This window comes from Arthrobacter sp. H35-D1, from assembly GCF_030063185.1.
In the GTDB taxonomy this organism is placed as follows: domain Bacteria; phylum Actinomycetota; class Actinomycetes; order Actinomycetales; family Micrococcaceae; genus Specibacter.
The window spans coordinates 1-57,494 of sequence record NZ_JASISP010000023.1; the positions used below are offsets into that span (position 1 = coordinate 1).

Annotated in this window: 50 protein-coding genes and 2 tRNA genes (1 of these 52 running past the window's edge); 13 read left to right on the forward strand and 39 right to left on the reverse strand. The window is 61.9% G+C overall.

Annotated features, from left to right (window positions below; all coding sequences use genetic code 11):
• Positions 1 to 374 precede the first annotated feature (374 nt).
• Positions 375 to 2,708, forward strand: coding sequence for an NB-ARC domain-containing protein (locus QMG25_RS17010; RefSeq protein WP_283462229.1), 2,334 nt, complete (start codon positions 375 to 377; stop codon positions 2,706 to 2,708).
• A 252-nt stretch (positions 2,709 to 2,960) separates the two neighbouring features.
• On the opposite strand, the gene QMG25_RS17015 is transcribed toward QMG25_RS17010, so the two are convergent.
• From QMG25_RS17015 to QMG25_RS17050, 8 genes are all read right to left on the reverse strand, one after another.
• Positions 2,961 to 6,620 (reverse strand): bifunctional glycosyltransferase/CDP-glycerol:glycerophosphate glycerophosphotransferase, encoded by a 3,660-nt coding sequence (locus QMG25_RS17015; protein WP_283462230.1) that lies wholly within the window; start codon positions 6,618 to 6,620, stop codon positions 2,961 to 2,963.
• 78 nt (positions 6,621 to 6,698) lie between these two features.
• A complete protein-coding gene (gene wecC / locus QMG25_RS17020; protein ID WP_283462231.1) occupies positions 6,699 to 7,991 on the reverse strand; it encodes a UDP-N-acetyl-D-mannosamine dehydrogenase in 1,293 nt (430 codons plus the stop codon).
• Positions 7,972 to 9,873 (reverse strand): glycosyltransferase family protein, encoded by a 1,902-nt coding sequence (locus tag QMG25_RS17025; RefSeq protein ID WP_283462232.1) that lies wholly within the window; start codon positions 9,871 to 9,873, stop codon positions 7,972 to 7,974. Before QMG25_RS17025 ends, wecC begins: the two co-directional genes overlap by 20 nt.
• Positions 9,873 to 10,769: an ABC transporter ATP-binding protein gene (locus tag QMG25_RS17030; RefSeq protein ID WP_283462233.1), complete on the reverse strand. Its 897-nt coding sequence runs from the start codon at positions 10,767 to 10,769 to the stop codon at positions 9,873 to 9,875. Before QMG25_RS17030 ends, QMG25_RS17025 begins: the two co-directional genes overlap by 1 nt.
• On the reverse strand, positions 10,756 to 11,643 hold the full coding sequence (locus QMG25_RS17035) for an ABC transporter permease (RefSeq protein ID WP_283462234.1): 888 nt from the start codon (positions 11,641 to 11,643) through the stop codon (positions 10,756 to 10,758). The genes QMG25_RS17030 and QMG25_RS17035 overlap by 14 nt, the downstream gene beginning before the upstream one ends.
• Positions 11,636 to 13,396 (reverse strand): glycosyltransferase family 4 protein, encoded by a 1,761-nt coding sequence (locus tag QMG25_RS17040; protein WP_283462235.1) that lies wholly within the window; start codon positions 13,394 to 13,396, stop codon positions 11,636 to 11,638. Before QMG25_RS17040 ends, QMG25_RS17035 begins: the two co-directional genes overlap by 8 nt.
• Positions 13,396 to 14,703 (reverse strand): glycosyltransferase family 4 protein, encoded by a 1,308-nt coding sequence (locus tag QMG25_RS17045; protein ID WP_283462236.1) that lies wholly within the window; start codon positions 14,701 to 14,703, stop codon positions 13,396 to 13,398. The genes QMG25_RS17040 and QMG25_RS17045 overlap by 1 nt, the downstream gene beginning before the upstream one ends.
• On the reverse strand, positions 14,675 to 15,067 hold the full coding sequence (locus tag QMG25_RS17050) for a hypothetical protein (protein ID WP_283462237.1): 393 nt from the start codon (positions 15,065 to 15,067) through the stop codon (positions 14,675 to 14,677). The genes QMG25_RS17045 and QMG25_RS17050 overlap by 29 nt, the downstream gene beginning before the upstream one ends.
• 234 nt (positions 15,068 to 15,301) lie before the next feature.
• Here QMG25_RS17050 and QMG25_RS17055 point away from each other — a divergent pair, with 234 nt between their 5' ends.
• The gene (locus tag QMG25_RS17055) at positions 15,302 to 15,814 is read left to right on the forward strand and encodes a DUF3515 domain-containing protein (RefSeq protein ID WP_283462239.1); all 513 of its coding nucleotides are present in this window, start codon (positions 15,302 to 15,304) and stop codon (positions 15,812 to 15,814) included.
• On the opposite strand, the gene QMG25_RS17060 is transcribed toward QMG25_RS17055, so the two are convergent.
• The gene (locus QMG25_RS17060; RefSeq protein ID WP_283462240.1) at positions 15,811 to 16,950 is read right to left on the reverse strand and encodes a methyltransferase; all 1,140 of its coding nucleotides are present in this window, start codon (positions 16,948 to 16,950) and stop codon (positions 15,811 to 15,813) included. The genes QMG25_RS17055 and QMG25_RS17060 overlap by 4 nt on opposite strands.
• A 77-nt stretch (positions 16,951 to 17,027) precedes the next feature.
• Positions 17,028 to 17,363 carry a hypothetical protein gene (locus QMG25_RS17065; protein WP_283462241.1) on the reverse strand — a complete coding sequence of 112 codons (336 nt, stop codon included), beginning with the start codon at positions 17,361 to 17,363 and terminating at the stop codon, positions 17,028 to 17,030.
• Positions 17,364 to 17,523: 160 nt separating this feature from the next.
• Between QMG25_RS17065 and QMG25_RS17070 the strand changes: the two genes are divergently transcribed.
• Complete coding sequence (locus QMG25_RS17070; protein ID WP_283462242.1) at positions 17,524 to 18,435, forward strand: phosphotransferase family protein; 912 nt, start codon at positions 17,524 to 17,526, stop codon at positions 18,433 to 18,435.
• 116 nt (positions 18,436 to 18,551) lie between these two features.
• Positions 18,552 to 19,064 carry a GNAT family N-acetyltransferase gene (locus QMG25_RS17075; RefSeq protein ID WP_283462243.1) on the forward strand — a complete coding sequence of 171 codons (513 nt, stop codon included), beginning with the start codon at positions 18,552 to 18,554 and terminating at the stop codon, positions 19,062 to 19,064.
• On the opposite strand, the gene QMG25_RS17080 is transcribed toward QMG25_RS17075, so the two are convergent.
• Complete coding sequence (locus tag QMG25_RS17080) at positions 19,061 to 19,327, reverse strand: YdeI/OmpD-associated family protein (protein ID WP_283462244.1); 267 nt, start codon at positions 19,325 to 19,327, stop codon at positions 19,061 to 19,063. The two genes, QMG25_RS17075 and QMG25_RS17080, sit on opposite strands and share 4 nt — an antisense overlap.
• 58 nt (positions 19,328 to 19,385) lie before the next feature.
• Between QMG25_RS17080 and QMG25_RS17085 the strand changes: the two genes are divergently transcribed.
• Positions 19,386 to 19,985 (forward strand): hypothetical protein, encoded by a 600-nt coding sequence (locus tag QMG25_RS17085; RefSeq protein WP_283462245.1) that lies wholly within the window; start codon positions 19,386 to 19,388, stop codon positions 19,983 to 19,985.
• Positions 19,986 to 20,029: 44 nt separating this feature from the next.
• On the opposite strand, the gene QMG25_RS17090 is transcribed toward QMG25_RS17085, so the two are convergent.
• The 4 genes from QMG25_RS17090 to murA form a co-directional block, all read right to left on the reverse strand.
• Positions 20,030 to 21,163 (reverse strand): D-alanine--D-alanine ligase family protein, encoded by a 1,134-nt coding sequence (locus tag QMG25_RS17090; RefSeq protein ID WP_283462246.1) that lies wholly within the window; start codon positions 21,161 to 21,163, stop codon positions 20,030 to 20,032.
• Positions 21,164 to 21,166: 3 nt separating this feature from the next.
• Positions 21,167 to 22,204 carry an NAD(P)H-dependent glycerol-3-phosphate dehydrogenase gene (locus tag QMG25_RS17095; RefSeq protein WP_283462247.1) on the reverse strand — a complete coding sequence of 346 codons (1,038 nt, stop codon included), beginning with the start codon at positions 22,202 to 22,204 and terminating at the stop codon, positions 21,167 to 21,169.
• On the reverse strand, positions 22,201 to 23,022 hold the full coding sequence (locus QMG25_RS17100) for a lysophospholipid acyltransferase family protein (protein WP_283462248.1): 822 nt from the start codon (positions 23,020 to 23,022) through the stop codon (positions 22,201 to 22,203). The genes QMG25_RS17095 and QMG25_RS17100 overlap by 4 nt, the downstream gene beginning before the upstream one ends.
• Positions 23,023 to 23,132: 110 nt before the next feature.
• Positions 23,133 to 24,470, reverse strand: coding sequence for a UDP-N-acetylglucosamine 1-carboxyvinyltransferase (gene murA / locus QMG25_RS17105; protein WP_283462249.1), 1,338 nt, complete (start codon positions 24,468 to 24,470; stop codon positions 23,133 to 23,135).
• Between the two features lie 288 nt (positions 24,471 to 24,758).
• Here murA and QMG25_RS17110 point away from each other — a divergent pair, with 288 nt between their 5' ends.
• Entirely contained in the window at positions 24,759 to 25,835 is a 1,077-nt protein-coding gene (locus QMG25_RS17110; RefSeq protein WP_283462250.1) for a hypothetical protein, read from the forward strand.
• Between the two features lie 89 nt (positions 25,836 to 25,924).
• On the opposite strand, the gene leuD is transcribed toward QMG25_RS17110, so the two are convergent.
• Positions 25,925 to 26,524 (reverse strand): 3-isopropylmalate dehydratase small subunit, encoded by a 600-nt coding sequence (gene leuD / locus QMG25_RS17115; RefSeq protein WP_283462251.1) that lies wholly within the window; start codon positions 26,522 to 26,524, stop codon positions 25,925 to 25,927.
• A gap of 12 nt (positions 26,525 to 26,536) precedes the next feature.
• Positions 26,537 to 28,003 carry a 3-isopropylmalate dehydratase large subunit gene (leuC, locus tag QMG25_RS17120; protein WP_283462291.1) on the reverse strand — a complete coding sequence of 489 codons (1,467 nt, stop codon included), beginning with the start codon at positions 28,001 to 28,003 and terminating at the stop codon, positions 26,537 to 26,539.
• Between the two features lie 246 nt (positions 28,004 to 28,249).
• Between leuC and QMG25_RS17125 the strand changes: the two genes are divergently transcribed.
• From QMG25_RS17125 to QMG25_RS17135, 3 genes are all read left to right on the forward strand, one after another.
• Positions 28,250 to 28,969, forward strand: coding sequence for an IclR family transcriptional regulator (locus QMG25_RS17125; protein WP_283462252.1), 720 nt, complete (start codon positions 28,250 to 28,252; stop codon positions 28,967 to 28,969).
• A gap of 455 nt (positions 28,970 to 29,424) precedes the next feature.
• Entirely contained in the window at positions 29,425 to 30,510 is a 1,086-nt protein-coding gene (locus QMG25_RS17130) for a S1C family serine protease (protein WP_283462253.1), read from the forward strand.
• Between the two features lie 78 nt (positions 30,511 to 30,588).
• Complete coding sequence (locus QMG25_RS17135; protein WP_283462254.1) at positions 30,589 to 31,119, forward strand: DUF1697 domain-containing protein; 531 nt, start codon at positions 30,589 to 30,591, stop codon at positions 31,117 to 31,119.
• A 76-nt stretch (positions 31,120 to 31,195) separates the two neighbouring features.
• Here the strand turns inward: QMG25_RS17135 and QMG25_RS17140 are convergent, their stop codons facing one another.
• From QMG25_RS17140 to QMG25_RS17195, 12 genes are all read right to left on the reverse strand, one after another.
• Positions 31,196 to 32,809, reverse strand: coding sequence for a GTPase (locus QMG25_RS17140; RefSeq protein ID WP_283462255.1), 1,614 nt, complete (start codon positions 32,807 to 32,809; stop codon positions 31,196 to 31,198).
• A complete protein-coding gene (locus tag QMG25_RS17145) occupies positions 32,806 to 34,605 on the reverse strand; it encodes a dynamin family protein (RefSeq protein ID WP_502866435.1) in 1,800 nt (599 codons plus the stop codon). Before QMG25_RS17145 ends, QMG25_RS17140 begins: the two co-directional genes overlap by 4 nt.
• A gap of 307 nt (positions 34,606 to 34,912) precedes the next feature.
• Positions 34,913 to 34,985 (reverse strand) — tRNA-Glu (locus tag QMG25_RS17150).
• A gap of 88 nt (positions 34,986 to 35,073) precedes the next feature.
• A tRNA-Gln gene (locus tag QMG25_RS17155) sits at positions 35,074 to 35,145 on the reverse strand.
• Between the two features lie 113 nt (positions 35,146 to 35,258).
• On the reverse strand, positions 35,259 to 36,071 hold the full coding sequence (locus QMG25_RS17160) for an HAD family hydrolase (RefSeq protein WP_283462258.1): 813 nt from the start codon (positions 36,069 to 36,071) through the stop codon (positions 35,259 to 35,261).
• 5 nt (positions 36,072 to 36,076) lie between these two features.
• Positions 36,077 to 37,576, reverse strand: coding sequence for a glutamate--tRNA ligase (gltX, locus tag QMG25_RS17165; RefSeq protein ID WP_283462259.1), 1,500 nt, complete (start codon positions 37,574 to 37,576; stop codon positions 36,077 to 36,079).
• A 160-nt stretch (positions 37,577 to 37,736) separates the two neighbouring features.
• Entirely contained in the window at positions 37,737 to 38,315 is a 579-nt protein-coding gene (locus tag QMG25_RS17170) for an ATPase (RefSeq protein WP_283462260.1), read from the reverse strand.
• Positions 38,312 to 38,674 (reverse strand): TA system antitoxin ParD family protein, encoded by a 363-nt coding sequence (locus QMG25_RS17175; RefSeq protein ID WP_283462261.1) that lies wholly within the window; start codon positions 38,672 to 38,674, stop codon positions 38,312 to 38,314. Before QMG25_RS17175 ends, QMG25_RS17170 begins: the two co-directional genes overlap by 4 nt.
• Positions 38,675 to 38,993: 319 nt before the next feature.
• The gene (locus tag QMG25_RS17180; protein WP_283462263.1) at positions 38,994 to 39,794 is read right to left on the reverse strand and encodes a response regulator; all 801 of its coding nucleotides are present in this window, start codon (positions 39,792 to 39,794) and stop codon (positions 38,994 to 38,996) included.
• Positions 39,791 to 41,044, reverse strand: a complete 1,254-nt coding sequence (locus QMG25_RS17185; RefSeq protein WP_283462265.1) for a sensor histidine kinase — start codon at positions 41,042 to 41,044, stop codon at positions 39,791 to 39,793. Before QMG25_RS17185 ends, QMG25_RS17180 begins: the two co-directional genes overlap by 4 nt.
• 75 nt (positions 41,045 to 41,119) lie before the next feature.
• Positions 41,120 to 41,896: a fumarylacetoacetate hydrolase family protein gene (locus QMG25_RS17190; RefSeq protein WP_283462267.1), complete on the reverse strand. Its 777-nt coding sequence runs from the start codon at positions 41,894 to 41,896 to the stop codon at positions 41,120 to 41,122.
• Positions 41,897 to 41,940: 44 nt separating this feature from the next.
• Positions 41,941 to 42,774 carry a formate/nitrite transporter family protein gene (locus QMG25_RS17195; protein ID WP_283462268.1) on the reverse strand — a complete coding sequence of 278 codons (834 nt, stop codon included), beginning with the start codon at positions 42,772 to 42,774 and terminating at the stop codon, positions 41,941 to 41,943.
• Positions 42,775 to 43,011: 237 nt separating this feature from the next.
• Here QMG25_RS17195 and QMG25_RS17200 point away from each other — a divergent pair, with 237 nt between their 5' ends.
• Entirely contained in the window at positions 43,012 to 44,061 is a 1,050-nt protein-coding gene (locus tag QMG25_RS17200; protein WP_283462269.1) for a mechanosensitive ion channel family protein, read from the forward strand.
• Between the two features lie 255 nt (positions 44,062 to 44,316).
• Here the strand turns inward: QMG25_RS17200 and QMG25_RS17205 are convergent, their stop codons facing one another.
• The 10 genes from QMG25_RS17205 to QMG25_RS17250 all read right to left on the reverse strand — a co-directional run bounded on the left by QMG25_RS17205 (position 44,317) and on the right by QMG25_RS17250 (position 53,913).
• A complete protein-coding gene (locus tag QMG25_RS17205; RefSeq protein ID WP_283462270.1) occupies positions 44,317 to 45,429 on the reverse strand; it encodes a branched-chain amino acid aminotransferase in 1,113 nt (370 codons plus the stop codon).
• A 137-nt stretch (positions 45,430 to 45,566) separates the two neighbouring features.
• Entirely contained in the window at positions 45,567 to 46,619 is a 1,053-nt protein-coding gene (locus QMG25_RS17210) for a 3-isopropylmalate dehydrogenase (protein ID WP_283462271.1), read from the reverse strand.
• 75 nt (positions 46,620 to 46,694) lie between these two features.
• Positions 46,695 to 48,062, reverse strand: coding sequence for a cryptochrome/photolyase family protein (locus QMG25_RS17215; protein WP_283462272.1), 1,368 nt, complete (start codon positions 48,060 to 48,062; stop codon positions 46,695 to 46,697).
• A gap of 55 nt (positions 48,063 to 48,117) precedes the next feature.
• The gene (locus QMG25_RS17220) at positions 48,118 to 48,972 is read right to left on the reverse strand and encodes a prenyltransferase (protein ID WP_283462274.1); all 855 of its coding nucleotides are present in this window, start codon (positions 48,970 to 48,972) and stop codon (positions 48,118 to 48,120) included.
• Complete coding sequence (locus tag QMG25_RS17225) at positions 48,969 to 49,277, reverse strand: lycopene cyclase domain-containing protein (RefSeq protein WP_283462276.1); 309 nt, start codon at positions 49,275 to 49,277, stop codon at positions 48,969 to 48,971. Before QMG25_RS17225 ends, QMG25_RS17220 begins: the two co-directional genes overlap by 4 nt.
• Positions 49,274 to 49,612, reverse strand: a complete 339-nt coding sequence (locus tag QMG25_RS17230) for a lycopene cyclase domain-containing protein (protein WP_283462278.1) — start codon at positions 49,610 to 49,612, stop codon at positions 49,274 to 49,276. The genes QMG25_RS17225 and QMG25_RS17230 overlap by 4 nt, the downstream gene beginning before the upstream one ends.
• Positions 49,609 to 51,342, reverse strand: coding sequence for a phytoene desaturase family protein (gene crtI / locus QMG25_RS17235; RefSeq protein ID WP_283462292.1), 1,734 nt, complete (start codon positions 51,340 to 51,342; stop codon positions 49,609 to 49,611). The genes QMG25_RS17230 and crtI overlap by 4 nt, the downstream gene beginning before the upstream one ends.
• A 50-nt stretch (positions 51,343 to 51,392) precedes the next feature.
• Entirely contained in the window at positions 51,393 to 52,331 is a 939-nt protein-coding gene (locus tag QMG25_RS17240; RefSeq protein ID WP_283462279.1) for a phytoene/squalene synthase family protein, read from the reverse strand.
• A 2-nt stretch (positions 52,332 to 52,333) separates the two neighbouring features.
• Positions 52,334 to 53,374, reverse strand: coding sequence for a polyprenyl synthetase family protein (locus QMG25_RS17245; RefSeq protein ID WP_283462280.1), 1,041 nt, complete (start codon positions 53,372 to 53,374; stop codon positions 52,334 to 52,336).
• Between the two features lie 119 nt (positions 53,375 to 53,493).
• A complete protein-coding gene (locus QMG25_RS17250) occupies positions 53,494 to 53,913 on the reverse strand; it encodes a MarR family winged helix-turn-helix transcriptional regulator (protein ID WP_283462281.1) in 420 nt (139 codons plus the stop codon).
• A gap of 183 nt (positions 53,914 to 54,096) precedes the next feature.
• Here QMG25_RS17250 and QMG25_RS17255 point away from each other — a divergent pair, with 183 nt between their 5' ends.
• The 3 genes from QMG25_RS17255 to QMG25_RS17265 form a co-directional block, all read left to right on the forward strand.
• Positions 54,097 to 55,578, forward strand: coding sequence for an SDR family oxidoreductase (locus QMG25_RS17255; protein WP_283462282.1), 1,482 nt, complete (start codon positions 54,097 to 54,099; stop codon positions 55,576 to 55,578).
• 89 nt (positions 55,579 to 55,667) lie between these two features.
• Entirely contained in the window at positions 55,668 to 56,882 is a 1,215-nt protein-coding gene (locus QMG25_RS17260; protein ID WP_283462293.1) for a sensor histidine kinase, read from the forward strand.
• 4 nt (positions 56,883 to 56,886) lie between these two features.
• Positions 56,887 to 57,494: the 5' portion of a response regulator gene (locus QMG25_RS17265; RefSeq protein ID WP_283462283.1), read on the forward strand. 103 nt of this gene lie beyond the right edge of the window; the window shows 608 of its 711 coding nt (coding positions 1–608); it begins with the start codon at positions 56,887 to 56,889; the stop codon falls past the right edge of the window.

Sequence of the window (57,494 nt, forward strand, 5' to 3'; positions counted from 1 at the left end):
TCACGATTCTGCGTCTGGAAGGCGAAACGAACCTTGCCAAAGCCACCCGCGGAGCCCGCAACTACCCACACCGCGCCCTCAAACTCGCCGGCCTAAATATCAGCTAAACGACTTTGCAGAGGCCCTGGATGGGCGGAGCCTTCAAATACTCCGCTTTAGACACAGGGGGACCTTTGAGCTTCAGCGCATCTCGACTAACCTGTTACGCACTGCTTTCCGCATTGGAGGAGGACACACGTGGCGTAATAGAAATAGTCTTCGGCAGTTCTGCCCTCGAGGATGTTATTCCCGAGTTTGAACTCGCCCAAGCTCAAAGACGTCGGCAATCAGATCGGCTGAGTGCAGCGGACTCTGTATCAGGAATCTTGCCTTACTTGGACTTCGCAGACGGGTACAAGATTTTGATGGCCAACAAAGAGTGCCTTTCAGAAGATGTTGTTGATGCGTTACAACGGGTCTCGCCCTCGTTTGAGCGGCTAATTGCGATTCGTAATCGCGTTGCTCATACCCGTCCCATGGAAATCGATGACACAGTATTCGTGACAGACGCTGCTGGCAAACTGATTTCAGGTTCCAACCTGGGCTGGGATGCACTCCGACAATGCTTGGACCATCTTCACCGCAATCCGTCTTATGTCCTAGGGCTGACAGTGGACTTCAAAGCCGATCCCACAGATGGACCGACACACAACCTTCCGATCCCAGACTTTGACGAGACAGGCTTCTTTGGACGACGTGAACAAGTCCGTCGGCTTAAGAAAGCAATTAAGGGAGCGTATCCAGTAGTCTCCATATTGGGTGACGGAGGAATCGGTAAGACATCCATCGCACTCAAAGTTGCATATGAGCTCCTTGAGGAGGCCGACCAACCCTTCGAAGCTTTCGTATGGGTTACGGCGAAGGCGACCATTCTCTCAACTAACGAGATCAAGAGGATCAGCGGTGCTATCGAGTCGTCTCTCGGTTTGTTCGCTGAGGCTGCCCGTCAACTTGGAGGCGATCCCAACGACCCGGTCGAAGAACTCTTGGACTATCTCAGCAATTTCCGTATCCTGTTAATACTTGACAACCTCGAGACCGTTTTGGATCAAACCCTCCGTAACTTTCTGCTTGATCTTCCCATGGGGAGTAAAGTTCTCGTCACGAGCAGAATCGGGCTTGGTATCGAGAATCCTGTTCAATTAGAGCCGCTTACGATCGATGACTCGGCAAAGCTGCTTCGGGCCCTTGCCAGAATTCGAAGCGTCGCTCACCTCTCCTCACTTTCACAACCCGAAATCGAACGGCTGGCACGTGACATGGGCGGCCATCCGGCATACATTCGCTGGTTCGTATCTGGGGTACAAGCTGGCAAAAGACCGGAAGAACTGATCGGAAATAATGCTCTTCTACTCGATTTTTGCATGTCTAATGTATACGAGTACCTAGGGGAAGATGCGAAAGCAGTCCTAAGGTCCATGCAGATCCTATCAGGGGCTCGAAACCAAGCTGCACTCGCCTTTCTAAACGACTTTCCTGCTGTCCAGATCCAAGCAGCGCTCCTTGAGTTGTTAACCACAAACTTCATTCACATGTCTAACAGTTCGTCATCGGCAATTTTTGACACGGTCTATGAATTGTCAGACTTTGGAAAGAAGTACCTTGACAAGCATCATCGTGTTGACGATGAAGAACGCACTTGGTTGCTGAATCGAGGCAAAGAACTAACAGACCTTGGAGCTAGCCTTGCTGCAGCTAGCAGTACTACACCCTACGATGCGGCAACTATCAATATTCGAAGCGCCGGCGATATTCATGTCGGCAAGCTGCTTCGTGACGCGATGCTGAGCATAAACAACCCCGAGGTATCGCTTTCCCTTTGCCGTGAAGCACAGGAACTCGCGCCCCAATACTACGAAGCTTGGCGCGTAGAAGGACACGTTCGTGCCAGTAGCCAAGACCTAAACGCACTCATAGCATTCGAACGTGCCCTCGACCTAGCCCCGGACTCACCTGTTCTTCATTACCACTTCGGCGCATACCTTTTGGCTGCTGGAGGAGACCCGACGAGAGCCCTGCAGGTGCTCCAGCAGGCTGCCAGACTCGATCCAGGCAGCCCTGAGATCGCAGCTCAAATCGCATGGGCCCATCACTCTCTGAACGACCCGCTATCTACTATCGGCGCTTGCCGACACATAGTGGCCTTGCCAAAAGCAACCAAACACGACGTGGAAGCCGCAACGCTTATTGCGCTGCGGAGCGCCTGCCAGGCATTGCTGAACCGGATGGACATCGAAGACTACGATGCTGCCGTCGAACTTCTTGAAACCGCGACAGAAATTGTGGTCACATCGGCTCCAGGGACCGTGTCACCAGAGTCACGGGATGTGGTGATCTTACTAGTACACCGTGGGCTGATGCTCGCCGAGCATGCCGATGAATACCCTGCACAGATGGCTAAGGTGTACCGCTCACGCTTGTCTGATGCACTCGCCTCGACTAGTTCGGGTCTTGACGCGCGGCAAGTAGGAAAGCTCAAGCATCTCAAATCGGAGCAAGGATTCGGATTTGTCTCGAGCGGTCCTCACGAGGACTACTTTGTCCACGCCCGAGACCTCATCGATATGCGAGACTGGGAGAGTCTACAAGAAGGTGCCATTTGCATTTTCCAACCGTCAGCGACCGTCAAAGGACCACGCGCAACAAAAGTTAGGATTTTCGATCAGTAACTATTCAATATATAGAGAGTTGGATTCAGAGGATGTGAAATTAGGACTTAATGAGTCGGTGCGAAACATTCAAGATAACCTACCGCGTAGTGAACTAAACTATCAATTCTTTGGTTAGTGGTCATTCAATTTTTCATATGCGAAGGTGGATTTAACGACTTATCCTGCTAGGAAATGCCGCCCGGACAACGGCATGAATTCATCTCAGCGGGCTGGTATTCACCACGAAACGCGAAGAGCCCCTAAAAATCCTCAACCCCAAATAGCATCGTATATACGTGCCGAAGCCATTCCGTCATCGCGTGGCGCAAACCGATGACGAAATTCTTCATACAAATCAACATAATTCCCAGTAATCGATTCGTTCAATATCACATCAATCAATTCGGCAGTACTAGCGACGATAGGCCCCGGTGCTACAGACTCAAAATCAAAATAGAACCCACGTACACTGTCACGGTATTGGTCCAGGTCCGGCGCAAGAAAATACATGGGTTTTCCGGAACCAACGAAATCAAACATAACAGATGAATAGTCAGTAACTAGCAAATCGGAAGCTAACATCAAATCATTGATATTAGGATAAGCTGTAACGTCTATAACGTTGAGCTCAGACTTGAGAAACCTTTGGCCCGCGACATTGTGATGTCCACGAATTAGCAAAGTATATTCAGGCCCTAGCTTTCGCGTAGCCTCTTTTACATCAAGGAAACTTACGAAGGCATAGCTATTATTGTCGTTGCGTTGATTGTCACGCCAAGTCGGAGCATACAAAATGATCTTCTGGGATTCGGGTATTCCAAGACCCTCCCTGATATCGACCCGTCTCAGGGAAGCGTCTTCACCCAATAAGGAATCGTTGCGCGGATAACCAAGATTAAGCGTCTTGCCTTCATATCCGAAGGCCTTAGGAAGCACTTCTTCCGCAAAGTCATTCTGAGCGATCAAAATATCCCAATAGCTTGCTTCTCTCTTCATCAGCTCTACATAGGGAAGTGACAAAGTTGGGTTTTCTATATCATTCCCGATCTTCTTGAGCGGAGTACCATGCCAAGTTTGAATATACACTTGACCAGGATTCTTCCTAAAGAAGAACGGAAAGTTATTGTTATTCACAAGATACTTCGCTGTATGAAGTACACTAAACCATGCATCCGAAAACATGACTAGCGGCTCCACACCTGGCGGTACAGCAATCGACCGATCGGCAACTGTCCAGTACTTTGGTCTAGAATCACCCCGACGAATCATCTCGTTTAGGATTCCTAAGCCACTGTCACCGACGGTTTTCCCACCGAAGGATTCGAAAAGAACTGCGTCTCTCAACTCAGAGTGATCGGTCAGTTCAGATAGACTTCTATGAATGCGAGATTGCATCAATTTGCCGCGCTCACTCATAGCAAGGGGGGGACCAAATTGAAGGGTCAAGGCTGCGCCCACGGATGATCGTGCCACCCTGACGTTGAAGTTCCTTGAACTTTCATCATGAGGTAGGCGAGTCTGCAGTAACGGGCTCACTGGCGTCAAGTAGACTTTTCGTTCCCCCAATGCTGAATCATAGGCAAGGCGGAGAGTGTACATACCAGATTCTGGTGCTTCAGCTACAGTATTCCATCGCTTGTTCTCTAGTGGAAACGTGTATTCCGCTAAACTCCCAAGGGATATCCATTTACTAATGGACGGAGCGATTTCACTACGGCCATTTGAGAATACAATTCGAGGGACGTTTTCGGGAATCGTTTCTTCGTCATCCCAAGCAAAACGTAATAGAACAACGAACGTATTCGAAGCTTCGTTCATGGTCCAAGATTCCGCAATGCATCTCCGGCGAGCATCACTCAATTGTGCGTACCCCAGTCCGCTCGAGCGGACTGTCAAAGCCTCAATGGATTCACGCAACGTATATTGCCGCATAAGAGAATCATCGAGGGCCAAATCATGTGACTTACCCTTTCCATTGATCAAATAGATGCGCCAGACGAATTCATCAAATTCCTGCATATTCTTTGGAATTCGAGGCAATATAGCCTCATATATGGGTTGTAAGCCATTATCTGCAAAGACTTTGGCAGAAGTCGATAATTTTAATTTGTGGCACTCTAACCAGAATGTCGCATCCAGTTCACTATAGGGCACATTGACCGTAAATCTCACTACTCGTCCATCGATACCAAGTGAATTAAGCGTTCTCTTATATGTTTCGCGTACAAAAGACAGCCCGTCCTTCGAGTGCCGAATAATCCAACGCCCTCTCAGCTCGTCCATCGGTAAAAGTGGAAGCGACGCCGCAGCCCCTGTTAGCGGCCTATTCAAAAGCCTACCAGCGACTTCTCTACCCAGTATGGAAAACACGACTTCAAGCCGCCATTCCATCCCCTTCTCAGCATCGCTTTGATTTTGGATAAGATCCGCTAGATCAATCTGTGTAGTAAATGACGAAGCTGAATAATCAGTCCACGCATCATTTGCGCTTATGTTCAACGTTGGATCTACTCTAGATTCATGCTTAAGTAGTATCCTACGTCCATCTTCTGTTTTTGTTAGAAACACATTCATTTGGCGAGTATTAGGGTCGGGCATTATGCCTGCGATATAGGCACTTCCAGTCACGCTAACTTTACCGTCGTCAGTACAATTGATGCCTGTTAGTGAACCAGTAATAGCCAATGACTCGACGGCTATTTCCAAGAGTTCGGATGGAATATCAATACTGAGTAGGCCCAGATAGGACGGCCGACCGTAGAGTCTGCCGTCGTCTTCAACTATAGGAAATGATCGCCCCATCTCGTCATTAGTAATGACGACCGCTTCAAAGTCCTTTCGGCTATCCGCCACTAGACATCGCAACAGGACGCGCTCGTGGATCCCGATTCCCTGATATGTGGCTGCTGATAGATGGTCGGCAACGATGGACAGTGAAGATTGAAGGAGAGACCAATATTTGGATTCAACTCGAGGTACTTGTACAAAGTAGAGTGGTAGATCCGACCCCAAGACCTTCGCAACCCACGAATCGTAGATCTGGCTTTCAACGGCGCCACTGAGGTAGTCATCTATTCGGCCTATGACTTTGAGCCGATCAGCCAAGTCCCTAATATTGTGCTTCTGCTGAGTGATTGAAGTTCGGTCTTGCCGGATACGCCAATCATAGACGACAGCGTGAAGTACATCAAAAGATCTTGATCGAACGTACGCCCGCGTCGTTATTTCTTGGTCTTCGTAAAGGATCCCCTCAGGGAAGCTTATGAGTTCGCTGTCCCAGAAATCTTTTACAAATACCTTATTCCACGCGAAGACGTCTTGAAGTATTTCGGGAAATTCAGATAACGTTATTTTCAGCCGGTCTTGAGAATGTACGACTTTCGCCCATTTGGGTACAGACCTCTTCTTCCCTTGGAGTCTGTTAAGAGATCCTACGACGAAATCTGACCCAGTGTTGTCTAAGGTGGCGAGCATGGTCGCATATGCTTTTTCTGGAATAATATCGTCAGAGTCAGCAAAGGCAATGTATTTTCCCTTAGCAACCGAAATGCCCGTATTCCTTGCAGCTCCGAGTCCTGCATTATGCTTGGTTATTATTCGTACACGACGATCCATACGTGAATATTTTTTTGCAATTTTCAGAGATCCGTCGAGAGATCCATCGTTGACAATAATGACTTCAATTCGTCGGTACGTCTGTTTCAAAATACTCGACAAACATTCGTCCAGATAGGTTTCAACATTGAATACGGGAACGACCACGGAGAGTAAGCCGTAGTTGGCGATGCGATTTTTTCCCGATACGCCAGCCCGAAGACGTTGCACCAACACACCCGTAGGTCCAGTTCGGAGCAAAGTGCGTACGTTCGCCGGTAGCATCCTCCAACACTTCTTCGCCATTCTTGCGCTAATTTTTTGCAAGTTATCCAAGTCTATTTCCCTAATCAATGAACTTATACCGTGAGCGTCAAGTGGTGTTCGAATTCTGCCTGGTTAAGATGAAGTGCTTTATCCGAGTGCGTCCGCGCGCCAGAAGCCGCGGGTATCCACCACGTGCTTGCCGGCCAAGGTGGCCATATCGATCTCACGGAACTTGTCGTGGTCCACCAGGAGTGCCACCACCTCAGCAGCGGCTATGGCCTCGGTGGCCGGGACCTGCTTGATGTTGCTGAATCCTTCAAGCATTCTGGGCAGCACGGAGGAATGCGGGGTAACCACCAGAATCGTGGCGTCGGGGCGCTGCGTGGCTAGCTTGTGGACAATATCCACGGCCGGCGACTCGCGCATGTCATCAATATTGGGCTTGAATGCCAGGCCCAAGGTGGCGATTGTTGGAGACGCTACTTCCTTGACGGGTTCCAGAATCTGGGCGACCACGTGCTGTGGCTTGGAATCGTTGACCTCGCGGGCCGTGCGGATGAGGCGCGCATTTTCGGGATCGGCAGCGACAATGAACCACGGGTCCACGGCGATGCAGTGCCCGCCCACGCCCGGTCCGGGCTGAAGAATGTTGACGCGCGGGTGGTGGTTGGCCAGTTTAATCAGTTCCCAGACGTCCACGCCCAAGTTCTTGCTGACCACTGAAAGCTCGTTGGCGAAGGCAATGTTGACATCGCGGTACGAATTTTCCACGAGTTTGGAAAGCTCGGCCGTGGTGGCGTCAGTCTCAAGGATCTCGCCTTGGCAAAAGACCCGGTAGAGGGCGGTGGCTGCTGCGGCGGCACCGGCGTTGAGTCCGCCCACAATGCGATCATTCGTGACCAGCTCGATCATGACCCTGCCCGGCAGCACCCGCTCGGGGCAGTGGGCGAAGAGCACAGCGGGGCGGCCGTCTGAACCGTCAAGGCTCAAGTCCGGGCGGGCTTCCAGGATGACCCGTGCCATGTGGGCCGTGGTCTGCGGCGGTGAGGTGGATTCCAGGATGACAAGCTCGCCACCGAGCAGCTGGGGGGCGATGGCTCGGGCGGAGTCCTCGATGTAGCTCAGGTCCGCGGACTTATCGGCAAGAAACGGCGTTGGTACGGCCACAATGAAGGCGTCTGCCCTCGGTGTTTCCTTCTGCGCGGTCAGGAATCCTTGCGCCACGGCGCCGGAGACGTGGATGCCCAGGTCGGGCTCAACAAAGGGAACCTCGCCGCGGTTGACGGCGTCCACCGTGGCCGGAGAAACATCCACACCGATCACCTTCATGCCGTTGCCAGCCAGGATCGCTGCGGTGGGCAGGCCAATGTACCCCAGGCCGATGACGGCCACAGTTTCAATGCCTGCGGCGATTGCGAGTTCAGATGTCGGTGTGTTCATTGGGATCCCCGTAGAATTTCAGGTCGCCGGAGGCGAGTAGTTCAGCGTCTTCCACTTGCCAGGTGTGTCCGTCGCCGGCACGCACCTGATAAAAATTGAATCGGTCCGCAGAGTAAACCTGCATCCCGGAATTTCCTGCATTGCGCAAGAATCCCGTGTCTTCCCCGAGCCCGAGGGCCGGGAACGGGTTGGCAACGAAAGTTTCTTTGCGGGCCACGATGGTGGGGCCCATGACAAAGTCCGTGTAGCGGTGCTCCTTGTGGCCAAAACGCAGAATGGTGGCCTTGGACGCCTGCAGGTGCATGTAGTGCGCCTGTTTGCCCACAATCTCCGCCCGCGAGTAGTCCAGGGCAAAGAGTTGGTCCGAGAGGTACGACTTTCCGTAGTGGTCGTCGTCGTCCATCTTGGCCAACACCTCGCCGTCAGCTGCGGACACGCACCGGTTCAGGCACTCCCCCAGTGAGACGTCCCGTCCGGCCGTCAGCAGTGCGACGTTGGACAAGCCGTAGCGTTCCTGCAGACTCTGGAGCTGGCCTGGTTCAAGTTCAAACCCGTGGGTCAGCAGCACCAGCTGAGTCGAGATGCCTTGCTGGGCGGCAATTGTGCGGAACACGTTTTCCACCTGCTGCGGGCGGATGGTGGGAACCAACGCCGATGCCGTGGGCCGCTCCATTCCCGAGATCCGGCCGGGCAGCGCCTTGGACAGCACGGTTTCCACCCGGTGGGCGTAGCTGTGCTCCGACCAGATCCGCCGCTGGGCCAAGTGGGCTGTGCGGTCGTTGAGTTCCGCATTCTTCACCAGCGCCCGGCTGAGGTGTGCAGCTGCTTCACGCGATTCCGCCACGGGCACTTCCTCCTCGGCGAAGAAGTTCCTGATGGCAGCACTGGGGGTGCTGATGACGGGGGTGCCAGCAGCGGAGATCTCGAAGATGCGCCGTGCACACATGCTGGCGGAATCCACCACGGAATTGACGTTCAAAAAGACCTTGTAGGCCTTGTACGCGGAGAGCATCTGCGGATAGGTCAGTGATCCGACCACGCTCGAATCCAGCGGGGCCGGGAACTGGTACTCCGGATTGCCGCCGAGCTGGCGGGAGAAAATCTCCAACCCGGTCTCCATCTTGGAGGAGGCATCCATGGCACCGTTGAGCAAAAGGTCCATCTGCTCGCGGCGTTCGGGGTACTTGTGGGCAAAGTACATGCCGCCGAAGGCCACGTCGCGCCGGTGCCAGCCCTTGGCCGGGCGCACGGGGTTGTGGACGGCAGGCTGAGCGGCGAAGGGCAGCACATCGATGCGGTCGTGGCCCAGGTCCTCGCGGTAGCTTTCAATGCGGCCCGCATCAGAGGTGAAGACCACGTCAAAAAGCTTCGCCGCAGGCAGGAAGTCGTCGTAGTGGGGCGGGTCTTCCTTGTTCCAAAAGACGGTGGGAATGCCGTGGGCCTTGCAAGCGGCCAGCATCGCAATGAACTGTTGCGAAGGGCCGTTCTCGCCGGCTATCTTGCCACGCCAAAGCCTCTCGTTGCCAGCCCAGGCGGATTCAATAAAGACCAGGTCAAGGCCGTCCAGCTGTTGGGCCCAGGACGCCGGGTCCAGGGCAACTGCGTTCCATTCGAAACGGAACGCCATGGCGGAAAAGTCGTCAAGGATGACGCCGACGGTGAGGTCGTGGCGCCGGGGTTCCCCGCCTGGCAACTGAGCGGCCGTGAAGGAGAGGTGACGCTTTTTGCCCCTGCCGACCCAGCCGCCTTCCACACCCTGCACACTCGTGGGGGCGGCGAAACCCAGGTCCACGCGGCGGCGATTCCGCCATTCCTTCAGCTGGTCCGGGCCACCGGAACGCAAATGCCACAGCGCCGTCTTGGCCTCTTCGACGGTGTACATCAAGCCACCGCCGTTCTGCCGCGGCGCGATGCCGAAGCCTTCACAATATTGGCCGCGGCCAAACCAGACCGGACCTCGGCCAAGAGATCCCGGGCGGAGTTGTTGTTCCCCTTGGCCAGCAACTTGGTGAATTCCATGTACTTTTTGGTGACTTCCTTGGGATCGCCGTCCATGATGAGATCGCCCTTGTCCAGCCACACCACCCGCCCGGTCATGTCCTTGATGGTGGTCAAGCTGTGGCTGACCAGCAGCACGCATCCGGCTTTGTCGCGGAGCTCGTCCATGCGGCGCTTGCTGCGGGCGGCAAACTGGGCGTCGCCGGTGTTCAAGGCCTCGTCCACGAGCAGAATCTCAGGATTCCCGCAGGCGGCAATGGCAAAGCGCAGGCGCGAAGCCATGCCTGAAGAATACGATTTCATGGGCAGGTGGATGGACTTTTCCAGTCCCGACACTTCCACGATCTCGGCAAAGCGTGCATCGATCTCCGCTCGGTCCATTCCCATGGCCAGGCAGCCAAGGACCACGTTTTGATCCCCGGAAAGCTCCGGCACCAAAGCTGCGTTGACACCGAGCATGATGGGCGTGCTGGAGGCATGGATGGCACCGCTGGTGGGGCGGACCTGGCCGCTGACAAGCTTCATCAGCGTGCTCTTACCCGATCCGTTGCGGCCAATGACCCCCACAGATTCGCTGTGCCGGACCACCAGGGAAAGCTCATTCAGGGCGTTGACGGTGACGGTGTTGGGTGCCGGGGCGAAGCGCTTCAACAGTTTCAGTCCGCGGCTGGGTGCCTTGTCCTGCTCCTCGGTTGAAATGACGCGATACTTCATGGCCACCTTGTCCGCAACGATGCACGGATCCGTGGTCAGGGTGGAAAATTCATTAACCGCGGACATAGGATTCCTCCGCCCGCCAGAAAAACAGCATGCCCACCACGAGCGAAACGCCGGCCCAGGCAGTCAGCATGGCCCAGGAGTGCAATGACGGGGTGACGCCGTACAGCAGGGAATCACGGGTGATGTCAATGATAATGAACATGGGGTTCGCCTGCATGACCGCAAGAATGGTCGGGTGGTCGATGAACCGGTCCAATGAATAAAAGACGGCGGACAAATACATGATCAACCGCAGCCCGAAGGGCAGCAGGTGGGTCACGTCATTCACGCGGGAAATGATGCGGGCAAGGATCAGGCCGATGCCAAGGTTGAACGCGAACTGCAGGGCCAGGACCGGTACCAGCAGCAGCCAACGCCAGCTGATGGGTTCCACGGGCGGAACCACAAGAATGATGAGCAGCATGGCCAGGATCATGGGGATGTTGCCCAAAAGTTCGCGCAGGTTCACGCCAATGGGCAGGGCTGCCCGGGGGAAGCTGAACCCCTGCACCAAGGCCTTGTTTTGTTGCATGGACCTGGCACCGCCGGTAATGGCGCCCGAGGTGATCTGGAACATGAAGACACCGATGACCAGATAACCGATGAAGTTGGGGATGCCCTTGCTGGTGTTCAGCAGCAGGCCGAACACCAGGAAGTAGGTGAGACCGTTGAACATGGGGTTGAGGATCAACCATGCACTGCCCAGCTTGTCGCGGCGGGTGCTGCTTTGCACGCGGGCCCGGGCGTCATAGTAAATGAACTGGCGGAAGTCCCACAGTTGGACAAGGTAGTCCAGGAACGGCGGGCGCGCACCAACTCTCTTCAGCTTGCCCATGTCCACCGGCACATCATGCACCACGGCAGGTTTGGGCAGCTGCGCAACAACTTCAGTCATGCGTGCCACTCCGACTTTCCACTGACCCGTCAATTACCTTCTTGTACGCCGCACTGTAGGCGGCGGCATTGGCCGCCCACGTGCGTGTTTCCAAAACTCTGCCGCGTCCGGACAGACCCAGGCGGGTCCGTAGTTCCGGCTCTCGCAGCAACCCTGACAAAACTGAAGCCAAGTCCGCCGGATTATCCGCCGCACTCAGCCTCCCGTTCACATCGGGTTCAATGATCTCACGCAACGCCGGAAGGTCGCTCGCCACGACGGGCCGGGCGCTGGCCAACGCTTCCACCGGTTTGAGCGGGGTGACGGCGCGGGTGACGGACAAGTCCTTGCGCGGAACCACGAAAACATCAAGTGCCCCATGGTAAAGCGGCGTGGATTCGCGCGGCACGCGACCGGTGAAGATGGCCTTCTGCGCCAAGCCCAGCCGCTTGGCCTGGTCCTGCAGGGCTGGCAGGGAAGTGCCATTTCCCACAATCAGCAGCCGCAGCTTGGGGATTTCCGGCGCCAGCAACGCAAAGGCCTCCACCAAGTCATCGATTCCCTCGTAGTCCACCAGCGAGCTGACGGTGCCGATGTAGTTCAAGTCCGGGTCAAGGCCAAGAGCCGTCCTGGCTTCTTCGGCGGCGCGCGGGGCTTGCAGGAATTCTCCGCCCACCGCGTTGGGCGCCAGCAATACCTTTTCAGCGGGCACCCCCGCAGCCACGATGCTCTCCTTCATGGTCTCGCCGAGGGTAAACACCACGTCGGCGGAACGCATGGCGTCAGCCTCCCGGGCCTGAAATTCCGTGTAGCGCTGGCTGCCTTTGGCGGCCTCGCTGCGCGTGGACGCCCACGTGTCCGCAAGTTGTCCGCGCACCTCATACACCCAGGGGATGCCGAGGGCTCGGGCCACCGCGCCCACCACCAGTGCATTGGCGAAGTGGGTGGTGGTGTGCAGCACCTGGGGCCGGAACTCCACGGCCACGCGCAATAGTTCCTCGGCTTCCTGCTGCATGCGGGCATCGGCCGTGGCAGCCATGCGCGACGGCAGCAGCCGCCGGTATTTCACCCCGTCGACAACGTCCTGCTCGCCAGCGAGAATCTTGCCCACCTGCACGGGGTATCCGAGGCGTGTCACGGCCAGCACATCCCAGCCCGCGTCGCGCTGCGCCGCAAGAATGGAGTGCCCGCGCTGGGCATAGCCGCTGGCGGTGTGGGGCAGCGAATTGGTCAAAAAGTGCAGTACCCGCCCGGGCACGGCTTCGACCTGGACAGCCGGCAGCACAGGCGTCCAACCGGTGAACGTGCGCAGTTCCCCGGCCAGCCTGTCGTGGTGCCTGCCCAGCGCACCCCGCTGGGCGGCGAGGGCGGCGACGGCACCTGACATGTCGCCGTCGTACCATTTCCGCCGGGCAAAGGTGGCAGGCAGGCGAGAGGCTCCCGCTGCGGCAGGCAGGAACTCATCGGCCCAAGCAGGCTGCCCGGCGGCCAGTGCGACGTCGGCCACCAACCTGGCTCGGTTGCCGGCAACACCGTCCCTGCGTGCCGTTTCGAAACGACGTTCCAGGCCCGTGCTGTCGCCGGCAACATGGGCGGCAATCAAGGCAACGGCGGAAACGGAGCGCGGGAGTGCCTTGTTCACGGCCTTCGCCGCGGGCTGGACGAAGCGTGCGGGCAGGCGCCTCGAAAGCTGAAGCGCCAACACCGTGGGATCATCCGAGAGGTGCCGGGCGGCAGTTGAGGCCGCCAGGGCAGCGTTTTTAAGCACACCCACTAGATACGCCTCTTTTCACTGACCACTGCCGCAATGTTCTCCATGTACGCCTTCGCCAAAACGGGATAGTTGGCGTGCTTGCGCACCCAGTCGCGGCCGGTGGTGCCCGTCTGCAGGCGGGAGCGGTCCGCGGCAAGCTCACACCACAACTCAGCCACGGCCTCGGGCTTCCAGGCGACCACGTCGCCGCAGTCGGCGTCCTTGACGATGCGCGCGGCTTCCCCGCGCACAATGGCCGTCACGTGGCGTCCGATGGACATGACCTCGTAGGTTTTGGAGGGCACTGTGGCTTCAAAGGACTTCCAGTCGTCGCGCAGCGACACAATGCAGGTGTCCGCGTGCTCGTACCTTTCCAGGACGTCCTCGCCGTGCAGCGACGGGTGGAAGGTGACGGGCGCGTTGAGTTCCCGGGCCAGTTCCATCAGGGCCGGGCGCTGGGTGCCGTGGCCCACCATGTGCAGATGCATGGAGTCCCCCACCAGGGCGCTGGCGCGGATCACCACGTCAAGGCGTTGGCTCTCGCCGTGGTTGCCCAGGTACAGGGCTTCAAAGACCGGGCGCTCCACGGGCGGAGGGGCAAAGACCGGAACGGTGTTCAGGTCAAGTCCATTGCTGACGGTGACAACGTTTTTCACGCCGCGGGCACGCAGCGTTTCAGCAAAACCCTCGGTGACCGCAACCACCATGTCCGCCCGCAACTGGATGGCTTCCACCACGCGTTCCACCAGGCTCTTGACGTTGCCCTTCACAATGCGGGCATCACGGGCCAGATCCGGCCAGGCATCGCGCATTTCCACGATGAGCGGCACGCGCCGCAGCTTCGCCACAACATAGCCGGACACCATGATCGGCAAGCTGGGCGCCGTGACAACAATCACGTCGGCGCTGCGCCACATCAACCCGGCGGGGATGGACATGGCCGCGGAAACCAGTTGGTCCAGGAGCCGGGCACCATGGGAGTGGCCACTGTGCGGAACGTAGGGAGCACGCTTGATCCGCTCGCCCAACGGGCCGACCTGGCCGCGAAGGGGACGCCCGGCCTTGCTGGCAGGCAGGGTCCGGCGACCCACCGGGAAATGCGCCACGGGGGCCACAACTTCCACGTCCCAATTGGCCTTCCGGAACTCGCGAATGAGTGTTGTCCAGCGGCGCTGCGGCGGGCTGTGCTCCGGCCAGTAGGAGTGGATCATGAGCATGATGCGCAACGGCTTGCCGGACGAATCAACAGATTCGTCCGGCTTTGGTGACGTCAAGCCGTCGTCTTTTGTCTGAGATCCTTCAAGCACGAGCTGCTTGCTTCCGCTCATTGACCTGCGGACCGCCACGGCCGGAGCGGCTCATCAGCCAAAAATAGGCAACACCCAAGGCAAGCACCACTGCGATTGTGAGCAATTGCACCACCACAGGACTGCCCTGGGGCGCCTTGTCCTGCTTGGCGGCCTTGGCCCAGGCCGGATTGGCGGTGGTATCCGGTGCGGCCTCGAGCACTGTGACGGCCGACGCGCCGGCACCGACGGATGCCGTGTTTGGGGAGACGTGCACCGGAGCCGAGAACGTGGTCCCTGCTTGCTGCGCTTGGGCCGGAGCGGCAGTGAAAACTACCGTCAATCCAGCGAGCATGGCCAGCAAAAAGGCCGCAGCAAGCCATCGGCGCGTGAGCGAGTGACCCAATGTTTCCCCTTTTATTACGCATTCGCGGCCGTGTTGGGCCGTGAGAAGTTTGAGTGGGGACGCCCAAATGGCCGCGAAAACTGCACACAAGAAAGTCCCAACACGCCATTATCGCACAGACCATGCCCCTGCCCCGGTGTCCGGACACGAATTGGAGCCCGTGGGAAGAGCTGTCTGCTGTGTGGAATCGGGGGAAGGAACGGCTTCACAGATTGAAGCGATAGGCTTCTTAACATGCCTTTGAATGTTCGTTCCTGGAACAGTGCTGTGCCCGTTGCCGCCGTATCCCTGTTGCTTTTGACTGCTTGTGCACCTGCCGTGTCCGTGGACCAAGCCAAGGATGCCAACAATCCCGCCTGCGCGTCGATGATGGTGGCCCTGCCGGACGCCCTGGCCGACGCCAAGCGCCGCACCACCAGCAGCCAGGCAACGGCAGCTTGGGGTGATCCATCGGTGGTGATTCTGCGCTGCGGCGTCACGGTTCCCGGCCCCACCACCGACAAGTGCGTCACCGTCAACGGCGTGGACTGGGTGATGAAGGAGGGCGACGACGCCTGGACCCTCACCACCTACGGTCGGGATCCCGCCACCGAGCTGCTGCTGTCCAAGAACAAGGTCCCCTCGGACACCGTCCTCACTGAAATTTCCGCTGCAGCGTCCAAGATCCCGGCCAGCGGAGGATGCTTGGGACTTGGCGACGTCCCGAACCCCACCCAGAGCCCAACACCGCAGCCCAGCGCGGGCTAGGCTTTTGCGCCCAGCCTCCACAGGGACGTGGTTTCCTTGCTGCGCGCAGCAAAGAAGGGGTCGCTGCGGTCCATGGAGCGCGGATGCTTCGGCGGTGTGTCCAGTTTGTCCAACACCTCGAGCCCGCCCTTTTCAATCCAGCCCATCAGTTCTTCGCGCGAGCGCAGGCCGAGGTGCTCTGCAAGGTCGGAGATGACAAGCCACCCCTCTCCCCCGGGCACCAGGTGCCCGGAGAGCCCGTTCAGGAACGCCTTGAGCATGCGGGACTTGGGATCGTAGACGGCGTTGTCCAACAACGTGTTGGCCGTCCCCGGCAGCCACGGCGGGTTGCAGACCACCAGCGGCGCCCTGCCTTCCGGGAACATGTCCCCCAACCGAGCCTCGATTACATCCGCCAATCCCAGCGCCGTCAGGTTCTCCCGTGCGCAGGCGATGGCGCGCGGTTCGCTGTCCGTGGCCACCACGTGCTTCACGCCGCGCCGTGCCACAATGGCGGCCAGCACCCCGGTGCCGGTGCCAATGTCGAAAGCAAGTTCCCGCGACGGCAGCGGCGCCTGTTCCACCAGCCCCAGGTATTCGCTGCGGATTGGGGCAAAGGTGCCGTAGTGCGGGTGGATCAGGGCATCCAATTCCTGCACAAAAACACCGTTGCGTCGCCATTCAAAGGCTCCGACAGCACCCAGCACATCCTGCAGCGGAGCCACCATGGCTTCCGCCACGTCCCCGGCGGCTGCCCGCCACGCCTCGGCAACATCGGGAGCCCGGCGCAACGCCACGGCAGGGCCCTCCTCCAGCGGAACGAGCAGGAGCCCCAGCATTCGTGCCCGCTGTGTGCGGCCTTGGCGGTAGCGATAGAAAGCCTTGGCGACGTCTTCGCCGTCGTGCCTGGAAAAGACCGGCAGGCGCCTGGCCATGGCCGAGAGCAGTTGGCGGGCATTGTGGTAATCCCCGCGCCACAGCATGGCCGTGCCTTGGGCGGCGAGGCGGTGGGCGTCGTCGGCCGTGAGGGAGTCGTCCACCACCTGCACTTTTTTGGGAGCGGCGGCACCGCTGGCGGAAAACCACAGCGCCGTGTGTTCGGTGTCCGCCTCGGTCCAGCTCAGGGTGGGGGCCGGCGGCAATGGCTCGTGGCTCATGGGCGAAGTGCTCCTAGGGGATTGCCGGCGGCCGCGAATTGCTGGCAGACGCTTTGCAGAAAAGTAAGGCCCCCAGTTTAGCCCGTGCAGGAAGGCGGACGGCGACGATGGATGGGAACGTTCCGCTCACGGTGCGCAGAGGCTTTGGGGCCCTTTGCATTCCGCCGCCGGCGTCCATCGCAGCGCAAGCGGGGCTTTCCGGCCATAATGCCGCGGCCGTGGTTGGTGCCCCTGGCCCCCGGCACGTCAAGCGCGGCTCCGCCCGTCATGGTTTTGGTTACGGCGGTGGAAGTCTTCACGCTCAAGCTCATGGGGGTGCTGCCGCTGGCTGCCAAGGCAAGGGCAGCCAGCACGGCCACCACAGCCTGCCATTTCTGACCCAGCGCAACGCTGCTGCCGGGGATGCTCTTCACGTTCGACTACCTCGCCATTTATGTTTCGTTGATTTCCGCGTACATTTCATTGTCCGGCACCAAGTCGTCGAACGCCAAAATGGTGGCGGCCGGTTGCCCACCCCCGGGAAGGGTCTCAAAGGCGGTTGCCGGTCAGCTGGCCGAGTTGTACGCTCACCTCGTGGGCGCTTCCAGGGACATAATTGATGCAGCGAGGTCCGTCATGCCCGACGCCAAGGTGGTGGGCATGGAACGCATGACGGGTGGAAGCTCCGCGAAGGTCACCGCACTCGCGCTGTTTTCGCCATCGCTGGGGCAGCGTCGCGTGGTGTTTCGCCAGCACACTCCCGATGGCTTCAAGGACCACGGGACCTCTGTTGCAGCGAAGGAATTTGGGGTCCTGCGGCAATTGCACAGCAGGGGCTTTGAAGTTCCCAAACCGCTGGCACTCCATGGCCCGGCCCCTCAGGACGGGCCTTGGCTGGCGATGGAATGGGTGGAAGGGACCACCGCCCGGGCCGACGCCCAAGTCGATGCAGCCGTGGAGGCCATGGCCCATTTCCTGTCCCGGCTGCATGGGCTCGCCGACATCCATGTCCCTGAACTCACCGCTCTTGAGGACCCCGCCCAAGTGCTGGATGCACATCTTCCGGCCGATCGGACCGGTGGAGCCGTCGCTGCGGCGTTGCGACGCGGCATCGATCGTCGGGCGAATTCTTCAGTGCTGCTGCACGGGGACTACTGGCCGGGCAACGTCATGTTCGACGGCGCACGGCTCGCCGCCGTCGTGGATTGGGAAGACGCAGCGATGGGAGATCCACTCGCTGATTTGGCATGTGCCAGGGTCGAAATCTGTTGCGCGTTCGGCCTTCCGGCCGCCGAGCGGTTCACCGACGCATACGTGGCGCACATGCACAGCGCCGGAAACGCCCTTGATCTGTTCGACCTTCCGTTGTGGGAGATGTACGTCTCGGCGACCGCGCTCGGCTCCATGCACCTCTGGGGACTGGCAGCCGATGACGAGAATACTCGTCGTCGTCATACCCGCAGCTTCCTCGAACGTGCCGCGAACGAGTTTCTCGCGTGCCGGTGACCTGACCCGGGACGGTGGCTATTCTGCATGGCGCTGGATTGCATTGGCATGCGTCCCTGCCCGGAAAACCATGCCGATGGACGCCGCCAGATCAGTTCTCTTGGCATACTTGCCGCATGATTGATTGGCCCCGAGGTGAAACCATCGTGTCGGCGCGCTTGCGCCTGGAACCGCTCTCGGTGGAGCATGCCGCCGACATGGTGAAGGTGTTGGCAGACACTTCCCTCTATGAGTACACCGGCGGCGAAGCTCCGTCTCTCGAGGAACTACAGCGTCGATACGCGAGACAGGCAGCCGGCCACTCCGACGACGGGTTGCAGGCGTGGTTCAACTGGATCGTTGTCCCACGGGACGCCGATGCACCCATTGGGTTCGTGCAGGCAACGCTCGAGCCCAGCGGACCGGATCTTGCCGCCACCATCGCCTGGGTGATTTCACCCAACCAGCAAGGACAAGGGATGGCTTCCGAAGCCGCCCAAGCAATGATCATTTGGTTGCGCTCGCGAGGCGTGCACAGCTTCGTGGCGCATGTACACCCCGAGCATTTCGCGTCCATGGGCGTCGCACGAAAACAAGGCCTTCATCCCACGGGTGTGATCGAAGATGGGGAAGTTCGCTGGGAATCCTAGCTGCCGGTGCGATCGCGGTGCGTGCACCCCGGCCAGCAGCAGGGCCGGCGCTGGCCCTCCTCGAGCTCTTCCCGCGTCCGTCGAATGCGGCGCTCCCGTGTCTTCTCCTGTTTGGCGTCCTCTACCCAGCAGATGAATTCATTGCGAGCCAGCGCCGTAATGTCGTTCCAGGCATCCAGTGCCGCGGCGTTCTCGATCAGTGTCTCGCGCAGGTCGGAGGGAAGCTTGTGGACCACACCGCCGGGCACTTTTTCACTGCTCATGCCACTAGAATAGCGGGCAGACGCACCCAAAAGAACAGGCAACAGTGCAGGAGGACTGATGGAATTGGACCCGGCGATGAGCGTTGCGCAGTTCCAGTCGTCGTATTTCTACGCTGCCGAACTGAGGCAATTTGCCCAACGACTGGGGATCACCGTTGGCAATGCGCGCAAACATGAAGTTGAGGCGTTGATCCTCGAGTGCCTGGGCATCGGGGAAGTCCCGGAGCATCGTCCGGTCAACCCCCGCCGCGCCGGAACTCCCCGCGACGCACTCGATCCGGGCAACCAGGTTCTCAACTACGTTGGAGATGCGCGGACCAAGCAGTTTTTGCTCGGCCTCGCCCGGTCCCAGTCGTCGGGGATTGCCGACAAGTCCGGCCAATGGTACTGGCTCAACGACTGGCGCCGGGCGCAGCAGGCGGCGGGGGCGGAGTTCAGCTACCGGGACCTGGGCAACCGCCTTCGTGCACTGATGCAGACAGAGGGGAGGCTTCCGCAGATCCCTTCGGCACGGATGAACAACTTCCTGACCGACTTCCGTGCCGATCCGGCCAACTCGGAGTTCAGCCGCAAAGAGGCAATGGATGCATGGGAGCAGCTAAAGGCAGCGGACGGCCCAAAAACCTACGAGCACTGGACCACGCTCCGTGCCCGCTGACCAGGCGCGGCGTCATTCTTGCCTGCGCCAACGGAGGCCGCTGGTTAACGCAGGCCCACCTTCCGCTGCAGGGCCAGCTGGAGCAGCTCGTCGATCAGCTCCGGGTAGCTCAGCCCCGAGGCTTCCCACATCTGCGGGTACATGGAGCTCGGCGTGAAGCCGGGCATCGTGTTGATCTCATTGATGATCAGCTCACCGGCCGCCGTGTAGAAGAAGTCGACGCGGGACAGGCCCTCGGCACCGACGGCGTCAAAAGCCGCAGCGGCCAGCTCGCGCACGCGGGCCACATCCGCTTCCGGCATCTGGGCCGGGCAGCTCAACGTTGCTGCATCGCCCTGAACGTATTTGGCGGCAAAGTCATAGAACGCATGGTCGGTGTCAACCATGGCAATTTCACCGGGGAGGGACACACGCGGGGCGTCGCTCCCCCGGCCCTCAAGGACGGCGATTTCAATTTCGCGGCCCACAATGCCGGCTTCGATGACGAGCTTGAGATCGTGCTCGCGGGCTTCGGCAATGGCGGCATCCAGCTCCTCAAGGGAGTCCACCTTGGAGATGCCCATCGAGGAGCCGGCGCGGGCAGGCTTCACAAAGACGGGGAAGCCCAGGGCGGCCACGCGATTGCGCACCTTCGCCGGATCCACCGTCCACTCGCGGTCGGTGACGGCAACATAGGGTCCCACGGTGAGCCCGGCAGCTTCAAAAACGACCTTCATGAAGTGCTTGTCCATGCCGATCGCCGAGGCCAACACCCCGGCACCCACATAGCGGGTGTCAGACAGCTCGAGCAGCCCTTGGACGGTGCCGTCCTCGCCCCACGGCCCGTGCAGCAACGGAAACACCACGTCCACGGCACCCAGTTGCTCAGGCAGTTGCTCCGCTTCGGAGACCACCAGCTGGTGGCCTCCGCCCAGGTGGGACAGCGAAACAGTCCGCTCCCCCGCCGCAATCTCCGGCAGGGCACCCCCGGCGAGGGACACGCCTGCGATGTCTTCGCCGGCCAAAACCCACTGGCCGTTTTTCGCAATGCCGATGGGCACGACGTCGTACTTGTCCTTGTCAATGGCACCCAGCACGCCGGCCGCCGTCACGCAGCTGACCGAATGCTCGCTGGAGCGCCCCCCGAAAAGAATGGCTACGCGAATGCGCGCAGGGGTAGCGGGGGAATCAGTAGTCACGCGTTAATCGCCTTCGGATTTCAGTTGGCGGCCCAGCAGCAGCGGGCCCAGTTCGTCGACAGTCAGCTTACCCTCAAGCACGGCCACCACGGCATTGGTGATGGGCATGTCAACGCCCATTTTCCCCGCCAAATCCGAGACGGCACGCCCGGACTTGATGCCCTCTGCGGTCTGCGTCATGCGGTTGTTGACGTCCTCGAGCGTGAGGCCCTCGCCCAGCATGCGCCCGGCGGTGTGGTTGCGACTCAGCGGGGAAGAGCACGTGGCCACAAGATCGCCCAGCCCGGCGAGCCCGGACATGGTCTCGGCCTTGCCGCCCAGCGCCAGCGCCAGCCGCGTGGTCTCGGCCAGCCCGCGCGTGATGACCGAGGCCTTCGTGTTGTCGCCCACCTTCTGCCCCTCGCAGATGCCCACGCACAGCGCGATCACGTTCTTCACGATGCCGCCAATCTCCACGCCCACCACGTCGGAGACCGTGTAGGGGCGGAAATACTTGGGCTTGCACGCCTTCGCAACCCACTTGGCCGTTTTCTCGTCCGCGCATGCCACCACCGAGGCGGTGGGCTCCTGGCGGGCAATCTCCATGGCCAGGTTGGGACCCGAGACCACCACGACCCGCTCCGGGCCCAGGCCCAGCTCCTCCTGGATGACCTGGGACATGCGCTGGTCCGTGCCCAGTTCCAGCCCCTTCATCAAGCTGACGACGACGGCGTCCTCCGCCAGGAGCCCCACCCACCCGCGCAACTGCTCCCGCAGCGTTTGGGCGGGGACGGCCAGCACCACCAGCTCGGCATCGCGCAGGACTTCCGCCACGTCGGTAGAGGCGCTGATGCTGGCGGGCAGCTCAATGCTTGAGAGGTAGCGGGGATTGCGGTGGTTCTCGTTGATCTGGTCCACCACCTCCTGCCGCCGTCCCCACAGCACCACGCGGAGATCGGTGCCTTCTGCGGTGTCAGCGAGAATCTTCGCGAAGGTGGTGCCCCAGCTGCCGGCACCCAAAACCGCAATCTTGGCCGGTGCCTTGCCATCCACGTAGCTCACTGGAGATCCCCTGTTTCTGTTGTCCCGGCGTCGTTCTTCTTGTTCTCTTCAGCCACGGGCGCCTCCTGATTGGGGGCCTGCGCGCCGCGCTCGACGAACCGGCCGTGGGCCGATTGCCGGTGGGCGGAAGGGTCCCAGCGCTGGGCCGGGGCAACCTCGCCGCGCAGCTCTTCCAACATGGCGGTGATGTGGTCCATGATGACCCCCGTCATCGCCTCGAGCGTGGCCTTGTCGCCCGACCTGCCGGCAAAGGCGCTCAAATCAACAGGCTCGCCCACCACAACCCGCACCTTCTTGCGCGGGAAAATCTTGAAACCCTTGGCGTAGCGCGGGAACACTTCCTGCGCGCCCCAGTGCACCACGGGAATGACCTTGGCGTCGGTGCCCAGGGCAAGCCGGGCAGCACCCGTGCGACCCTTCATGGGCCACAGTTCCGGGTCCCTGGTCAGCGTGCCTTCCGGGTAAACAACAACAGCTCCGCCTTCGCCGAGCACCACCCGGGCCTTGACCAGCGACGTGCCGGCTCCGGCGCCGCTGCGCTCCACGGGGATCTGGTGGGCGCCGCGCAGGACAGCGCCGAGAACGGGTGTCTTGAACAGCCCATCCTTGGCCAAAAAGTGCGGCATCACGTTCTGGTTGTACAACATGTGCCCCACCACAATGGGGTCGATTTCAGTACAGTGGTTGGGCACCACAATGAAGCCCTCATCCTGGGGCAGGCGGTCCAGTCCGTACCATTCCTTGCCGATGAGGACGTTCATCAGCGGGCGCGCCACCCCTGCCAAAATGGCGAAAAACATGCGCGTGCCAATGCCCATGTCCCGGGGTTTGAAGGGTCGCTTGTGCTCCGGCTTGCCCTGGCTGGGAAGGCCGTCGCATGGAGGACCGTCGCCTGCGGGGCCGGGGTGCGGACCGGGGCCCACTGCGCCTAGCCCGCCTTCTGCATGGAGTCCAGAACGTCAAAGTCGGCGCCCAGAGCATCGAGCTTGGCGGTGAAACGCTCGTAGCCGCGGCTGATCACGTCAATGCCGGTGACAGTTGAGGTGCCTTGGGCCGCCAGTGCGGCGATCATGTGGCTGAAGCCCCCGCGCAGGTCAGGGACGTTGATATTGGTGCCCTTGAGCGGGGTGGGGCCGGAAATAACGGCCGAGTGCACAAAATTTCGCTGGCCAAAGCGGCACGGGATGCTTCCCAGGCACTCGCGGTGCAGCTGGATGTTTGCCCCCATGCGATTCAGCGCCTGGGTAAAGCCGAAGCGGTTTTCATACACCGTCTCGTGCACAATGGAGACGCCTTCGGCCTGGGTCAGGGCGACGACCAAAGGCTGCTGCCAGTCGGTCATGAACCCTGGGTGCACATCTGTTTCCAGGACCAGCGGCTTGAGGCTGCCGCCCTTGTGGAAGAAGCGGATTCCCTCGTCGTGGATGTCCATGCCGCCGCCGATCTTGCGGAACGTGTTCACGAACGTCATCATGTCGCGTTGGGAAGCGCCCTCAACGTAAATGTCGCCACCGGTGACAAGGGCCGCCGAGGCCCACGACGCTGATTCGTTGCGATCCGGCAGGGCGGTGTGGTCGTAACCGGTGAGTTCTGCCACGCCCTCGATGCGGATGGTCCTGTCCGTCTGCACTGAAATGATGGCACCCATCTTTTGCAAGATGGCGATAAGGTCAATGATTTCCGGCTCGGTGGCGGCACCGGCGAGTTCGGTGATGCCCTCAGCGCGCGTGGCGGAAAGCAGGACCTGCTCGGTGGCCCCAACACTGGGGTACGGAAGAGAAATCTTGGTGCCCTTTAGGCCCATGGGCGCGGTGATGGCAATTCCACCACCGGTCTTCTCCACTACGGCGCCGAACTGGCGCAGCACTTCCAAGTGGTAGTCAATGGGACGGTCACCGATCTTGCACCCACCGAGATCCGGGATGAAGGCGTGCCCGATGGAATGGATCAGCGGCCCGCACAGCAAAATCGGGATGCGGGAGTCGCCGGCGTGCGTGTTGATCTCCGCAGTGTTGGCCTTCTTGGCATTGGAGGGATCCATGGTGAGGTCGCCCGTGACAGGGTCCTTCACTACCGTGATGCCATGCAGGTGAAGCAGGGACGTCACCACTTCGACGTCCTTGATCTCCGGAACGTTGCGTAGCGTTGACGGGCTGTTTCCCAGCAACGCGGCCACCATGGCTTTCGGAACCAGGTTCTTGGCCCCGCGCACCTTGACACTTCCCTTGAGTGGAACGCCACCCCGGACTGTCAGAATTCTGCTCATCGTCACCTAATCCTCTGTTCCACTTGTGCGCCCGTAACCTGCCCGGGCTTCAGTCAAGCATAGTTTCTCCCCCGCGAGATGCCGAAATGAGCGCTGCGACAGGGGACGAGGAGGCTGCGGCGTGATCCAGGCGCGGTTTCGCCTCCGTGACCCCGTGTTGGTGATCCGCTGCCGGTTTTACCGGGCGCGGATCACCATAGCTGCGTCAATTCTGCTTTTTGGCCCCGCCGGGTCGCTGACTTCCACCTGCATCACCGCTGAAACCGCCATAACCGGCACGAAACGCCCTTGCAGATCCTCTTTGCCTCCGCCACAGCCCGCCCGTCGGGCCAGCTTGTCCACATTGTGCGGCGTGGCCCGTTTTTCCTGCAACTGGCAGCACACCATGGAACCATGAGCATCTTTGAAGCCCCTCCCTTCATCTCGGCGCCCAGCAAATATGTGAGCGAATATGGCTCCCGCCGACTCGCACACCAGGCCGCGTCCGGTGAGCTGGTGCGAATCCGGCAAGGCCTGTATCTAACCGCGGAGATGTGGCAAGCCATGCGGCCTTGGGAAAAGTACCGGATGCAGATTCAAGCGGTGCATGAACTTGCTGCGGGAAGACCTGTCTTCGCCCGAGAATCCGCTGCACAAATACTCGGCTTGCCACTGGCGTCGGTGCCGCCGCGGGTACAGACTGTGGTGCCGCCGGGGCAGGGCGGCGGTCGCAGCCGGAAAACCTTGCAGCGGATTGAAGCCATTGCCGCCGATCCCCAACCCTGGGAAATGTTTGGCCTTCTGGTGACTCCACCGGTGCCAACGGTCCGCGACCTTGCCGTTCACCTGCCACTCTCGGGTTCCTTGCCGGCGATGGACAGACTCATGAGCCAACGAATCCTCCCCGGTTCCCCCTGCAACGTTCAGCTCACGTTCACAGAAGCGAACGTGGCGGCAGCCATTGAACTTCTGCCCAGCGCAAGCCAGCAATACAGGGCGCTCAGGGTGCTTGAGCTCGCCGATGGACAGTCCGGGTCTACAGGAGAATCGCTAAGCCGGGCCATCATGATCGAAAACGGCTTCCCGGCCCCCGTGCTTCAAGCAGAGTTCCGGGATTCGCAAGGGCGCATTGGGTTCCCGGACTTTGACTGGGAGGAGTTCAAGACCCTGGGTGAATTTGACGGCCACGAGAAATACTCGGCGCAGAAGTACCTACGCGGCAGAACGCCCGCAGAGGTTGTCATTAGTGAGAAGAACCGTGAAAACCGGCTCCGGGCCTGTGGCTACAACGTGGTGCGCTGGGAGTGGGATGACCTGAAGAATCCGCAGCGGCTCGTCAATTTGTTGCGTTCGGCAGGACTGCCCCAGCAGTGCGGGGGGCGCTGATGTTCATCAGAGCGTCCACGACGCAGAAATGGTCATCCGCTCCCGAATTTACCGGGAGCGAATGACCAATTCGACAGCACTTTGACAGCTTAGACCTTCGCTGGCAGCGTGGTGGGTTTGATGACGGGGCGGGTAGCCTCGAACGCGGTGATGTCTGGTTCGTTGCGCAGGGTGAGGCCGATGTCGTCCAGGCCTTCCAGGAGGCGCCAGCGTGTGTAGTCGTCGATGTGGAACGGGACCACCAATGATTCGGCGGTGACCAGTTTGGTTTCCAGGTCCACGGTGACTTCGGTCCCCGGAGCGTTTTCCAGGATCTTCCAGATCAACTCGATGTCGTCCTGGGCGAGCTCGGCGGCGATGAGGCCCTGCTTGCCGGAGTTGCCGCGGAAGATGTCGGCAAAGCGCGAGGACAGCACGGCCTTGAATCCGTAATCCTTCAACGCCCAGACAGCGTGTTCCCGCGAGGAGCCCGTGGCAAAGTCGGCGCCTGCGACCAGCACTGAACCCCGGTTGAAGGGCTCCTGGTTCAGGATGAACTCCGGGTTCTTCCGCCAGCTGGAGAAGAGCGCGTCTTCAAAGCCGGTACGGGTGATCCGCTTCAGGTACACGGCAGGGATGATCTGGTCGGTATCGACATTGCTTTGGCGCAGCGGGACACCAATGCCGGTGTGGGTGGAGAACTTTTCCATGCTGTGAGCTCCTTACGCTACGAAACTGGTCGCGGAACGGGTGCCCGCTGGTTCAAGGTCCGAGGGTGAACTCAGGGTCCCACGGACCGCAGTGGCAGCAGCCACCACCGGAGAGACCAGGTGAGTACGCCCACCCTTGCCCTGCCGGCCCTCAAAGTTGCGGTTGGAAGTCGAAGCGCACCGCTCCCCCGGCTCCAACTGATCCGGGTTCATGCCCAAACACATCGAGCAACCGGCAAAACGCCATTCGGCACCAAAGTCCAAGAACACCTGGTCCAGGCCTTCCGCTTCAGCCTCCAAGCGGACCCGGGCGGAACCGGGCACCACGAGCATGCGAATATTCGGGTCTTTCTCCCTGCCCCGGATAATATCCGCAGCTGCGCGCAGGTCCTCCACGCGGGAGTTCGTGCACGAACCCAGGAACACCGTGTCAACACGGATGTCCTTCATCGGGGTCCCGGCTTCCAAGTCCATGTAGGCCAGGGCACGCTCGGCCGCAGCCTTGGCGTTTTCATCGCCAAAGTCCTCCGGGAACGGCACCGAGCCACTGAGCGAAACACCCTGGCCGGGGTTGGTCCCCCACGTCACGAACGGTTCCAGCGTGTTGGCGTCAAGGAACACCTCGGTGTCGAACTCGGCATCGTCCTCGGTTCTCAGCGACGTCCAATACTGAACCGCCTCATCCCACTGGGCGCCCTCGGGAGCGTGGGGCCGACCCTTCAGGTAAGCGAAGGTGGTCTCATCCGGTGCGATCATTCCTGCCCGGGCACCGGCTTCAATGGACATGTTGCAAATGGTCATGCGCGCATCCATCGACAGTGCACGGATCGCAGAGCCACGGTATTCCAGGACGTAGCCCTGCCCGCCGCCGGTACCGATCTTGGCAATGATCGCCAAGATGATGTCCTTGGAACTCACCCCCGGACGCAGCGTTCCTTCAACGTTGATCGCCATCGTCCTAAAAGGCTTCAGCGGCAACGTCTGGGTGGCCATGACATGCTCCACCTCGGACGTGCCAATACCGAAAGCCAACGCACCTACGGCACCATGGGTTGACGTGTGCGAGTCCCCGCAGACCACCGTCATGCCCGGCTGCGTCAAGCCCAACTGCGGGCCCACCACATGCACAATGCCCTGCTCGGCGTCGCCGAGGGAGTGCAGGCGCACACCAAACTCGGCACAGTTGTTGCGCAACGTCATGATCTGGGTCCGGCTTGTCAAATCCGCGATCGGCTTGTCAATGGCCAACGTCGGAGTGTTGTGATCCTCCGTGGCAATCGTCAAATCCGGACGACGCAGCGGCCGCCCAGCCAAACGCAAACCCTCAAAAGCCTGCGGAGAGGTGACTTCGTGGATCAAGTGAAGGTCAATGTACAAAAGATCAGGCTGGGCAGCATCGCCCTCGCCCTCGCCCAGGCGAACAACATGGTCCCGCCAAACTTTTTCGGCAAGTGTCTTTGCTGCCCGGCGTGGGGCGATTTTGGCTACTTGCGCTGCTGTTTCTTCCACTGCTGCATCGTCCACTGTGTGGGGCGTGGTTGGCTCGCTCACAGCAGCTCCCTTCACTTGGTGAATCCGTTACTGACGGATGCCGCATTCGGATAGAATTTGACAGTGGTCCGTCGGCGGCTTCGATGATTGTAGGCTCCCACTCTTCCAGCCCCATCTGGAGGGAAGCCAATTCTTCGATTTGCATCTCACATAATGAGACGGCAATATCATTACATGGACAATTCTAGCGGCGTTGGCGTCATTGACAAAGCGGCCCTAGTGCTTGATGCACTCGAGGCCGGTCCCACCACTTTGGCGCAACTTGTTGCTGCCACCGGACTGGCCCGTCCCACCGTGCACAGGCTGGCACTTGCCTTGGTACATCATAGACTCGTCAGCCGCGACATGCAGGGCCGGTTCGTGCTGGGCGCCCGGCTCGTGGAGCTGGCCTCCGCCGCCGGCGAGGACAGGCTCATTGCGGCCGCCGGCCCAGTGCTGCTCCAATTGCGCGACTCCACCGGCGAGAGCGCCCAGATCTTCCGCCGCCAAGGCGATTCCCGCGTGTGCGTGGCTTCGGCCGAACGCCCCATCGGCCTGCGCGACACCATCCCGGTCGGCACCCAGCTGACCATGAAGGCCGGCTCGGCCGCACAAGTACTGCTGGCGTGGGAGGACCACGAACGACTGCTCGAGGGATTGCACAGCGCCCGCTTCACTCCAACCGTGCTGGCCGGTGTCCGACGTCGTGGGTGGGGACAGTCGCTGGGCGAACGGGAACCCGGGGTCGCCTCGGTCTCGGCACCGGTGCGCGGACCCTCTGGACGCGTGATCGCCGCCGTCTCCATCTCCGGTCCCATCGAGCGCCTGACCCGCCAGCCCGGCCGTCTGCACGCCGAAATCGTGTGCAACGCCTCGCGCATCCTGACCGAAGCCCTGCGCAAAAGCGCTACCTGAGAGCCGGCTCTCCCGGCCTGCCCCGCCCTTGCCTGGGCCACCGACCCGCACTGACCGCGACGGTCGGCAAAATGCCCATTGAAGGTCGGGGGGATCAAGCGTAAAACGGAGCTATGGCAAAGATCAGTCTGGGGATTCTTCAGGACACACCAATACGGGACACTGGGAGACTGGGAGACTGGGAAGTGTGAAGATTTGGACTCGCTGGCGGCATTGGGCAACCCTTTCCGCAGGCCCCTCAGGCGCGCTGGTTGCGGGCTACGTCCCAGCGGGCCGCATCCCTGGGCTTGTCGGCGCGCCGGCACATGCCTCGCCACACGCCATTCGGGGCATGGCACCGAAGTAGTTTCAGGAGTCCCACGGACTCCTGAAACATTTTTACAGTTGAATTCATTGGCCGCCGGGCATCCTCCGGTTTCCCTTGGCGGGCACCTGCAGCGTCGAAAGGTGATGCCATGCGTTCCTCAATGCGCACAGCGTGTGGGGCGATCCTCGCCACCGCAATGATCGTAGGAGTTTCCGGCTGCACGGCCGGCAGCAGCCAAAAAGAATCTCCCCCTGCTTCCGGAACACCCCCGGCAGCCGCCGCAAGTGCGGCCGTCACAGCAGCAGGTGCCACAGGAAAGGGCCTTGCGGCTGTCCCCGGAATCGTCCGGAAACTCGAACCGTCGGTCGTGACCATACAAACCCAGATCGGCCTCGGCAGCGGCGTTGTCTATCACAGCGACGGCACCATCGTCACCGATGCCCACGTGGTGGAGGACATGCAAGGACAACCCTTCAAAACCGTGCAAGTTCAATTCGCCGACGGCAAGCAGGCGTCGGCTCAGGTGCTCGGCGTCGACAACATCACGGACGTCGCCGTGATCCGCGCCGACCGGACCAACTTGCCCGTCCCGGAATTTGCGTCGACCGAGCCTGCGGTGGGTGCGCTGTGCGTGGTCATCGGCAGTCCCCTGGGCCTCGACGAGACGGTCACGGCCGGCATCATCTCCGCACTGCACCGGGACATCCCGCCGTCGACGGACGCACCGCATGGCAAGATCAATCTGATCCAAACGGATGCACCCATCTCCCCCGGCAATTCCGGCGGCGCGGTGAGCAACTACAAAGGACAAATAGTTGGCTTGTCCGAAGCCTACCTGCCACCCAGTTCCGGTGCCGTGTCAATCGGCTTTGTCACCCCGGCCACAACCATCACCAACGTCGCAAACCAGCTGTTGAAGAACGGCACCGTGAAGCATGCCTACCTCGGCGTCGGCCTGGGTGACATTTCCCCGCAAATTGCGCACGAATTCAAGCTGCCGTCCACGAACGGGGCCTTGGTCATCAAGGTTGCCTCGGGCGGACCGGCTGCTGCGGCAGCCATCAAGACCGGGGACGTGATCATTCGCATTGGCAGCACACCGGTGGCCAACGTAACCGACCTGCTGGAGGCGCTGAGCGGCGACACCCCGGGCCAGCAGGTCGACGTCACGGTCCAGCGAGGCAGCACCACCAAAACTCTTGGAGCAACCCTGGGCGACCAACCCACGTCCTAGCGGTGTGCCGAGGAAACATTGTGCAAAAGTGGAGAAGCACGGCAAGCAGGATCCCACCCTTCGGGCTAGGGTGTGGGCATGACGAAATACACGGTGTTTCTGCGCGGGGTCAACGTGGGCGGCGTCAACATCAAAATGGCCAATCTTCGCCAGGCCCTTGCCACCCTTCCCGTGGCCAACGTCAAAACGCTGCTGGCCTCCGGCAACGTCGTGTGCACGGCAGAGGCCTCCGCCGCAGAGCTCAAATCCATGGTGGAAACGCTGCTGCGCGAGTCCTTCGGCTACGACGCGTGGGTGGTTGTGGTGGACGACTCCCAGCTGGCTGCCATCATCGAGGCCTGCCCCTACCCCGCCGACGACGCCACCCACCACGCCTACATCACCCTGTCTTCGGATCCGGCCGTTCTTGACGAATTGGCCCGCCACGCGGCTGAGCTTCCCGGGGTGGAACTTGCGCGGCTGGGACCAGGCGCACTGGCGTGGCAGGCTACGGCCGGCGGAACCCTCGACAACCCCTTCAGCAAGCTTTCTGCCAGGCCGCGCTACAAAAGCACGACGACGACCCGCAACTTGCGCACGCTGCTCAAGTGCCGCGACGCCTTGGCCTGATCCCCACGCCCTCCCCCCACTCGCAAGCTCGCGGCGGGTCCCTCGGGCGCGTGGGCCCACCACGCCCTCCCATTCGTCAGGGACGGGCTGCTGCCAGGGCTTGCTGGAAGGCACGGTAGCGGGCAATCTCGGCCTCCACGGGGGCCTCCACCTGCGTACCGGCCACCCCGGCAACACTTTCGCGCAGCCGCCGTCGAGCTTGGGCCGCCCGCGCCCTGGCACCGGCCAGCGCCAGGAGCTTGCTGGAGACGGCCAGGAATACCCCCAGCACCACCCCCGCCAACACCCTGAGCGTGGGCAGCGGCCAGCCCTCCACACTGGGGGCAACAGGAACGGAGAACTGGAAGTAGCCCAGCACCGCCAGCACGCCCAACCAGGCTAGGCCGCCCACGGCCACCAACAGGGCAAGCCACTGGACGACGGCGAACACGGGCCACCACCAAGCGCGGGTGTTGGCCTTCAGGTCGGTGCCGGCCACAGCCTGGTCCAACGCGTCGGGCAAGCCCTCGCGATGGCTGCGCGCGGATGTCCGGATGGAGGCGCGCCACGGACCGGAGGCACCCTCGCTGGCCGCGTCGGCAAAGTTGCGGATCGAGGAATCGATCCGGGCCAGTTCGGCAGCGCCGGAGGGCGGCAGCGAAGTACGGTTCAGCTCGGAGGAATCATCCCTGCGCAGGCTCAGGCGACGCAGCGGATCCTTGCGGAAACGGCTCAACCAGCGCGTCACCGGCCAACCCGTCGCCTTGGTGGCGTCGAGCCGGTAGGAGGTGTGCACGGCCTCCACCACCGTTTCAACATGCACCGCTTCGGCCAGCCCGGCAGCCAGCTGCTTCCGGTCCTGTTGGTGCACGCCTGCTGCGTCGCCGTCGCCGGAAGCCGCGGCCAAACGCTGCGCTGCCACGCCAACATCGGCCGCCAGCCGGGCCGACTTGGCCGCCTTCGCCTTCACCACGGAAGCAATGCGCTCCCGCAACTCGGCTACGCCGTCGCCGGTCACTGCCGACACCGCGGCCACCTGCGCCTTGCCCAGGCCGTCGCGCTCCAGAATGGTGGCCAGCGAATCCAGCACCGGCTTCACCTCGGCCGGGGCCAGCTTGTCCACCTGGTTCAGCACCACCAGGGTCACGGCGGCGTGGCTGGAAAAGGGCCGAATAAAGTCGTTGTGCACGGCGGCGTCGGCATACTTTTGCGGGTCAACCACCCACACCAGGACGTCGACCTGGCCGGCCAGGCGCTCCACAATGGCGCGGTTGCCCAACTGGACCGAATCGAAATCCGGCAGGTCAAGCAAAACCAGCCCGCCGGCGTCGTCCATCAGGCCCTGCACGGGAGTGCCTTCGCGACGGTCCGCGACCTCGAGCCAGTCAAGCAGCGGCGCGCTTCCGGGCATGCCCCAAACCATGGCCAGCGGTTCGTTGGTGGTGGGGCGGCGGACGGCCACCTGCGCGGCATCGGTGCCAGCCACGGCGTTGAAAAGCGAGGATTTGCCGCTGCCCGTGGCGCCAAAGAAGCCGACGACGGTGTGGTCGGCACTCAGCGAACGGCGTGAAGACGCCCGCTCCAGCACGCCGTACACCTGCTCCAAAGTGGCGTCGTCGAGGCGTCCCTCGCCCAGTTCGCGTGCCTCGTTCAGGGCCGCCAGCGAGCGGTCAAGGGTGGATTCGGCGCGCGTGTGGCGGTGGCGGCTCATGCGTGGCCTCCCATTTCACCGAGGCTGGCCAATTCAGCCGCGAGTATCCGCAACCGGGCGGCCGGAGCTTCGAAGGCATCTTGTTCATCGCCGATTCGCTCCAGAAAGCGCCGCTTTTCATGCCCCAGCAGGCTTTCGCAGCGTGCCTCGAGCGAGCGCTTGGCTTCCTTGGCCAGACGCCGCACGGCATCTTCTCCAAAGACGGCTTCCAACAGTTTCTGGCCGACGACGGCGGTGCCTCCCGCAATGCCCACCTCGGCTCCCGTCAATCCCCCGGTGAAGGAAAAGACCACCACCATCAGCACCACGCCCAGGCCGTTGACGCCAAAGGAAAGCAACCTGGCCTGGGAGCGTTTCGCGGCGCCTTCGGCCCGGATGAGTTCCATGACTTCGCCTTGCCAGGCACGGATTTCGGCAGCCGATTCGGCGGCAAAGCCTGCGCTCGGGGCGGAAAGATCGTCCGTTCCCAGAAGCTGCCGGCCGGCCGGGTCCGCACGCCAGCGCTGGTCCGCGTCTTCCGAAGCGCGGGATGCCTGGTCGACGATGACGGCCTGCAGCCCCGTCTCAATCGCTGTTTCAACCTTGACGGCCGGCGGCGGCTGGCCCTTGAAGAAAGCCCCGATCCGATCGCGCAGCCGGCCAATGCCGGATTCGATGGCACGGAAGAACTCCCCGGTGCCCACGAAGTCCTGCCACCTGGCCAGCACTTCCCCGCGCAACAACGTTCCGTCGCTGCTGGCCTTGCTGATGCGGGCTGCCGCGTCGGCAAAGGCTGATTCGACGTCCTGGGCCAGTTGCCGGCCGGCGTCCTGCTGCGCCGTGGCGGCCGTGGCCAGCACCTCCAGCCGTCCGGAGAGGGAACGGACGGTGCCATTAAGGGTCCGGCGCACAATGTCCGCACGGCCGGCCGCATCGTCGCCGATGTCCCGCAGCCAGTCATGGATGGGTGCAACGGCCTGCCCGGGGAGCATGCCGAGCCCATCAACGGCCGTTTCCGCAACCACAAACAAGTGCGCGCCGGCAAGGCCCTCGCGCTGGAGCATGGCCCGCAGGTCCTCGGCCACTTCGGCTTCAGCACCCTGCGGCATACGGTCCAAAATGACAGCCACCGTGATGTCCCGGGACGCCGCATCCAGCAGCAGTTTCCACGGCACGGCGTCCGCGTACCTGTTGGCCGTGGTGACAAAGAGCCACAGGTCCGCCGCAGCGAGCAGTTGCCCTGCCAGCTGGCGGTTGTCATCGGAGATGGAATCGACGTCGGGCGCGTCAAGAAGCGCCACCCCGGCGGGAACGGCACTGTCCGCCACCAGCACCAGGGAGGTCATGGCCGAGGCGTCGGGGGACGCGCCCGCCCGCGAGGCCGGTGTTTGTTCCTTGGCGAGTTCCCCGTGCACGCGGTGCAGCGTGGGCAGGACCCTGGCGGAGGTGAACCAGGAGGCGTCGTCGGGGTGGTGCAGCAGGATGGGCTGGCGCGTGGTGGGACGGATGGCGCCCGAACGGGTCACCGGATGGCCCACCAGGGCGTTGACGAGCGTTGACTTCCCCGCCCCCGTGGACCCGCCCACCACGGCCAAGAGCGGCGCGTCCAGGCTCTTCCAGCGGGGCAGGATGTAGTCGTCCAACTGCGCTTGGGCTGCGGAGGCCGCGGCGCGTGCCTCATCGACGCCCGGCAGCGCGAGGGGAAGATCCAGCCCCGCAAGCTCCGTGCGCACACTTTCCAGCAGCTCAATGGCTGCTTCTTGCACCAAGGCAGCGGCGCCATTGCCGCCTGACTGAGTTGAATCGGAGGGGTTCACAGCTTCATCATGCCAGTTCGGGGCACCAGTGAACGGCATTGCGGCACAGAGTACGGCTAATTTTCAAGGCACCGGTGGTTGAGCCTGCCGAAATCCGGATTGCCAGGCCCGCCATGATTGCTGCGTACCGTTGGCGCCTAATGGCGCGCCACTGCCGCCGTGGCGAGCCATTAGGTGCCAACCATGCGCAGGCGTGCACGTGGAAGTCGGCGAGCCGGTCTCGACACGCTGAATCTCGACAAACTGGCGTTGGATGCTCGCCAGGGCAGCAAAAAGGCCGGGAATCTTCGATTCCCGGCCTTGCTTGTGACCCCAGCGGGATTCGAACCCGCGTTACCGCCGTGAGAGGGCAGCGTACTAGGCCGCTATACGATGGGGCCCTAATACATTCGCTTTTGCTCCGCGAACTTCATGAACAGTACCTGAAATTTGCTGTGCACGCCAAACGAAAGGCGGCTTTTGCAAGCGCTGGGATACCAGGACTCGAACCTAGAATGTCGGTACCAGAAACCGATGTGTTGCCAATTACACCATATCCCAAAGGCTACGTTCTGCCGTGAAATCCGCGGGTTTCCCCGGACTTTCCACGGCCCTCGCGCCGGGATAAAACTATACCCGAGAGATTGCCGAACACCAAAACGGGAATGCCGTTTTCAGCTGAGATGTGCGTCACAATTCAGCGGCGGGGCGCCGAGCCCAAGCAGCTCGGGCAGCTGGGCCAAGGACCCGATGCCGCGCACGGCACCGGCACTCGCGGCGTCGGCTTTCTCCACTGGCGGCAGTTCCTTCTCGCCCCTGTTCAGCCACACCCCGAGCAGGCCTGCATTCATCGAGCCCACCCCGTCCACCAGGAAGTTGTCTCCCACGTAGAGAGTTTCCTCCGGCGCGGTCCCCAGCTGGCGGCAACCTTCCCAAAAGATTTCCGGCCGCGGCTTCGCGGCCTTGACGGTGTCGATGCCCACGAGCACTTCAATTCGCTGCAGGCCGGCACGGTCAAGTTTGGCGCGCTGATAGTCGTGGACGTTGTTGCTCACGGCCCCGTAGGGAACATTGGCTTCGTCCAACGCGTCCAGGAGCGGCGCCACGTCATCGAAAGCTCGGAAGTACTGCGGCTGCGCTTCTTCAAAATCGGCGATCCACCGCTGCTCCGCCGGTGCATCGAAACCCGTGAAGCCCACTTGTTCAAAGACTGCCCGGGCGCGCAGCCCGCGCTGCTGGGCGAACGTGAATTCGCCCAGCACGTAGCGGTCGTAGAATTCCCAGGGATCCGCCATGTACAGGGCGGCAAAGTGGTCCCATGCGGCCGGGGTGAAGTCCGGCAGCAGCTTGGCCCCGGCAAACACCATGGCGTGCTTGATGGCTTGGTACAGGTCCACGACGGTCTCATCAATATCGAACAAGACACCCTTGACACGCCCAGCAAGGCAGACAGTTCCAAGGGCGTCTTGCGAAGCGTCAATCGTCAACGTGATTAGCCCCTGAACGCGCGCAGGCGGGTCAGCGAGGACTCCTTGCCCAGAATCACCATGGATTCAAAGAGCGGCGGCGACACCTTGCGTCCCGACAGGGCCGTGCGCACAGGTCCGAAGGCCAGGCGCGGCTTCACGCCCATGCCCTCGACCAGGGCAGTCTTCAACGCCGCCTGGATCGACTCGGCACTCCAGTCCTCCAGCGGTTCGAGGGCTGCCATGGCTGCATCCAACACTTCGCCCAAGTTCTCCGGAAGGCCCTTGAGCGCATCCTGGGCGACGTCGACGGCGTCGTCCTTCTTGAAAAGGAACGCCATCATCTCCGGCGCCTCGCCCAGCAAGGTGATGCGTTCCTGGACCAGAGGGGCGGCCTCGGTGAGGATTTCCTCCTCGCGGGCGCTCAGGGACTCCCCCACCAGCCCGGCAGCCTCCAGGTACGGGACCAGGCGGTTGCGGAAGTCGGCAGCATCGAGCATGCGCACGTGGGTGCCGTTGATGGCCTCGGCCTTCTTGATGTCGAAGCGGGCCGGGTTGGCCAGGACGTCGTGGATGTCAAAGTTCTCCACCAGCTGCGCCACAGAAAAGATGTCCTCGTCGGCGGAGAGCGACCAGCCCAGCAGCGACAGGTAGTTCAGCAGGCCCTCGGGGATGAAGCCGCGGTCGCGGTGCAGGAAAAGGCTGGACTCGGGGTCGCGCTTGGAGAGCTTCTTGTTGCCGGCACCCATCACGTACGGCAGGTGGCCGAACAGCGGCATGTACTCGGCCACGCCAATGTCATGCAGCGCGCGGTACAGGGCCACCTGGCGGGGTGTGGAGGAGAGCAGGTCTTCGCCGCGCAACACGTGGGTGACGCCCATGAGGGCATCATCCACGGGGTTGACGAGCGTGTACAACGGTGCGCCATTGGGGCGGACAATTGCGTAGTCCGGGACTGATCCTGCCTTGAAGGTGATCTCGCCCCGGACCAAGTCTGTGAACGTGATGTCCGTTTCCGGCATGCGCAGGCGCAGCGCCGGCTCGCGGCCCTCCGCCTTGAAGGCGGCAATCTGGCCGGCTGTGAGGTCGCGGTCAAAGTTGTCGTATCCAAGCTTAACGTCCCGACCGGCCGCCTTGTGACGATCTTCGACTTCCGCCGGTGTGGAATATGACTCATAGGCATGGCCGTTTGCCACCAGCTTGGCAATGACGTCCTGGTAAATGTCCCCGCGCTGGGACTGGCGGTACGGTTCGTGCGGTCCGCCAACCTCCACGCCTTCATCCCAAGTGATGCCCAGCCACTTCAGCCCGTCCAGGAGCTGGAGGTAGCTTTCCTCGCTGTCGCGCTTGGCATCGGTGTCTTCAATGCGGAAGATCAACTTGCCGTTCGTGTGCCGGGCATACGCCCAGTTGAACAGCGCGGTGCGGATGAGGCCTACGTGCGGCGTACCGGTCGGCGAGGGGCAAAACCTGACGCGGACGGGAGTTTCGGCGGTGACAGTGGGGATGGAGGCAGAAATAGTCATGATGGTTCCAGTTTAGACGCCCGACGGCGTGATCCGCACGAATCGCTCCGGGTCACCGAAAACGACGCTCCCGCGACGAGGCGTGCGCCTGTCGGCCGGTGGCAACCCGGACCAACTCCACGAGGACCAAGCCTCCGGGAAGAAAGCCGACCTCACCGTTCTAGTGGGGTCCGGTCAGTACGGCAGGTGTCCACGCCGGCCAGGCCGGTTCGCCAAGCACACGACCGCGTTCGTAACGGGCAACGGGCTGGAACGGGCTGGACGCGAGACTGTTGTCGTAGAAGGTGCAGCGGTCGGCGAGATCACGCGCCTCGGCGACCAGCTTCCAGAGTCGCCGATACCGTTGCCGCACCTTTGTTTCCGGAACATCGTGCCCGCCCTGCGCCACTCGGTACTCCACGCGCATCACCGATACATCCTCGGGGATGAGGATTACGTGCAGAGCGACAAGATAACCGGCGAAAGCAGCGCGCCTTATCAGCTCAACCTCGCTGGGATGGCTGAAGACGGTCTCAGGGATGAAGGATCGCCCCTTGCCAAGGGCATCGTCGCGAGCAGCCATTGCCGCGGCCGAGGCCTGGTACGCGTGCTCGACCTCCCGTCCGGGCCAGCGCCGTGCAGCGATCCCATCTGCGTTGATGATCGGGAGGTGAGTTACTGGTTGCAACACCGTTTCCACGAACGTGGACTTGCCGGCGCCATTGGGTCCCGCAAGGACATGCAGGACAGGTGAACTCATGCAGGGTTGATGCCGGGGTCGTGCACAACGGCAAGACCTTCAGCATCCGCCTCCGTCCAGGGCCGGCCGGCTTTTTGCAGGCGGTCTTGGAAATCCAGACCCGCGATCCTCGCAGAGATCTGCTCATCCCAGTCCACTCGAACTACGGCCTGCGCACTGTCTGAAAGACTGTCGTATGGGTCCTGCCCGGCCAGGACTTTGCTGATCGCACCGTGGGTGATCCTCGGCGATGCTTCCAGTGCGCGGCCAAGGCGTGCCCAGTGATCCAGCTGCTGGGCGGCGCTGCGGCTTTGGAGCTCGCCGGCTGCCTTGGCGGCTCCGAAAAGCTCACCGTCAATACGGGTTGGCATCGACTTCATAGCTCAAGCGTAGCACTTCGCTACACGGCATGTCGTGGCGTTTCTCGCGGAAAAATGCAGTTCGCCTGCCGAAGTATCCCCCTGCTGATTGGTGAACGAACTTGCAGTGGCTGTGCGGTCTGCAGCCTGGTACCTCCCCTCGGTGATGCTGCCGGGAGCGGGCGGGCGCGAGTCAGCGTCCACGACGTCGTGTGACACGGAGAATTCAGAGATTGCGGCGGGCCCGGCACAAAATTGCCCGGCATTCCGCGGTTTCACGCGGCCAAGGGGACAAAGGACTGTTCAACCCCACTACTCCCCGACTGGCCAAGTCCCCGTTTCAATGCCGGGAATCGCGGAACAGCAGCGCCGCCTGCACCCGGTTTTCCAGCTCAAGCTTCGCCAGAATCCGCGACATGTGGGTTTTCACAGTGCTCTCGCTGAGGAACAGGAACTGGCCGATCCCTTCATTGCTCATCCCCTGGGCCACCGCATCCAGCACCTCAGCCTCCCGCGCGGTGAGCAGCTCCAGGCGCGCCAACGCCGTGTTCGCCCTGGACGCCGCGGCCCGCTCCCGTGTCCGCTCGATCAACCGTTTCGTCACAGTGGGCGCCAGCATGCCCTCCCCGGCCGCCACGGTCCGGATGGCCTGGAACAGCCGTTCCGGGTCGGTGTCCTTGAGCAGGAACCCGGCGGCACCCGCCTCCAGTGCGGCGAAGACGTGCTCGTCAAGGTCGAAAGTGGTCAGCACAAGTACCTGTGGCGGAGCCTGCAGTGCCCGCAGTTGCACCGTGGCGGCAATCCCGTCGCCGCCGGGCATCCGCACGTCCATCAGCACGACGTCGCACCGTTGCCTCCGCGCGCACGCCACCGCCTGCGGACCGCTGGCTGCCTCGCCCACCACGTCCATGTCCGCGCAGGAATTGACCATTTTCACAAGTGCGGCCCGAACCAGTTCTTCATCATCCACCACGATCACGCGGAGCGGCCCGGCTGGCACCCGGCTCGGGCTGGCACTGTATTCAGTGCTGCTGTATCCAGTGGCGTCGGGCTCAGTGGCGCTTTGTTCGGTGTGGCCGGGCTCAGTGCAGTGGGCAGCGTCAGCACACACCGGTGCATCAGTTGGTGTTGGGAGGCTCATGCTGGAACCCCGTTGTCTTGCCAGTTGTCTTCCCGGCGTTCGCAGGGGATGTCGGCCAGCAGCCGGTAGCCGGTGTCAACGCAGCCGTGTTCCAGCGTTCCACCAAGGAGCAGCACACGCTCGGCAAGTCCTATCAAGCCAAGTCCAGCGCCGACCGCCGCCTCCCCTTCACCGCCCGGACCGTTCGCCACCATGATGCGCAGGCTGCAGCCGGCGGATTCCGGCTCCTGCAGCCCAAGTGTCACAACGGCAGTGGCACCGGGCGCATGGCGGGCCACATTCGTGACCCCCTCCTGCACCACACGGTAGGCGGCACGGCTCACCGCATCCGGAACAGCACCGGCCTCAGCGAGTGCAGTGTTGGGAGCATGGTCCACGGCGATCCCGGCCTGGCGCCATTCGGCGAGCAACCCTTCGATCTGCGCGATCCCCGGCGGCGCCATGCGGGATGGCGGAGACATTGCGGTTTCCCAACCACGGGCCGTTCCTGGATTGCCGTCTTCGTGCAGGACTCCCAGGACATCGCGGAGTTCGCCCAGTGCGGCGTGCGCGGTTTCGCGGATGAGCTTTGCGGCAGCTGCCGTCTCCGCATCCGGCGCATCAACCTGCAAGGAGGCGGCTTGCACTGCGACAAGCGACATCCTGTGCGCAAGGGTGTCGTGCATTTCGCGGGCAATCCGATGTCGCTCGGCCAACTTGCTGCGCTCCGTTTCGGCGTTCCGTTCGGATTCGGCACGTTCGGCCCGTTCGCGCAGCGAGGACAAGCGTGATTCAGTGAACCGGGCTCGCTGGCCGCGGTAGGCACCCCAAGCGGCAATGGCGGCCAGCAGCACCACGCCGACCAAGGCACCTTCCCAGCCGATCGGTTCGACCCCGACGAGGGCTTCGGCTCCGATGGACAATGCGATGACGGCCACCACCCACCCATCCAGGCCGCGCCTGGCCAGCAAGTACAACGCCACAAGGAAGGCAATGCCGCTGAAGGACAGGGCTCCCAGTGCGGCAGCAGCCAACGCCACGGACTTGGGAAAGCGTTCTCTCCAGATCAGTGCCACTGCGCCCAGCGGGGCAAGCACGGGAAGGCCCGCGTAGCGAACGTACTCGGCAGCGTCCGGCTCTGCCGGCACCGAGCCGCTCTCCAGACTGATCCCGAGGTTCATGATCGACAGCAGGAAATCGGCAGCGGCCACAATGACGACCAGCAGCACTGTGCGCCACGGGCTTCCTGCAGTGGGTGTTTTAGTATTCATGCTTTGAGCCTAAAAGTCCGGCATGGCCCCGCACATCCACCTAAAGTGCCCACCTGCTTCTTGCCGGGGAACCAGTCAGCGGCGGACCACCGGGTTGGAGAGGCGGCCAATGCCCTCGATTTCAACGTCGAAGCGGTCACCGGCCTGCAACAGGTCGACGCCGGCGGGGGTGCCCGTCATGATCACGTCGCCGGGCAGCAGTGTGAAGGCCTGGGAGACGATCGCGACGAGTTCGCGAACGCTGCGGACCATCTGGTTGGTGCTGCCGTCCTGGCGGAGTTCGCCGTTGAGCCAGCCCTTGATGGAGACATCGTCGGGGTCAAGCTCGGTTTCGATCCATGGCCCCAAGGGAGCGGACGTGTCGAAGCCCTTGGCGCGGGCCCACTGGCCGTCTCCGGCTTGGACGTCGCGGGCGGTGAGGTCGTTGCCGCAGGTGTAGCCGAAGATGACCTCGTCAACGCGTGCTTCCGGGACGTCCTTGCAGATGCGGCCAATGACCACGCAAAGTTCGGCTTCGTAGGAGACTTCCTCGGAGAATTCCGGCAACACGATCGGCTCGCCCGGGCCCACCACGGAGGTGTTCGGCTTCAGGAACAGCAGCGGGTTCTCGGGCACCTCGTTGCCCAGTTCGCGGGCGTGCTCGGCGAAGTTGCGGCCCACGCCGATGACCTTGCTGCGCGGGATGATCGGCGCCACCAGGCGCACATCCGCCAACGGATACTTGATGGTGGTGGGTTCCACGCCATTGAAGAAGGGATCGCCCTTGATGACAGTGACAACTTCACTGCCGGCCTCCCCAGTCACAATGCCGTACATGGGATCATTATCAGCAACAAATCGGGCTATACGCATGCTCCAAAGCCTACGGGAAAATCCCGCAGTTCGTCTGTGCCACGCTAGCTGGAACTTCCCGGCAGGCCGCCGTGGTCCTCTCGACGCTCCTTGATGAGTTCCTTTGATCGCACCAGGCGAAGGGCCGTAACAAGGACCACTCCGCCGAGAACATTGAACACCACCGCGTACCAGAACCAGGACAGCCAATCGAGATAACCATAGGGAGCGCCCGCTTGGATGGCGCCAAAGATCAACAAGGAATCCAGCACCGAGTGGAATAGCGGCAGACCCGCCAGCAGGAATCCGCCGCCCATGGCTGCCACAATCTTCGCTGGCATCGAGTCCGTGCCGTGCTGCATCCGCGTCATGAGCGTAATGGTGCTGCCGCCCAAAATGGCCAAGGCTGCGGTTTGCACCGACAGCGGCTCCAAAGCGAACTGCGCACCGGTTTCGATCACCATCTCATGCCATTGCGGGAAGGCCTGCATGACGAGCCACATGAAAAGCCAGCCGCCTACAAGATTGCCCAGCAGTGTTCCACCCCACAGCTTGAGCAGCTGCCACACCGTGGCTTCCTTGGCAGCCACAGCCGCCAGCGGCACCAAAAAGCCCTCCGTGAATAGTTCACTTTTGGCCAGCAACAACGCCACAAAGCCGATGCCAAAGGCCAACCCGCCCAACAGCTTGCTGCCTGTGGCATGTTCCACGGCCAGGAAGCCCATGACGCCAAGCCCCACTTCGATGCCGCCAAAGAAGCCCGTCACCAGCATCGAGGGCCAGGTCCTGACCAGCCGTTGCGCCCCTTCGTCCACGATCCTGTCAAAAGCGGTTTCGATTTCCTCTTCCACAGCGGCGTCGTTGTCGCCCAGCTCGCGCCGGCGTGCTTCATCATCCATGATTCCTCCAGGCCCGGCAGCGCCTTTTCAGGCACGGCCATCACAATCAAACTCTGTGTGAATCGTATTCCAGCGGGCACGCCAATGACTGTTTTTGCAGGGAAATAAATTTACTCGCGGCGTGCTGGTGCCGTAGTGGTGCTGTGCAGGCGGCGTGCAGGCGACACCCTGAAAGTGTCCTGTGAGATCCAGCACCCAGTTGGACAACACCCCCGGGTACTCTGTCACGATTGAGCAATGGCAGACTTGGAAATAATCATCAAACCCACCTTGGCAGTTTTGGCCGCAATCGCTGGCGCGCTACTGCTCACAGTGGTGCTCCGGGCCACAGCCAACCGGGTTTTCCGCAAGGTTCCCGATTTTAGCCGCCGCTCGGCCCAAGCGAAATACCCGGTCTTCGGGGTCCTGGTCTTCATCGGCATACGCATGGCGCTGGCGTACAGCCTGCCCGATCAGCCGTGGTTTGCCGCCGTTGACTTTGTTCTCATGCTGGGGTTCATCGCAGCCTTGGTCTGGCTGGCCTTGGCCACCCTGTCCATCGCGGAACGGCTCACGTTGCGGCACTTCCGCGCCAACATCAGGGACAACAAGCGGATGCGCAGGCTCACCACGCAAATCACGTTGGGCCGGCGCATTGTCTCTGCCCTGCTGATCACCATCGCGGTGGCCGGACTGCTGCTGACCATCCCCGAAGTTCGCGCGCTCGGCACAGGCTTGCTGGCTTCGGCGGGCCTGATCTCCATCGTTGCCGGTTTGGCAGTGCAAAGCTCCCTCTCCAACGTCTTTGCCGGGGTCCAGCTCGCCTTCACCGACGCCATCAGGATCGACGACGTGGTGGTGGTGGAAGGGCTGTGGGGCACCATTGAGGAAATCACCATGACCTACGTGGTGGTGCGCGTTTGGGATGAGCGGATGCTCATCCTCCCCTCGACCTACTTCACCACCACGCCCTTTGAAAATTGGACAAGGAACAGCACCGAAATCAAGGGCACCGTGGAGATGGACTTGGATTGGCACACTCCGGTAGCCGACCTCCGTGCCTACCTGGACTCGGTGCTGGCGGCAACACCGCTCTGGGACGGACGCACCGGCAAGCTTGAAGTGACAGACGCCGTCAACTCCCTGGTGCGCATCCGCATCGTGGTCAGCGCCAAGGACAGCGACGCGCTATGGGACCTGCGCTGCTTGGTCAGGGAATCCATGATGGCCTACGTCCAAACCGCACACGAAGGGTCCCTGCCGCGCCAACGCTGGGAAATGATCAGCGACTCCAGCACCGTAGTGTAAGCGGCCGGTGAGTGGCTGAATCGAGCATGGCAAAATCCGGCGGATGGTCTATTCGCGATCACCGTCCAGTCGGATAGCCACGGTCACCGATTGGTCCGATGGCTCGGGAGCTGCAATCCAGAGCGTTGCACCCCCGGGGTTGCAACACCGCAGGAATGCCCCGCTCTCGACGCACCGCATCGCCCACAACGGCGCCAAGAAACACCATCTTCGGCAAACAGGGCCGGTCCGGCCAGACCAGTCAGGCCAAGCGACTTAGGCCAGGCGAGTCAGCCAGCCGTGCAGGTCCTCCACCGTTCCGGTCTGGATCCCCAGCAGCTGCTCGCGGATGGCCGCGGTGACGGGACCCATCCCGTCGCCGGGCGAGTCGATGACGCCGTCGGCCATCTTCAGCTCTCCAATGGGCGTGATGACGGCCGCGGTGCCGCACGCGAAGGCCTCGGTGATATCCCCGGCGGCCACGCCGTCGCGCCATTCATCGATGGTGATCTTGCGTTCTTGAACCTTCAGTCCGCGGTCGGCGGCAAGCTGCATGACCGAGGAACGGGTGATTCCGTGCAGGATGTGGCCGTTGAGCGCAGGGGTGACGAGGCTGCCGTCCTTGAATACGAAGAAGATGTTCATCCCGCCAAGCTCTTCGATGGCGTTGTCGTTGTGCGGGTCCAGGAACAAGACCTGCTTGCAGCCCTGGGCCTCGGCCTCGAGCTGGGCGGCCAGCGAGGCAGCGTAGTTGCCGCCGCACTTGGCCTCCCCCGTGCCGCCTTCGCCGGCGCGGGCAAAGGTGGTGGTGAGCCAGATCGACACGGGCTTCAGCTCGCCGCCAAAGTAATTTCCGGCCGGTGAAGCAATCACGCGGTAGGACACCTCGCGAGCGGGCCGCACCCCCAGGAACGCCTCCGTGGCAATCATGAACGGGCGCAGGTACAGGGCTTCGCCGTCGCCGGACGGAACCCAATCCTTGTCCAACGCCACCAGCTGGCGCAGCGATTCCAAGAAAGTCTCCGGGGGCAGTTCAGGCAACGCGAGCCTGCGGGCCGACGTATTCAGGCGGGCGGCGTTGGCCTCGGCACGGAACGTCCAAATGGAGCCGTCGGCGTGGCGGTAGGCCTTCATGCCCTCAAAGATCTCCTGGCCGTAATGCAGCACGGCGGAGGCCGGATCCATGGCGATGGGTCCGTAGGGCTCAATGCGCGCGTTCGACCATCCACCCTTGCCCTGCGCATCAACCTTGAAATCCACCACGGCGGTGTGGTCGGTGAAGTAGTCGCCGAAGCCGGGGTTAGCCAAAATGGCGTCGCGCTCGGCGCTGCTCTTGGGGTTCTCGTTGCGCTGCTGCGAAAAGCTCAGCTCATCGGCGATCTGGGTCATGCTTCCTCCACACGGTAGGGCCCTGATGAGTGGGCGTTTTCGCGCCTTGGGCCGACCCCCACTCACTGTTCAATACTGCCAAGCCTACTCCCCCAGCTGCCGCCCCAGCAGCAGTCGCCCAGCAGCGGACGACGGCGTTACAGGGCTGCTGCGATGGCGTCGCCGACAGCGCTGGTGGCCCTGGGGGACGACGCGTCGCGGGTGGCGATGTCGGCAGCCACGGCGGCCTGGACCTTGGCGGCGGCTTCCGGGTAGCCCACATGGTCCAGCAGCAGCGCAGCTGACAGGATGGCCGCCGTCGGATCCGCCTTTTGCTGGCCGGCAATGTCCGGAGCCGAGCCGTGCACCGGCTCAAACATGGACGGCGCCGTGCGGTCCATGTTGATGTTTCCCGACGCGGCCAGGCCGATGCCGCCGGTGACGGCTGCGGCGAGGTCGGTGATGATGTCCCCGAAAAGGTTGTCGGTGACGATGACGTCGAAGCGCGCCGGGTCGGTGACGAGGAAGATCATGGCGGCGTCCACGTGCAGGTAGTCCACGGAGACGTCGGGGAATTCCGGGGCGATTGCTTCGACAGTGCGCTTCCACAAGTGGCCTGCGTACACCAGCACATTGTGCTTGTGCACGTAGGTGAGCTTCTTGCGGGGGCGTTCATTGGCGCGGCGGAATCCGTCGCGCACCAGCCGCTCCACACCAAAGGCGGTGTTGACGGAGACTTCGGTGGCCACCTCGTGCGGGGTGCCCTTGCGCAGCACTCCACCGTTGCCCACATAGGGGCCTTCGGTGCCTTCTCGGACCACCACGAAATCGATCTGGCCGGGGTTCGCCAGCGGCGAGGCCACGCCGTCGTACAGGAAAGAAGGGCGCAAGTTGACGTAGTGATCCAGGGCGAAGCGCAGCTTGAGCAGCATTTCACGTTCGATCAGCCCGGAGGGAATGCGCGTGTCTCCGGGTGCGGCACCCACGGCACCGAAGAGGATGGCGTCGTGGTTGCGCAGTGCCTCAATGGTGGAATCGGGCAGCGTTTCACCGCTGGCCAACCAGTGCTCGGCGCCGAGCGCATAGTCCGTCAGCTTCAGCTCGACGCCCTCGGAGGCACTGACTTTCCGCAGCACCTTGACTGCTTCAGCGGTGACTTCGGGGCCTATGCCGTCTCCGGCGATTACTGCAATGTCCATGGATGCGCTCATGGTGTCAGCTTAACGAAACCATCCACATGATGATCAAACGATCTCACAGTTTGAGACACTGCTTGATGGAGGCAACTATTTGATGGACGCATAGGCGTCGAGGGCCTCACGACGGGTTTCCTGCAGGTCCACGATCGGTTCCGGATAGCCGGGTTCAAGAATCTCCGTCACCCACCGGCCCACGTAGCTCCCGGTGGGGTCGAACTTCCTTGCCTGCGTCACGGGGTTGAAAATGCGGAAGAACGGGGACGCATCGGCCCCGGACCCGGCCACCCACTGCCAGTTGGCGGGATTTGCGGCGGAGTCGGCATCCACCAAGGTGTCCCAAAACCACTGCTCCCCCGCCCTCCAGTCGATGCCCAGGTTCTTGATCAGGAAACTGGCCGCGACCATCCTGACACGGTTGTGCATGAATCCTGTGTGCCAGAGTTCGCGCTGCCCGGCGTCGACCAGCGGGATGCCGGTGGTGCCTGTGCACCAGGCCCGCCACGGACGGTTGCCGGCCGGGTCCTGCTGTTCGGGGCTGCGCCAGGGATAGGCATCGAACTTCCGGCGCAGGTTGGTGGTGGCCAAATCCGGGTGGTGGTAGAGCTGGTGCCAGCAAAACTCCCGCCATCCCAGTTCGGAGGCAAAGATGCCCGCATCCGCGCTGCCCTCACTGCGACGGTCTGCGAGCGCATCCCACACTTGGAACGGGCTGAGCTGGCCCCACCGCAGGTAGGGCGAAATGCGGCTGGTCCCGGATTGGTCGGGCCTGTCCCTGCCCTCTCCATAGTTTCCCACCGCGTCCTGCAGGAAGTGCTTCAGCGCATCATGGCCGGCAGCTGCCGTGGGCTGCCAGCTGGCGCGCAGTCCCCCGGCCCAGTCCGGGTTCTGCGGCAGCAGCGACCATGATTCGAGCCTGTCGCCTTCCGGCAGGTTCCCGGCGTGGCCGCGTCCGGCGTCGGGCATGCCCAAGGGCGACCGGAAGTCCCACTCCGAAAGAGCCCGCCAAAACGGCGTAAACACCTGGTATGGATTTCCGGCGCCTGTGCGCAGCGTCCATGGTTCGTGCAGGAGCGAGCCCTGGAAGCTTTCGGCGTGGATCCCCTGCTCCCCGGCCCACTCCTTCACGGCTGCATCAACGTTTCGCTCCGGGCCGCCGTACCTCCGATTCCAATACAGCGATCCGGCCTCCAGCGCCTTGCAGATGGCTGGCACAATCTCCGTTGCGCTCCCCCGGCGCAGCAGGAGCGGGATGCCCAGCCCCTCCAGTTCCGCTTGCAGATCGGCCAGGGCATGGTGCAGCCACCACTTGGCGGCACCACCCAACGGCCGGATGCCGTGCGACTGCTCGTCCAACACATACAGCGCGACGGCGGCGCCCTCAGCAGCCGCGGCCAACAGGGCGGGGTTGTCGGCAATGCGGAGGTCGTCGCGGAACCAGACGATGGATGACTTCATGTGCGAGCCTTTCTCGTGCAGGGGGATTGCGGAAGAGTTGTCCAGCGGGACGGTGTCAGGTGCCATTGGACCAGGCAAGCCAGATCAGCGCCATGGTGGCCAGGAATCCGCTCAGGTAGTTCAGCCACAAAAAGCGCTTCCACGCGACGTTGGCCTGCGCGGAATTCGCGTCGTTCAGCCGCAGGTACGGGACCGTGTTGATCAGGTACGGAACGGCCAGCAGCGCGGCCAGCGGCACCGATGTGAAGAGCATGAGCACCCCGGCGCCGGCATAAGCCAGGACGGCGAAGGCCACGGTGGAGCGTGCCCCCAACACTGTGCCTATGGAAGCCAAGCCGCCTTCGCGATCCGGCACAATGTCCTGGACTGCCCCAAAGGCGTGGCTTGCCATGCCCCAAAGAAAGAACGCCACCAGAAACGCCCATATCGCCGGCGTGAACGCGGCATGCGCCAGCACCAAACCGTAAACAGCAGGTGAAACGAAGTGGGTGCTGGAGGTGATGGAATCCAGAAAAGGGCGTTCCTTGAACCGGAGCCCGGGTGCACTGTAGGCGACGACGGCAAAGAGCGAGACCAGCAAAACCAGGTTCGCCAGCGCGTCTCCCTGGGTTGCCAGCACCACCACGAACGGGATCGTGGAAATGGCGGCCGCCCACAGGATGAGCCGGTGGTGGCTGCGGTCCAGCACGGCTCCTTCAATGCCCCCCTTGCGGGCATTGCGGAGGTCGGATTCGTAGTCGAAGACATCATTGATGCCATACATCGCCAAGTTGTACGGGATCAGGAAGAACACCGTCCCCACCACAAAAATCCAGTCGATGCCCCCTGTTGCCAGGAAATAGGCTGCGGCGAAGGGGTAGGCCGTGTTGATCCAAGAGACCGGCCGGGAAGAGACAAACAATGTCTTCATGTTTTCCTTCCCCGGGTGAACAACAGCCACAGCCCGGGCAGCAGCAGGGCTGCGGCAATGGGATAGGCAAAGTCCTCAATGGGTGCGAGCCCCACATGAAAACCATTGAGTGTGTGTCCGGCGTAGTCAAACAGCCCGGAGGCAATCATGACGTTGTCAAAGACTGCCGTCAGGGCCGTCAGCAGCACCAAGCAAACAAGTACCGAGGCCAAGACCTTGGGTTTGTCTGTACGCTTCAGCAGGGACAGCAGCAGGACCACCACCGAGACGGCCAAAAAGATAATGTTCAGTTGGGCAAAGTTCATGTCCGCTCCCCCGCCTTAGCCAACGACTTACGTCTGTGCAGCACCCTCTGGGCGCCGGTGAACAAAATCATGGTTTGGTAGCACAGGAAGAAGAGGAAAAAGGCTTCCTCCAAGGGAAGCTGGTCCCCTATCATGATCCCTGTCATCAGCGGAGAATCGCGGTGCAGGAAAATTCCTGCGGCAATGGCTGCCACATCCCAGATCAAAAAGAAGGCCGTTCCCACCAGCAGCACAGCGACCGCGGCCACGGGACGGGCAAAGACGAACAGCTTCCAGCGCGCATCCAACAGGACCATGCAGCCAATCACCACCAGCAAAACAAGCAAATAGGTCATTTACTCGCAGCCTCACTTGCCGACGTGTGTGCAGTACCTGCAGACCCCGAAGCGTCCGTTGCGACACGTTTCGCTACAGCGACACGTGTCGCAAGAGGGGATTGTGTGCTGGAACCTTTCGTGGCGGGCGCTTCTGCTGCTAGAGGTTCGGGAAGCGGGCCGGAGGATTGGTCTCCCCGCACTGACTTGAGCACCAGCTCGGCACTGATCATGCACAGTGGCACACCAATCCCGGGACGAACGGAGCTGCCGGCGTAGTAGAGCCCGTCCACCTTGTGATTGACGTTGCCGGGGCGCAGGAAGGCGCTCTGGCGCAGGGTGTGCGCCAGTCCCAGCGCGCTGCCTTGCCACGCATTGACGTCTGCTTGGAAATCCGCGGGACCGTAGCTGCGCCGGACCACGATCCGCTCGGCCAAGTCAGGGGTGCCGCTCCACAAGGCCAGTTGGGCGATGGCCGCATCGGCTACCTGCTCCACCTGGGCCGAGCCTCCGCCGTCGTACCCGCCCTTGCCCCACTGGGGCAGCGCCGGGGCGGGGATGAGCACGAACAGGTTCTCGCAGCCGTCGGGGGCAACGGTGGAATCGGTGGCACTGGGTCGGCTGACGTACAACGAGGTGGTGTCGGCCAGAGTGCGGCCCTTAATGATGCGGGCAAAGTTGTCCTGCCAGTCTTCGGTGAAGAGCAGGTTGTGGTGGGCCAGCTGGGGCAGCCCGCCCCTGACGCCAAGGCAGAGCAACACCGCGCTGATGCCGGGGTCCGCCTTCCGCCACTTTCGCTCCGGCATGGTGCGCTGCTGTTCCGGCAGTAGCTGCGTTTCAATGTGGTGCAAGTCAGCCGCACCCACCACCAGACGTGCCGGCAAACGATGCTCCAGGCCGTCGTCGTCGTGCCAGGCAACTGCCTCGCAACGACTTTCGGTTCCTGCCGGGCCCGTGACAATCTTTGTTGCCGTGGCACCGGTGACAATGCGCACGCCCGCTCGGCGCACCACGCGCTCCATGGCATCGACGACGGCGATAAAGCCGCCGTGCGGATAGAGTACGCCGTCCTGTAAATCGAGGTGGCTCATCAGGTGGTAGATCGACGGCGCCTTGTCCGGGCTGGTGCCCAAAAAGACGGCCGGGTAGCCAAGGATTTTTTGCTGCAGCGGGTTCGAAAAACGGCGCGCGGCAAAGCGGTCCAAGGATTGGGTGAGCAATTGCAGCAGCTTCGGTGCGTGGCGCAGCACGGCTGGTTGCACCAGCCCCCGCAACGTGCCAAATGGGTCATAGAGAAAGTGCCGCTTGGCCAAGGTATACGCCAACTCGGCTGAATCCAGGTACTTGGCCAGCTGGCTTCCCGAACCCTGCTGCTGGGATTCAAACAAGGCGATGGCCTCGGCTCGGCCAGTGCGCACGTCGACGGCCCGTGCCGGAGGGGCGCTGAAGAGCTTGTAGGCCGGGTCGAGGCGGGTGAGTTCGAGTTCCGCGGCGGCGCTGGTGCCCATCATCTTGAACCAGTGGTCGATCACCTCGGGCATGAGGTACCAGCTGGGCCCGGTGTCGAACGTGAACCCGTCACGTTGCCAGCGCCCGGCCCGCCCCCCGAGGCTCTGTTGTTTTTCCAACAGAGTCACCGCATGGCCGTCCCGTGCCAGCAGCCCGGCCGTGGCAAGACCGGAAATCCCCCCGCCGATCACCACGCCCTGCTCGGGGGTTTTTCCGGCCTGCCGGATTCCCCCGTTGAACATATTGGTCACTGCGAATCCTCGCCGCAGGAATGCCGGACGCCGTTGCCCGCTCATGAGATCCCCTCTTGTGCCGTTTCCGATGTGGTTCCGCGGTGCTCGCTGCGGCGAGCCCCGGCACTGGTCCGCGGAAACCGTCCGCCGACCACTTTGGCCGCAATGAGTGCCTTTTGATAGCCGGGCACCCGCACCCGCTCGGTGGCCAAACGTGCGGCCGGAGTGTCTTCGATTCTGTCCACAAGGGCCAAAAAGAGTTCGTGGGCCAACAGCACCGCACGCCTGGCAGCCGGAGCCAGCGAATCAATACCGGCCCTGGCAACGGCAAGGTCGCTGCGGATGTCGGCCACCAACTCATGCTTGTGTTGTTCGCTCAGTGCTGCCGGGTCCACCCCGGGAAAATAGTGCCGGCCCAAGTCAGCCGTGTCGGCACCCAAATCCCGGAGAAAATTCACCTTCTGAAAGGCGGCGCCCAGACTGCGGGCGGCCTGGACAAGCGCTTCTCCATCCGTGCGAGGGGCATCGGCCATGGCTTGAAAAACTTTCAGGCACATCAACCCCACCACTTCAGCGGATCCGTAGATGTAGTCCGCCAAAGTGTCCTGGGAATGATCGGCCGTGGACACGTCGGTGCGCATGGAGGCGAAGAAAGGCCGGGTGAGAGTATCATCGATGCCTGTCCGCCGTGCCGTCAAGGCGAAAGCGTGCACCACCATGTTGGTGCTGTATCCGCCCACAAGCGCCCGCTCGGTTTCATTTTCCAGCGCGTCAAGCTGCTCCCGCACCTGATCGGGGTTCAGCCCGGCGGCGGCCGCAGCGCCGTCGACCACCTCATCGGCGATCCGCACCAAGGCGTAGATGTTCTCGATGTCCTTGCGCTCCTCATCCCCGAGGAGCCTGCAGGCGAGGCCGAACGACGTCGAATAGTTCCGGATCACCACTGCCGAGCTTTGCGCGGCTGTCTGCGAATAATGTTCCAGGGGGTCGTTGCCCATGGTCAGTTCCTCCTGGCCAGTACGTAGTCGCAGATTTCCGCGAGCTCCAGAAACAAATACTCGGGAAGTTCAAGGTTTCGTGCCTTGCCCAGCGCATCGGAGACTAGGGACTGGGCGAGATTGAGCGCATAGTCTTGGGCACCGAGCCCGTGGAGCACATCCCGGACGTCCTCCACCTGGTTGTGACCGTCGCGAAAAGCTGCCAGCGCGTCAGCAAACTCACCCGAGTCTTGGGCGAAGGTGGTCAAAATGGTTCTTTTTCCTTCCCGCAAGTCCGATTCGACGGACTTCCCCGTCACGGATTCCAACCCAAAGGTACCCAAGACGTCATCCACCACCTGGTAAGCCACACCAATGTCCCGGCCCACTGCAGCCAAAGCATCCGCACTTTCTGAACCGACCCCGGCCAGCAATGCGCCAGCCCGCAAGGGCATTTCAAAAGAGTAGACAGCAGTCTTGAGCCGTTCCATGTTCAAGACGTCTCCCATGCCAGGGGAGGCCCGGCCCAAGGAGAACAACAAGTCATCGAGTTCTCCGGCCGCCGAAGCGAAGATGGCCTCATGAACGGTGGCGAGGATGAGACCGGACTGGGCGTGCCCTGTCGTGGCAGAGCCGGCCAAGCGCAGGGATCCCGTCAGTAGCAGGTCACCGGCGATGATGGCTGCGGAATACCCGGCGTGGTCGGCAACATCTGCACCATGGCCCTGCTCGGACGCGGCATCACGATAAACGGCGCCAAGGGTGGCCGATCCGCGGCGAACGAAATCACGGTCTATGACGTCGTCGTGCACCAACAGGGCTGCATGGAGCATCTCGTAGGCAGCCGCGAGTTCACTGCAGGCACGCCAATCCTGTCCTCCAAAACCTTGATAGGTAAGGTAAATAAGCTTGGGGCGCATCCATTTGCCGCCTGTTGCACTGACAGCGATATGGTCCCAGAGCTCCACGAAAGCCGGAGAATAGGCGCCGGCACGCAGTCTTTGAGCGGCGAAATAGTCAGCAAGGGATGCGCTGACTTGCTCCCGAAATGTCTCCCAGTCCATGGGGGCAACGTGGGCTGATCCTGCTTTCGAACAAGCGTGCTCCGCGGCCGGATTGCGGTCAATATCCAGCAAGGATTCGCGTGGCTGGTGACTGTGGTGTCCATGTGCCCAAGACATGACTACCTACCCTCCGTATTGTGTGATTTTGCGGGTACAAGCTGCTGCGGTTCAACCTCAAGTGTCGCTGCTCTTTCGTTCATGGAGTCGGCCACATTGACAAGATAGTCAACAATGGCGGCTTGGCAATCAACGTCGTAAGTCTGAACCTTGGCATCAACTTCAAGGATCATGGGCATCAAGCGCGCCATTGTTTCCTTGATGGATTCAGCACTGGGGCTGATCAGCTGCCGCCTTCTGTCCGTGGGATGGGCAGTGCGCACAATGTGCCCCCTGGCTGCCAGCCGGTCTATCACCGTGGTGGTGGCCGCGGCCGTCAGGTGCAGGAACTGTGCCAGTTCCCCCGGGGACATGGATCTGTGCTTGATCAGGTGTTGCATGGCCTGAAAATCCGTCTCATTCAGGGACATTTCACGCCTCATGGCGAACTCCATCACTTCATTGAGTTCCAAAATCTGGCGTAGCAGCACTGTCGCTGGATGCATCCTGGGTATCGCGTCCCCATCGGGTTGGTCCTGCATTCAAATCCCTCATCCATTGATTATCAGAAAATCTAATTACATAATGGTGGAAGTAATAGCTCTTGTCTACCAGAAGGTTCAATTATGAGTTCAATAGCAGTCGCCGGCGCTACAGGTTACATCGGTGGTCGGCTGATCCCCCTGCTGCTGGAAGCCGGCCATGAGGTCACCGTGCTCAGCCGCAACAGCGAAAAGCTCAGGGACGTTCCGTGGCGAAATGAAGTGCAGGTTCTGGAGGGCGACCTGACAGACCCGGATGCAGCCAAGGCCCTGTGCAAAGGTTCGGAAATCATCTACTATCTGGTCCATTCCATGTCTTCGGACGGCAAGGCCTCAGAAGACTTCGGACAGTTGGAGCGCCAGTGCGCGCGCAACCTCAGCCAAGCTTCCCGGGAAGCCGGTGTCAAGCGGCTGATTTACCTATCGGGGCTGCATCCGCAAGGAGAACTCAGCAGGCACCTGGCATCGCGCAAGGAAGTCGGAGAAATTCTCCTGGCGTCGGGAACCCCCACGGTTGTGCTGCAGGCAGGACTCGTGATCGGTTCCGGTTCGGCAAGTTTTGAAATGGTGCGCCACCTGACGGACGTGTTGCCCATGATGCCCGCGCCCAAGTGGGTCCTGAACAAAATCCAACCCATTGCTGTCAGGGATGCCTTGCACTACTTGGTGGAAGCAACACATCTGCCGCCAGAGATCAACAGAACCTTCGACATTGGTGGGCCGGAAGTGCTCACCTACGCGCAAATGATGAAGGTGTATGCCTCCGCTGCGGGCTTCCGACCGCCTTTGGTGCTGGCTCTTCCTGTCTTGACACCATGGCTAGCCGCCCAATGGGTGAATCTGGTGACCCCGGTGCCGCGCAGTCTTGCCATCCCGTTGGTGGAATCGTTGCAGCACGACTGTTTTTCACACGAGAACGACATCGCCAAGTTCATTCCCGCACCGGATGGCGGACTGACGCATTATCGTCGAGCGGTGGAATTGGCGCTGCACAAGATTGAAGCGGACACCGTGGAAACCACGTGGGCCACGGCCCACGCACTGAGCGCTCCGGCAGAACCGCTGCCCAGCGACCCCGAGTGGGCCGGGCTGACGGTCTTCACCGATGAGCGCTGCAAGGAGACATCCGCCGAGGCCGGCGAAGTCTGGAAAGTCATCGAAGGCATTGGCGGGGAGAACGGCTACTACTCCATTCCCTTCGCCTGGAGGGTGCGTGGCTGGATGGACAAGGTGGCTGGAGGGGCGGGCCTGGTGAGGGGCAGGCGAAGCCCGAATCATCTTCAGCTCAACGACGCCGTGGACTGGTGGCGGGTGGAGACGCTGGAACGCGGGAGGCTGCTGCGTCTGCGGGCGGAAATGCTGGTTCCCGGCCGTGCTTGGCTGGAATTTGAGGTGACCCCCTCAGACCATCCGGGCAACGAATCCGGCAGCACCTACCGTCAGCGGGCCATCTTCTTTCCCCGCGGCCTGTCCGGGCGGCTGTACTGGTTGGCGGTGCTGCCTTTCCACGGCATCATCTTCAAATCCATGGCAAACCGCATAACTGCCGCAGCCCAAAAAAGTTGAGATGACAGCACTGATGAGCTCCTCGCCCATCTCCACCCGTGGCACGAGGCCGCACAGCATTCCACGCGGCTAAAGTTGGACGGGTGATCATGCCCGCCATCTACGACTGGTTCAGCCGGCACCGCTTTGCCGTGGACGTGATCCTCATGTCCGTGTTGTGGCTTGCGGTCAGTCCTTTCAGCTTGCTGATCGCCGGCGACATCAACTTGGGCATCATGCACAGGGCCTCCGGGTTTGTGTTCACCACGGCGTTGGTGGTGCCACTGGCTTGGCGGCGAACCCGCACTGTCATGGCGGGTTCGATCATCGCCGCCGTGGCCATTCTGCAGTGGGCTCTGGCCATTCAACCCATGCCTGCCGACATGGCCGTCCCGCTCATAGTGTATGCGCTGGCCGCTTTTGGGCCGCGCTGGGCCTCGCTCGGCGGGCTGGCCCTGGCCCTGCTGGGTGCCATCATGCTGGTCACCCGGTACTTCTACGACCTGACCTCCACCTCCATTGCCGAACTTCCCTACGGTGTGGTCACGGTCCTGGCCGTCTGGGTACTTGTCCTTCTCAGCTGGACGGCCGGGGACCTCACCCGAACCAAGCGGCTGCGCGGACAAGCCCTCGAAGACCGTGCCCACCGCCTTGAAATTGAGGCCCAGCAGGAACGCCAGCTGGCCGCCAGCGACGAACGCGCCCACATTGCCAGGGAGATGCACGACATCGTGGCCCACTCCCTCTCCGTCATCATCACCCAGGCCGACGGCGCCCGCTATGCCGCCGCCGCCAACCCGGAGATCGCCCCGGAAACTCTCGCCACCATCGCACAAACCGGCCGCACCTCGCTGCAGGAAATGCGCCGACTGCTGGGCGTGTTGCGCGGCGGCGAAGAAGCCTCCACCCGCCCGCTGCCAGGGCTGGGCCAGCTCGACGAGCTCCTGCTCGGCATTCGTGCAGCCGGTTTGCCGGTGACCTGTTCCGTCACAGGCGAGGCCCGGCGCCCGCTGCCAGGCGGTGCCGAACTCACGGCCTACCGCACGCTCCAGGAAGGCCTCACGAACGTGATGAAGCACGCCGGCCCCAACGTCCAGGCGGCCGTCAACCTCGCCTGGAACGCCCGCGGCTTGGAAGTGTCGGTGCGCGACGACGGCAAGGGGGCAACGGCGTCGTTCTCCGACACCCGCCCCGAGCACGACGGCGGCAACGGCTTGCGCGGCATGGCCGAACGTGTTCGCCTGTACGACGGCACCCTGGCCGCCGGCCCGCTGGCAGGCGGCGGCTTCGGCATCACAGCATTCATCCCCTACACGGAGAAATAATTCCATGCTCCCCACCTCCCCCATCCGCGTGGCACTCGTCGACGACCAGCAACTGGTTCGTTCCGGCCTGGGCATGCTGATCAATTCACAGCCGGACCTCTCCGTTGTCCTGCAGGCGGGCAACGGCATCGAGGCGCTGCAGCGACTTTCCGCCACTGCCGCCGACGTGGTGCTCATGGACGTGCGCATGCCCGGCATGGACGGCTTGGAAACCACGCGCAAGCTCATGGAACGAAGCAATGCGGCACCGGCCGGATCGTGGCTGTCGGAGTTGCGGATCGTGGTACTGACCACCTTTGACCTGGACGAATACGCCCTTGCCGCGATTCAGGCCGGAGCCAGCGGATTCCTGCTAAAAGACGCGCCTCCCGAGGAACTGCTGGGCGCGATTCGCACGGTTTTTGCCGGGGACGCGGTCATCGCGCCCTCCACCACCCGCCGCCTGCTTGACCACGTGGCGCAGATGCTGTCTGCCCCGAGTCCCGCCAACGACGTTCACGCCGCGGACGTCGCGAGCCTGACCGCGCGCGAGCACGAGGTGTTTGCGCTCATTGCCAACGGCCTCTCCAACCCGGAAATTGCCAAGCAGCTGTTCGTCTCGGAGGCCACCGT

Excerpts from the sequence above, each read along its gene's own strand:
- wecC (WP_283462231.1), bottom strand. The coding sequence starts at position 7,991 with ATGAACACACCGACATCTGAACTCGCAATCGCCGCAGGCATTGAAACT.
- QMG25_RS17025 (WP_283462232.1), bottom strand. The coding sequence starts at position 9,873 with ATGTACACCGTCGAAGAGGCCAAGACGGCGCTGTGGCATTTGCGTTCC.
- QMG25_RS17030 (WP_283462233.1), bottom strand. The coding sequence starts at position 10,769 with ATGTCCGCGGTTAATGAATTTTCCACCCTGACCACGGATCCGTGCATC.
- QMG25_RS17035 (WP_283462234.1), bottom strand. The coding sequence starts at position 11,643 with ATGACTGAAGTTGTTGCGCAGCTGCCCAAACCTGCCGTGGTGCATGAT.
- QMG25_RS17045 (WP_283462236.1), bottom strand. The coding sequence starts at position 14,703 with ATGAGCGGAAGCAAGCAGCTCGTGCTTGAAGGATCTCAGACAAAAGAC.
- QMG25_RS17055 (WP_283462239.1), top strand. The coding sequence starts at position 15,302 with ATGCCTTTGAATGTTCGTTCCTGGAACAGTGCTGTGCCCGTTGCCGCC.
- QMG25_RS17060 (WP_283462240.1), bottom strand. The coding sequence starts at position 16,950 with ATGAGCCACGAGCCATTGCCGCCGGCCCCCACCCTGAGCTGGACCGAG.
- QMG25_RS17075 (WP_283462243.1), top strand. The coding sequence starts at position 18,552 with ATGATTGATTGGCCCCGAGGTGAAACCATCGTGTCGGCGCGCTTGCGC.
- QMG25_RS17080 (WP_283462244.1), bottom strand. The coding sequence starts at position 19,327 with ATGAGCAGTGAAAAAGTGCCCGGCGGTGTGGTCCACAAGCTTCCCTCC.
- QMG25_RS17085 (WP_283462245.1), top strand. The coding sequence starts at position 19,386 with ATGGAATTGGACCCGGCGATGAGCGTTGCGCAGTTCCAGTCGTCGTAT.
- QMG25_RS17100 (WP_283462248.1), bottom strand. The coding sequence starts at position 23,022 with ATGGGCATTGGCACGCGCATGTTTTTCGCCATTTTGGCAGGGGTGGCG.
- murA (WP_283462249.1), bottom strand. The coding sequence starts at position 24,470 with ATGAGCAGAATTCTGACAGTCCGGGGTGGCGTTCCACTCAAGGGAAGT.
- leuD (WP_283462251.1), bottom strand. The coding sequence starts at position 26,524 with ATGGAAAAGTTCTCCACCCACACCGGCATTGGTGTCCCGCTGCGCCAA.
- QMG25_RS17125 (WP_283462252.1), top strand. The coding sequence starts at position 28,250 with ATGGACAATTCTAGCGGCGTTGGCGTCATTGACAAAGCGGCCCTAGTG.
- QMG25_RS17130 (WP_283462253.1), top strand. The coding sequence starts at position 29,425 with ATGCGTTCCTCAATGCGCACAGCGTGTGGGGCGATCCTCGCCACCGCA.
- QMG25_RS17135 (WP_283462254.1), top strand. The coding sequence starts at position 30,589 with ATGACGAAATACACGGTGTTTCTGCGCGGGGTCAACGTGGGCGGCGTC.
- QMG25_RS17140 (WP_283462255.1), bottom strand. The coding sequence starts at position 32,809 with ATGAGCCGCCACCGCCACACGCGCGCCGAATCCACCCTTGACCGCTCG.
- gltX (WP_283462259.1), bottom strand. The coding sequence starts at position 37,576 with ATGACTATTTCTGCCTCCATCCCCACTGTCACCGCCGAAACTCCCGTC.
- QMG25_RS17170 (WP_283462260.1), bottom strand. The coding sequence starts at position 38,315 with ATGAGTTCACCTGTCCTGCATGTCCTTGCGGGACCCAATGGCGCCGGC.
- QMG25_RS17175 (WP_283462261.1), bottom strand. The coding sequence starts at position 38,674 with ATGAAGTCGATGCCAACCCGTATTGACGGTGAGCTTTTCGGAGCCGCC.
- QMG25_RS17180 (WP_283462263.1), bottom strand. The coding sequence starts at position 39,794 with ATGAGCCTCCCAACACCAACTGATGCACCGGTGTGTGCTGACGCTGCC.
- QMG25_RS17185 (WP_283462265.1), bottom strand. The coding sequence starts at position 41,044 with ATGAATACTAAAACACCCACTGCAGGAAGCCCGTGGCGCACAGTGCTG.
- QMG25_RS17190 (WP_283462267.1), bottom strand. The coding sequence starts at position 41,896 with ATGCGTATAGCCCGATTTGTTGCTGATAATGATCCCATGTACGGCATT.
- QMG25_RS17195 (WP_283462268.1), bottom strand. The coding sequence starts at position 42,774 with ATGGATGATGAAGCACGCCGGCGCGAGCTGGGCGACAACGACGCCGCT.
- QMG25_RS17200 (WP_283462269.1), top strand. The coding sequence starts at position 43,012 with ATGGCAGACTTGGAAATAATCATCAAACCCACCTTGGCAGTTTTGGCC.
- QMG25_RS17205 (WP_283462270.1), bottom strand. The coding sequence starts at position 45,429 with ATGACCCAGATCGCCGATGAGCTGAGCTTTTCGCAGCAGCGCAACGAG.
- QMG25_RS17210 (WP_283462271.1), bottom strand. The coding sequence starts at position 46,619 with ATGAGCGCATCCATGGACATTGCAGTAATCGCCGGAGACGGCATAGGC.
- QMG25_RS17215 (WP_283462272.1), bottom strand. The coding sequence starts at position 48,062 with ATGAAGTCATCCATCGTCTGGTTCCGCGACGACCTCCGCATTGCCGAC.
- QMG25_RS17220 (WP_283462274.1), bottom strand. The coding sequence starts at position 48,972 with ATGAAGACATTGTTTGTCTCTTCCCGGCCGGTCTCTTGGATCAACACG.
- QMG25_RS17225 (WP_283462276.1), bottom strand. The coding sequence starts at position 49,277 with ATGAACTTTGCCCAACTGAACATTATCTTTTTGGCCGTCTCGGTGGTG.
- QMG25_RS17230 (WP_283462278.1), bottom strand. The coding sequence starts at position 49,612 with ATGACCTATTTGCTTGTTTTGCTGGTGGTGATTGGCTGCATGGTCCTG.
- crtI (WP_283462292.1), bottom strand. The coding sequence starts at position 51,342 with ATGTTCAACGGGGGAATCCGGCAGGCCGGAAAAACCCCCGAGCAGGGC.
- QMG25_RS17240 (WP_283462279.1), bottom strand. The coding sequence starts at position 52,331 with ATGGGCAACGACCCCCTGGAACATTATTCGCAGACAGCCGCGCAAAGC.
- QMG25_RS17245 (WP_283462280.1), bottom strand. The coding sequence starts at position 53,374 with ATGGACTGGGAGACATTTCGGGAGCAAGTCAGCGCATCCCTTGCTGAC.
- QMG25_RS17250 (WP_283462281.1), bottom strand. The coding sequence starts at position 53,913 with ATGAGGCGTGAAATGTCCCTGAATGAGACGGATTTTCAGGCCATGCAA.
- QMG25_RS17255 (WP_283462282.1), top strand. The coding sequence starts at position 54,097 with ATGAGTTCAATAGCAGTCGCCGGCGCTACAGGTTACATCGGTGGTCGG.
- QMG25_RS17260 (WP_283462293.1), top strand. The coding sequence starts at position 55,668 with ATGCCCGCCATCTACGACTGGTTCAGCCGGCACCGCTTTGCCGTGGAC.